Genomic DNA, 49,435 nt, shown 5'->3' with positions numbered 1-49,435 from the left:
GGCGGTGGTGTTGGTCTCGGGGTCCACTTGGGGTGGTTCTGTCATGTCCGTGGCGCTCTCCGTCGGCTTCAGGTGGTTTCCGGTGGCATCAATCGGCTTCAGTTGGCGATAGCCCACTGCGGTTGCGGTTGAGGTGACTCCGGTGTCATGTAGCCGACGCCGCGCACGGTGTCGACGATCGACTCGTGGTCGGCGCCGAGTTTGGCGCGCAGCCGCTGGACGTGGACGTCGACCTTGCGGCGGCTGCCTTCACCGCCCCAGACCTCGCGCAGCAGCCTGGTGCGCGTGAACGCGTGGCCCGCGTGCTGCACCAGAAAGTTGAGCAGCTTGAACTCAGTGAGGGTGAGGTCGAGTTCGCGGTTCGACAGCGACGCGGTGTAGCTCTCGGGGTGGATGACGAGGTCACCGAATCGCACTGCGCTGTGAAGCGATTCGCGTCGCCGTGCCAGCGCCAACCGCAGTCGCGCATGCGCCTCGGCCGGCCCCGCGGTTGAGACCAGCACATCGTCGACCTGCCAGTCGAGGTCCACCGCGACGAAGTCTTCGGCGCTCACCACGACCAGCACGGCGGCCAACGGCTCCCAGCTGCACAAGCGCAGACAGGTCGCGCGGGCGGCCGTCAGATCGGTACACCCGTCCACCAACACGGCGGTGGCGCCGCGGCAGTCGGCCCGGGTGGCGATGACCAGCGGCCCGCGAGCGACCGCGTGTCCGAAGACGCGTAGCGCCGACAGGGACTGTTCGAACTCGTCCCGGTCGGTCAGTAACAGAACGTCCATCACCTGACTCCCGCCCTCGGACTACCCCTCGGTGCCTATTACCGCACTATTACCCGCTACGCGGGGCGGGTAACCGCACAGCGACAGGCCCGGCCCGCGCGGCGGGCCGGGCCTATCTCCATCGGGCTACTGGTGGGACTGCTGGCGCGCCTCGGCCGCATCCGCACCGGCCCGGGCCGATTCGGCCTCGGCCTCGCGCTTGGCGGCGTCGCGCTGCGCTTCGCCCTTGTCCTGCTGCGCCTCGCCCTCGCGGGCCATCTCGTCGTTGCCGATCACAGTGCCGAGGGCTTCCTTGGCCTTGCCCTTGACACCCTCGACCGTACCGCGGATGCCTTCCTCGGGGCCGCTCTTCTTGTCGTCAGACATAAAATCCCTCCCTGGATTTCGTGGATGTGGCAGGCCCTGTGCCTCTGTAGGCCCGCCACACCCCCAAGGTTTCCCTCGCGCCCGGCCGCCCAAACCTCGAAACGCCTTGACCCAGAGCCGATCAGCGCGGACGGTGGGAGACATGGGACACAGCATGCAACCGCGCCCCGGTGGCGACCGGCTGGGCCAAGAGGACGATGAGGTTCGCTCGGCGATCAGGTTTGCCGGCGTGATCACCGCCATCGGGGTGGCGTTCGTCTTGCTGGCGGCGTGGTGGGCCAGTTCCTGTGACGCGGCCGCCGAAACGGTGGCGTGCGGCAGGCCCTACCGGGCCCTGCTGGCCGCGGGCGGGCCGGCGATCTTCGCCGTCGGCGGAGTGCGGGCCTTCCTGCGCACCTACCGGGTATGGCGGGCCCGGGGCACCTGGTGGGGATGGCAGGGCGCCGGCTGGTTTCTGCTGTCGTTGATGCTTCTCGTACTGATTATGAGCGCGGGGCCGGTCAGCGGTACGGCCTGATCAGAGCTGTTTGCATCGGTATCGCTGCCGTGTCACTGTGAACATCCTGTAAGCCGCACGTAATCCAGATCACATCGCCCTACCCTGGTTTTGGTAGCGGACAGGTTCGCCACATCATCGACAGGCGTCCCGGCGCGGCCTCCGGATTGGCCGGACGATTCACGAAAGGATGCAAGCAATGGGTGACACGTTTCATGACCCCGTTGACCATGTCCGGACGACCCGACCGCATGCCGGCCGTGCCGTGATCGACGTCATGGGTTGGCCGGGTTACAGCCTGCTGGTGGTCAGCATGGTCGCCGGGGCCGGCTCGCTCACCGCCTTCGCCACCGGCAACGACCGCCAGGGCGCGGCCGTGGCGGCTTTCGCGGTGCTCGCCGCCGCGCTGGGCGGGCTGTGGCTGCTGTTCGAGCACCGGCGGATCGGCAAGGTGAACCAGGAGTGGCACCGAGCGCACCCGGAGCTGCCGCGGCAGCGTGCTGCCAGCTGATTGCTGCAGCAGACCGAGCGGCCCGGCCGGTTTCCGGCCGGGCCGTTTGGTCGCTGGTGCCGAAATCGATGGTTGAGTTGCCCGGCGACCGGGTACAGGATGCGCGTGACGAACCTCTCGGCGGCCGACTATGCGGTCTTGATGGCGTGAATCGTCCACCTGTGCGCAGCGGTAGTCTCGGTCCGACATCGCCGGGAGGCTCTATGACCGAAATCCACAGCGACCGGACCTCACGGTCGTGCAGCGAGCGAGCCGTCGAATTGCGGGTGACGCCCAGGCTGGAGAGTCTGGCCGTGGTGCGCATGCTGGTCGGTGCGATCGCGACCTACGAGGATCTCAACGTCGATACGGTGGCCGACCTGCGGCTGGCGATCGACGAGCTGTGCACGCAGCTGATCCGCTGCGCGGCCGCGGGCGCGACGCTGAAGGTCGTCATCGACCCCCAGGACGACGCCGTGACGGTCGAGGCGTCGGCCGCCGGCGGGGCCGCAGACGTGCTGACCCCGGGCAGCTTCAGCTGGCACGTACTCACCTCGCTCGTGGATGACGTGCAGACGTTCCGTGACGGCCCGCAGTCCGACGGCGCTGGTGAGGTATTCGGAGTGACATTGACGACCCGGCGGGCGGAAACCAGGACGTGAGCCCACGCGCCGCCGGTAGCGGTTCACAATCAGGGTCGGAGTACTCCGATGTCGGCGACATGTTCCGCGAGCTCGCGAAGTACGACGCCGACACCACCGACTTCCGTACCCGCAAGGACAAGATCGTGGAGCGGTGCCTACCACTGGCCGACCACATCGCCCGCCGGTTCGAGGGACGCGGCGAGCAGCGCGATGACCTGGTCCAGGTCGCCCGGGTCGGTCTGGTCAACGCCGTAACCCGCTTCGACGTCGAAACCGGCTCGGATTTCGTCTCTTTCGCGGTCCCGACAATCATGGGCGAAGTCCGCCGGCATTTCCGGGACAACAGCTGGTCGGTCAAGGTGCCCCGGCGTCTCAAGGAGCTGCACCTGCGGCTCGGCGCAGCCACCGCGGACCTGTCGCAGCGGCTGGGCCGGGCGCCGACCGCCTCCGAACTGGCCCGTGATCTGGAGTTGAGCCGCGAAGAGGTGGTCGAAGGTCTGGTGGCGGGCAGTTCCTACAACACCTTGTCCATCGACAGCGGCGGCAGCTCCGACGAGGACGACGTCCGTTCGATTGCCGACACCCTCGGCGACAGCGACACCGGGCTGGACCGGATCGAGGATCGAGAGGCGTTGCGGCCCTTGCTCAATGCGCTTCCGGAACGGGAACGTACGGTGCTGGTGCTGCGGTTCTTCGAATCGATGACCCAGACCCAGATCGCCGAACGGGTCGGCATCTCCCAGATGCACGTCTCGCGTCTGCTGGCCAAATCGCTGGCGAAACTGCGCGATCAGTTGCAGTAGCCCGCCGCTTACCCGCCCAGCGCGTTCTGGGCGGACAGCGACGACATCACCGCATCGGGTCCGTCGAAGCTGTCTTTCTTCAAGGCCTGCAGGGTGTCGACGAGCTTCGAATCGGCCCCGTTGTCTGCGGCGTAAGCGGCGAGCTGCACCGCCGTGCCCGGGTAGTCGAAACCCGCCAGGCACTTCTGTACTTCGGTGACATGGAATGCCATCACTGCGCAGTACCCGGCGACACCGAGCCGGAAACGCCCGGCCCGGCCGGGCTATCGCAGCCCATAGCGGCCTGACCGCGTCCGGATGAGGTCGGACTCGTGGGCATCGCCGAACAGGTAGACCGGTGAGGCGATCGGCAGCGCGCGTTCCACCCGGATCAGCACCGCCTCCCGGCAGGGGAACCGTGGGCCATAGGTGGCGGTCACCCACTGCCGCAGCCACTCGTAAACCTCGTCGCCGGGCGGGCGCAGTTTCGCGGTACCCGCGGCGCTTGAGGAAGTCGACCACGTTCACCTCGATACGCGGATCGCGGCGCAGGTCGGCCACTGTGGTCGGCGACGCCATGTGCATGAACAGCAGGTGTTCGTCGCCGTAGACCAGCAGCGACTCCTTCGGCGACAGGTTCGGGGAACCGTCCTCGCAGACGGTGGCCACGAAGGCCAGCTTGGCGCTCGCCACGATCGAGCGCATGTCATCGTGATGATGCGCACCGCTCACCTCGTCATGTCAGCCGCCGCGGGTCAGGCCCCGGGTGGCGGGACCTTCCAGCAGGGTGCCGTCGGGGGCGAAGCGCGACCCGTGCAGCGGGCACTCCCAGGCCTTGTCGGCGTCGTTCCAGTTGACGATGCCGCCGAGGTGCGGGCAGACCGGCGACACCCGGTGCTCGACGCCGTCCACCCGGCACTGGGCCTGCAGGCGCCACGGGGGGCCGCTGACCACGCCGGGCGCATCGTGACCCAGACCGTGGCGGCCGATGTGGGCCGTCGGCGCGATCCAGCCCTTCGCCAGATTGAAGCCGACCTCGAGATTGGCCGCCATCGCGGTGGACAGCCCGCGCAGCTCGCGGGTGCTCCAACTGGCGAACGCCCGATCCCACTTCGGACGTTCGCCCAACATCCGGCCCGACAACGCCAGTGCCGCGGCCGCCCCGTTGGTCATGCCCCATTTGTTGAAACCCGTTGCCACATAGATGGTGTCGCTGTCAGGCAGGATGGGGCCGACATAGGGCAGCTCGTCGATGGGCGCGTAGTCCTGCGCAGACCACAGGTGCGTGCGGGTCGCCCCCGGGAAGTGCCGGAGCGTCCAGGACTCCAGTTCGGCCAGCGCATCGCCTGGGTTCTTGGCGCGCCCGACGGTGTGCCCGGCCCCGCCCACCAGCAGCCGTTCGGCGCCGGGGACCGGGGCGTAGCGCAGCGACCGTGTCGGTGAATCGGTGGAGATCATCATCGGGCGGGTGATCTCACCGGGCACCTCGAACGCCATGCAGTACGACCGGCGGGGTTTGACCCGTGCGAAGTATCCGCCGCGGTCCAGGACCGGGATGCCGGTGGCCAACACCAGTTGGGTGGCCTTCACGTCGGTGTGCACCTGCGCACTGTCGACGCTTATTCGCAGGCCGTCGCGGCCGCCGGAAACCCGTTGCACCCGAGCGTGTTCCACCAGTTGTCCGCCGCTGGCGAGCAACTCGGCGCGTAATGCATCCAGAAACGGCATCGGGTCGAACTGCGCCTGCTCGGCCAGCCGGACCCCGCCGTGGTAGGAGAACGGCACCTCGGCCTGCGCCTCCCAGGTCACCGGTAGATCGACCGCGCGGCAGGCCTCGTACTCGGCGCGCGCCGCCGCCACCCCGCCTTCGGACTGGGCGAAGCTGTAGGCGTCCTCACGCTGCACCGCGACCCCCGTCGACGCGCAGAACGACAGTATCCAGTCCTGGCCGGCGCGGTTGCCCTCCAGATAGGCAGCGGCCAGCTGCTTGCCCTGCTTGGCCGAGATCGTCGACAGCTGGGTGGCCTGCAGCAGGCTGATCTTGGCGGTGGTGTTGCCGGTCGCACAGGCGCCCACGGTCCGGGCCTCCAGCACCAGCACCTCCCGGCCCGCCCGGGCCAGTAGCACCGCGGTCATCAGCCCGGTGATCCCGGCGCCCGCCACCACCACGTCGGCAAAATCGGGGAGATCTTCGGCGGTGCCCGAAGCCGGTGATGTCGCGATCCGATCGGCGAGCCACAACGACGTCATGGCCGATCAGTTACCCGGTAGCGCGCCGGCGAAACGTGCCGGTGCCGCGAGCAGCGGTTTTCAGGCCCGTCGCGGCGGGTATGCCGTCGGCCGGACTCGCAATCAGGGGAGGGGAACCCGTGGACGCATTGACCTTTCTTCGTGCCGACCACGAAAGCGTGCTGGGCATGCTGCAGGTTCTCGACGGCGCACCGCAGGGCGAAGGCGCGCACCAGAGCGGCTTGGCGACCATGGTCACCAACCTGGTGATCGCCGAATCCCAGCACGAGGCCATCGAGGAACAACTGTTCTGGCCGGCGGTGCGGGCCGCGCTCGACGGCGGCGACGACCTGGCCGACCACGCGATCGCCCAGGAGGAAGCCGGCAAGGTGCTGCTGCAGCTGCTGGAAGACGGCAATCCCGGCGAGCCCGAATATCACCGCGCGCTGGCCGAATTCATCACGGTAGCCCGAGAGCACATCGACTACGAGGAGAACGTGGTGTGGCCGCGGTTCAAAGCGGCGGTCAGCACCGAAGACCTTGGGCAGTTGGGCGACAAACTGGAGACCGCCAAGAAGATCGCGCCGACCCGGCCGCACCCCAACGCACCGTCGGGCGAGCTGGCCCAGAACACCATGGGTGTGGCCGCGCAGCCGTCGACCATGTGCGCGACCGGCTGAGCGGCCGAGCTGCCGACAACCCGCCGGACGCGCCCAAGAGCTGATTGGTCGAGCGCTTAGTCCGGTGGCTCGTCCGGCGAACCGCGCTTGGTGCTTTCCTCGGCCCTGGTGTCGGAGTCATACTCCTCGGCCGCTTTCGCGTCGAGCCGGTCGACGGTGTCCTCCAACGACGACTTGTGATCAGACGGTTCGTCACCGCGTTCTGTCATCGGTGAGGCTTACCCGAAATGCGCCGTAACCACACTGATTGGGCCACCGGTCACAGGGGTAGACCCCCGAACACCCCGATCCGGCTGGACGTGGGCGTCCGGGGCTCAAACCGAACGTGCAGTGGTGAATAGGAGTTGTCAGCCGTGGACGACACCCGTTTAGAAGATGCCTCCGCCGAACAGTGGCAGCAGCTGGATCGGTTGTGGGACAGCCTGCCCACCGGGCAGCGGCTGGTGGTGCTCAACGCAGTGGCTGACTGCCGGCGTGACGGGATCGAGCCCACTCTGGCAGAGATCCAGGCGCTGGTGGACATGGTGTCCGGGTATCACATCGGTGATGCGCCCTGACCGCTGAGGTAACCAAAGCTCGCGTTCGGTGGTCTGACCTCGGCCGGCGTCGACAACACGGTACGAGCTACGTTGTGGCGCTGTGTTGTTCGTGCACGAACGGCTTGTCGGCGTGCACGGCCGGGCTGCCGTCGGGGTTATCCTGCGGGCCGCGGTTCTGTCGCAGCGAACCGCCGAGCCAATCCTTGGTCGGGTTCTTCACGTACTCCCACTCATTTGCCTTCCGGCCACGGGCCCTGGCCCTGATTCCAAGGTCCGCGGCTGGTCTCGCCCTCGGACAAGTTGAACGCCACGTTCTGGAAGCGCTCGTCGCCCGGTGCCTGGCCGGGGGGGAAGTTGACCGGCAACTCATTGAGGGCGGCGGTGAACTGCTGGAAGTGGGTGCGATGTCCATGAACATGTCGTACATTTTCGGGTTCTTGCGCCGCAGGATGAACGCCTGGGTGAAGTACTGCATCGCCGCCTTCAATTCGCCGTTCTCCCCCCGAACTGCTCCTGCAGCAGCATCGCGAAGCGTGGATCGGGCCGCTCGACCCGGACCTCGAACTGCATCTCCTTGTTGTGAACGAACATGGTGGCTCCTTGAGGCGGTGGTGGATCAGATCCCGCGGCGTACCCGCATCGGTCCTGGCCGAACCCTCCTCGCGGGTCCCTCGCAACGCGTTTGCGGCGGGATGCGGGTGGGTAGCCGGGCGGTGTTCTCACGACACGACGGAGGCGACCCGATGCGGGCAGTCACATGGCAGGGCAAGCGCAAAGTCCAAGTCGACACCGTGCCCGACCCGGTCATCGAGAAGCCGACCGACGCCATCATCGAGGTGACGACCACCAACATCTGCGGATCCGACCTGCACCTCTACGAGGTGCTCGGGCCGTTCATGGACGCCGGCGACATTCTCGGCCACGAACCGATGGGCGTCGTCGCCGAGGTCGGGCGCGGAGTCAGCAATCTCAAGCCGGGGGACCGGGTGGTCATCCCGTTCCAGATCGCGTGCGGGCACTGCTGGATGTGCCGCCAGGGCCTGCCGACCCAGTGCGACACCACCCGAGTGCGCGAGCAGGACACCGGCGCCGCCCTGTTCGGCTATTCCAAACTCTACGGCCAGGTTCCGGGCGCACAGGCGCAGTACCTGCGGGTGCCGCAGGCGCACTACACCCACATCAAAGTCCCTGAGGGGCCGCCGGATTCGCGGTTCGTGTATCTGTCCGACGTGCTGCCGACCGCGATGCAGGCGGTGGACTATGCCGCGATACCCGACGGCGGGTCGGTGACCGTGCTGGGACTCGGGCCGATCGGCGACATGGCGGCCCGCATCGCCGCCCATCAGGGCGCCCGGGTGATCGGGGTCGACCTGGTGTCCGAGCGGCTGGGCCGGCTGGCCCGGCGGGGGATCGAAACCATCGACCTGCGCGAGGCCCCCGAGCTCGGCGAGGTGATCCGCGACCGTACCGACGGGCGTGGGACCGACGCGGTGATCGACGCCGTCGGTATGGAGGCGCACGGCTCCGGCGGCGCCAAGGCGGTGCAACAGCTCAGCTCGCTGTTGCCCGACGCCGTCGCCGGACCGTTGATCAACAAGGCCGGCATCGACCGGCTCGCGGCGCTGTACTCGGCGATTGACATCGTGCGCCGCGGCGGCACGGTGTCGGTCGTCGGCGTCTACGGCGGCAAGTTGGACCCGCTGCCGATGTTCACCTTGTTCGACAAGCAGATTCAGCTGCGGATGGGACAGGCCAATGTCAAGCCGCGCGTCGAGCGGTTGATGCCGCTGCTCACCGACAACGACCCGCTGGGGGTCGACACCTTCGCCACCCACGAACTGCCGCTGGAAGAGGCGCCGCACGGCTACCAGATCTTCCAGGAGAAGCGCGACGGCGCGGTGAAGATCCTGCTCAAGCCATAACGCAGGCAGTCACTAGTCACTCAAGCCGTCACGTCGCCGGCCAGCAGGTGCGCGGCCTCGAACAGCAGCGCGTGGGTGAACGCCTGCGGCAGGTTGCCGCGCAACTGGCGCTGGCCGACGTCGTACTCCTCGGTGAGCAGGCCGGGTGGGCCGCACGCGGTGCGACCGCGTTCGAACCACTGCAGCGCCGCGAGATCATTGCCCTGCTGGTGATCTGCCAGTGCCATCGCGAAATTGCACAGCAGGAACGCTCCCTCGGCGTGGCCGAGCTCGCGCTGGTCGGGCCGATAGCGGTAGACGAAGCCGTCCTGGGTCAGGTCATGGCGCACCGCGGCCAGGGTCGCCACCGTGCGGGGATCATCGACGGGTACGGCTCCTCGCAGGCCGGGCAGCAGCAGTGCCGCGTCGATCCCCGCGTCATCGGGTGCGCGTTGCCATCTGCCGTCGCGGTGCAGGCAGTCGGTGCTGGTATCGGCGACCAGCTTGTCGGCCAGTTGCTGCCATCGTGCGCCTTCGGCCAGCGATGCCACGCCGGCGATGCGGCGCAGCCCCGCCGCGCACATCAGCCGGGAATGCGCCCAGCGCCGGTCGTCGAGTTCCCATACGCCCGCATCGGCGTCGCCGCAACGCTTTTCGATCGCATCCACCAGGACGTGTACCGCGCCCCAGTGGGTGCTATCCACCCGGTCCAGTCCGGCGGCGGCGGCCAGCAGCAGCAGCGCCTCCCCGAAGTTGTCGAGCTGAAGCTGCCCGCGCACCCAATTGCCGGTTTTGACCGCGGCGCCCGGGTAGCCCGGCAGCGGCAGATCTTTTTCGGGCGGCGGTGCGCCGGCGTCGACGCAGTAAGCCGGTCGCAGGTCGGGTCCGTCGGCCAGGACTCGCTCGGTGACGAACCGGACGGCGTCATCCAACAGGGGGAGCGGGCCGGCGGCGGCGATCGCCTGCCCGGTGTAGCACTGGTCGCGGATCCAGCAGTAGCGGTAGTCGTAATTGCGGCCGGCCTTGGCCCGCTCCGGCAACGACATCGTGGCCGCCGCCACCATCCCGCCGCCGGTGCTGGTCAGGCCGCGCAGCACCGCGTAGGCCCGCTCGGCGTCGGCGTCGGCCAGCGTGCCGGTGAACTCCGGAACCGCTTCGCGCCAAGCGGTTTCGGTGGCGAGCCAGGCCTGCGCGGCATCGGCCGGCCGGTCCGGCAGTTCGCGGTCGGACAGCTCGAGCACCAGGTCGTGGTCGCGGCCCGGCTCGACGTCGAGCACCATCTGCAGCGATCCGTCGCCGGGCCGGCGGGCCTGCTCGGCACCCGACCAGCGGAATCGCAGCGGGCCCGACCGTCCGGTCCACACGGCGTCGCGGCAGGACAGCCCCGACATGGCGGTGGCGCCGAAGTCGGTCCGAACCTGCAGCGCCACCTGCATCCGGACCGGGCGGTCCAGCGCCCGGATGCGGCGCAGCACCACCGCGGTGTGCGGGTCGCCGGGGAAGGCCAGCGCCTCGCGGCATTCGACGATGCCGTCGGTGGTGACCCAGCGGGAACGCCAGATCAGCGACCGCTCCTCGTATTGGCCGCCCCACACGTAGCGCAACTCCGGGGTGACCGCGTAAACCCCGGCGCCGCCGAGCAGTGAGCTGAACACCGCGGGGCTGTCCCAGCGCGGCAGGCACATCCAGCAGAAGTCGCCGCGCGGGCCCACCACGATTCCGCGCTCGCCGTCGGCGATCAGCGCGTACTGCCGCAGCACCTGGGGCGGAAAGCGGTCCAGCAGCGGCGGGCCCGGGTTCACGTCAGCGGCTCCGGCTCGGGTGGTGCGAGACGCTGCACGGCGAAATCCGCTGCCAGTGCTGTCATGCCGTTGGCCGCGTACGCCGCGTGCGCGGCGCCGTCGGCGCCCGGCGAGCAGACCGGGTCGCCGGGCGCGCACAGATCGATCGTCCTGGCGGCAAAGTCGGGCCCGATCGCCAGCGCCGGAGCGCCCAGCGAGTTCAGGAACGCCGTGGACGGTCTGCCGAGCAACGCGACGGCGGCGACCCGGGCGGCCGCGTCGGGCGACAACGGGGGCGGGAACCCGTCGGCGGGAGGCGCGGGTTCGGTGAGGTAGCCGATGAGCGCCGCGCCCCGGGAATACCCGCCGAGCACCAATGCGGTCTGCGGGCAGCCCGCCGCCATGTCGGTGACGTGGCCGGCGGCGTCCGCGACCCCGGCGATGGTCGGGCCGAATTCGGGCACGGCCGGGAAATTGACCGGGTAGACCCCGACGGGGCGGCCACCGACCTGCCACCGCAGTGCGTCGATGAACTGCTGACCCATCCACCCCACTCCGGGCGGTTCGGCGGTGCCGCGGGCGAAGACCACTTCGATGTCGGGGCAGTCGAAGGCGTCGGCGTCCGCGGCGGGCAACGACAGCAGCGTGCCCCCCGCGAGGCCGGCCGCGGCGAGTATCCGAGTAATCACAGCAATGCGTCCGATACCCACAACCGCTTCTCGGCAAACCGTGGTTTAGCTTGTGCGAAAACGGCAAGCCTACGTCGGTACCGTCGCCGACGGCACGGAAGTCGAAGGGGAGAAATCTATGATGACAACGTGTTTGGCCCGGCTTGCTGTCGCTGCCGGCGGCGTGGCGGTGGCTTTGTCGGCGGCCGGTGCCGCGGCGGCGGACCCGGGCCAGGACCCAGCGGTCAACACCACCTGCAGCTACTCCCAGGTGGTGGCGGCGATGAATGCGCAATCACCGGAGACCGCAGCGCAATTCGAGGCGACCCCGATGGCGAAGTCGTTCCTGCAGAACTTCCTCGCCTCACCGGCGCCGCAGCGCGAGGAGATGCTGCAGCAGGCTCAAGGCGTTCCCGAGGCGGCGCAGTTCGTCAACATGGTCGGGCCCATCGCGAAGACCTGCGACAAGTACTAATACGCGATGTCTCAATCGACCGAAGCCGGTAACACCATCGCCGATGCGGCCAAGCGGGAAGCCGACGCGTACCGCGGCGACAACCCGCGGCCGCTGGGGGGATACGCGATGGTGCTGCTGGTGTACGGCGGGTTGGTCGCGGCGGTTACCGTGGCCGCCGCGGCCACCGGCCGCCGGCTGCCGCAGCGCTGGGCGGCCGGCGACCTGCTGACGGTGACCGTGGGAGCTCACAAACTGTCCCGCACGCTGACCAAGGACGCGGTGACCAGTCCGCTGCGGGCGCCGTTCGCGCGCTACCAGGGAACCGGCGGCCCGGCCGAGGTGATGGAGGAGACCCGCCAGTCGAACCAGCTGCGCCATAGCCTGGGGGAGCTGTTGACGTGTCCGTTCTGCCTGGACATGTGGGCGGTGACCGCATTCACCGCCGGCCTGGTGTTCGCGCCCCGGCTGACCCGGCTGGTCGCCGGCAGCTTTACCGCGCTGGCCGGCGCGGATTTCCTGCACTTGGCCTACGCGAAAGCTCAGCAGATCGCCCAGCAGTGACGTCCCTTCAGGACCCGGAGGTGCCCATGACGTCGACCACCACCGCGCCCGAACGGCGGCTGACCAAGATGCTGGAGCAAGCCGGCGCCCTCGACGGTCCGGCGAAGACGATTGCCGCCAAGGTGCGCGTGCTGACCGGCCAGGGCAGGCTCAAAGACGTCATCAGCGGCACCGGTCTCGGGCACCCGGCACATCCACCGCTGACCGACGTGGTGATCGGGTCATTCCTGTCGGCTTTGCTGCTGGACCTGCTGGCGCCGCGAACCGGCGCGACAGCGGCCAACCGGCTGACCGCGGTGGGTATCGCCGCGTTCGCCCCGACGGCCCTCACCGGCATCAGCGACTGGGCTGACACCGAGTTGTCCGACGAAGCGTCCCGCCGGGTCGGTCTGGTGCACGCCGGCGCCAACTCCGCCGCGCTGCTGATGTACTGCGCGTCGTTGGTCAACCGGATGCGCGGCCGGCGGCTCCGCGCGGCGCTGCTCGGACTCGGTGGCGCCGCCGCCTTGAGTACGGGCGGTTATCTCGGCGGCCACCTGGCCTACTCCCGGGGGGTCGGAGTCAACCAGACGGTGTTCGATCCGGGGCCCGAGGACTGGACGCTGGTGCTCACGGGCGCCGAACTGGCCGAGCGGCAACTGCATTCGGCCGATGCCGATGGCACGCCGGTGCTACTGGTCCGCGTCGAGGGAAACGTCTTCGCCATCCATGACCGGTGCGGGCACCGCGGCTGCCTGCTGAGCGAGGGACAACTCGACGGCACCGTGGTGACGTGCTCGTGCCACGGCTCACGGTTCGACATCCGCGACGGAGCGTTGCTGCGCGGGCCGGCGACCGGTGCCCAGCCGGCTCTGCAATGCCGCGACGTCGACGGCCGGATCGAGGTGCGCAGGCACCCGTGATTCCTATCGCGTTCAATCTGCCGCGCACGGTCACCCTGCTCGCCGATCTTGCGCTGCTGGGTCTGGCGGCGACGCACGGCTATCTGCTGGCGACGGCCGCCGGTGCGCCCGGCTATTTCCGGGTGTACTGCGTCGCGGTGATGATCGGTTGCGTCGTTGCGGCGGCCGTCACCTGGATCGACGTCGACGACGTCGTGCCGCGGCTGGGCTGGCTTGCCGGCAGCGTCATCTGCACGGCTTTCGGGATCGGCTATCTGATCAGCCGGTGGGTGAGCCTGCCGGGCCTTCCGGCGCTGACCGGGCGGTGGGATCTGGCGCCGGGCAGTCTCGCGCTGGTTTGCGCGGCAGGCTTTCTCGGGCTGTACCTGACGGTGCTGATGGGGATTAATGTGGCGTTCGGGCAGCGCAGGGACTGGAGGGACTGATGGCCCTCGACTTTCCGCTCTGGCTGCGCATCGACCACTGGCTCAATGTGTTGTTCCTGACGCTGTTGTTGCGCAGCGGCTTCGAGATCTTGTCCACCCACGCGAAGCTTTATTGGCACGACGACAGCGCGCCCGGCACGGAGTGGGCCCGGTTCACCCGCAAGGTGATGACCACCGACAAGCTCTACGACACCCTGGATGAGGAAGAGGATTACCACCCGCTGATCGCACTGCCGGGCCGCTCCCAGCTGGGTATCGGCCGGCATTGGCACTTCGGCGCCGTCATCGGTTGGATGATGGTCGGATTGTCCTACTACATCCTGCTTTTCGCCACCGGGCAGTGGCACCGCTACTGGCCGTACTCCTGGTCGATCTTCTCCGAGGCCTGGAACGACATCGTCACCTACCTCAGTTTCAACCTGCCGCCGCTGCTGCCGGGTGAACCGCTCGATGCCATCCAGAAGCTGACCTACGCCGGGGTGATCTTTATCCTGGCGCCGTTCCAGATCCTCACCGGCGCCGCGCAGTCACCGGCGATCGCGGCCCGCTTTCCCTGGTATGTCCGGATGTTCGGTGGCCGGCAGGCCGCTCGCAGCCTGCATTTCCTCGGGCTGCTGGCGTTCGTGGTGTTCATCGCGATCCACCTGTCGATGCTGTTCTTCTGGGGCTGGGGCCGCCTCACGGCCTTGATGATCTTCGGGACGGTCCGCAACGTGTACTGGGCGACCGCGTCGTCGCTGGTCATCATCGCGGTGATCGTCGCCGTGCACGTCGCGGCGACGGTGTGGAGTCAACGCAGCCCGGCATCGGTGCGCGGGGTGCTCGGCGCGGTGATCAGCGTGCCCCGCAAAGGCCTGCTGCGCCGGTTGAACTCTCGGCAGGATTATCCGGCGCACATGCTCTCGCCGCAGCACCGGGTCAACGGCAAGCCGCCCACCGCGGAGCACTACAAGGTGATGGCGGTGCACGACTTCGTCGACTGGCGCCTGCGGGTCGGAGGACTGGTGGAGCAACCGGTGACACTGGATCTGGACGAGCTGCGCGCCCTGAGCGAACCGCACACTCAGCGGGTGCTGCACAACTGTGTGCAGGGCTGGACGTCTATCGGCGAATGGACCGGAGTACCGCTGGGCACCTTGGTGGACCTGGTGCGGCCGCTGCCGCAGGCGCGCTACGTCTGCTTTATGAGCATGCAGAACAACACCACCGACGAGCCGAGCGCAGACGGCGGTGGGCAGTTCTACGAAGTATTCGACCTGAAACTGGCCCACAAACCGCAAATGCTGCTGGCCTACGCGATGAACGGCAAGCCGCTGCCGATCCAGCACGGCGCGCCACTTCGGCTGCGGGCCGAGACGCAGGTGGGTTTCAAGATGGCCAAGTGGATCAACCAGATCGAGTTCGTCGACGACTACGTCCACATCGGCAAGGGCCGCGGTGGCTGGCGTGAAGACAACGTCTACTACGGCATGGACGGAGAGATCTAGCGATGACTGCTACCGCGGAGTCTCGCCCGGAACTGATCGACCTCGACGACGTCGCCCGCGATCGGGTGTCCGAACTGGTCGAGGTCCGGGGCGGGCGCTGTGCGGCCTGCGGTGGAACCGATTTCGCGGTGGGCCACGCGCTGTACCTGGGTTTTCTGTTCCTCGACGAAGACCACGACGCCTACCTGGTGGCGCTGACCTGCCGCGAGCCGTCGTGCCCGCAGCCCAGAACCGCGATCCGGTTGCGCTACCAGGAATTTCTGGCTAAGTAGGCAGGTCGGGGCGGGCGAGGTCGAAGCGCTCCACCAGGTCGGCCACGCTGCGCAGCTCGTCGCAGACCTGGGCGAGGCGATGCTCGGCGTCGTCGTCGAGCACACCGCGGCCGTGGTAGTACGCCAGCCGGCGCAGCCGGCCGGCGAGCGCGGTGCCCCACCGGATGCTCAGGTCATAGATCTGCACGTCGTCGACCTGCGCGTGCTGCCCCAGCTCCCGCAACGCGCGCACTTGCTCGGTAAGCACCGCGACATCGTCGTCGATGCTGACGCGGTCGGTCGCCGGCACGGGAACCTCCGTTCTCAGAGCCGCGGCTTGGCGACGCTGACCACGAGCGGCTGGCCCTTCAGGGTCAGATACACCCGGTCGGGGCCGATCGCCATGCCGGACAAAGGGGTGGACCGGGCCGGCCCGGACGGTAGACCGGCCCGGTAGTCGAGGACGCGCAGCATCGGGATGCTGCCCTGGGAGAAGCCGGTGAAGGTAGCCGACTCGAAGACCGCCACACCGGTGTCGGTGGCGGCATAGATGCGGGTGTCGTCGGAGCCGAGGTAGCGGATCGGCGAGGGCATCGGGTAGCGGCCGATCTCCTCCAAGCCGTGCCCGCCGCGGGCGGACTCGACGACGTACAGGGTGTCGCCGTCGGCGTCGGCCAGATAGGCCCGGCTCGCCGCGGTGCCGTCTCCGGCGGCCGCGGTGACTTTCGTGACGTAGCTGCCCCGGTGCTCCGGCGGTGAGGACGGCCCTTTGTAGTAGGAGATTCCGCCCGGCCCGTAGACGTGGTATTCGATGGCGCGCCCGCGGTTGGCGCCATCGAGGATGCCGACGGCGCCCGCGGTCACCTGGGCACTCGGCAGCTTCCGCAGGCCGTGCTCTTCGACCGGGGTCACCGTCGACCCGTCGGCGGACAGCGCGAGCAGCACCCGCATGCCCGAATCCTGGGACAGGTAGGCCGGCGCCGGCCCGGCGTCGATCTCACCGGTCTGCTCCAAACTGCTCAACTCGACCGCCGCGACCCGGCTGCGGGCCGGCTGCGGGACGAACACGGTGGCTTGTTCGGCGCGGCTGATCTGGAGGTTGCGCCCGGCGCCCAACGGCGCGGACAACCGGGTGGTGACCGCATCGGGATCAGCGGCATGATCGATGGCCGCCACCCGCCCGTCGTTGGTGAGCGCGATGAGCGACCCGGTGCGATACGACCACACCGGATCGCGCAGCGGCGTCTGCACCTGCACCGAAACGGCTTCCGGCGCACTGAGCAAGGGCTGTCCCGGCGCTGAGCAGCCGGCACTCGCCAGCACGCCGGCGACCGCCGTGCTGCACCAGCCCTGCCATCTCATGATGGCCGGGGTACCCCCGGTGACGGCCGGCTACACGGACCGTTTGTGCGGTAGGGCCATCGGGTATGGCAGCAGAGGTCCGACGTTTCGGCGAAAGGGGAGGTCGATGTCCGAATCGGCAAGGGGCCGCCGGGTCGCGTTTCTGGTGGCGCCCGAGGGGACCGAGCAGGTCGAGCTGACCGAGCCGTGGCGGGCGGTTGGTGAAGCCGGGGCCGAACCGGTGCTGGTATCGACGAAGCCCGGCAAGATCCAGGCGTTCAATCATCTGGACCGCGCCGACGAGTTCGACGTGGACCGGGTGGTCGAGGATGTCTCGGCGGACGACTTCGACGCGCTGGTGCTGCCCGGTGGGGTGGCCAACCCGGACCAGTTGCGCACCGATGATCGTGCGGTCGCGTTCGTGCGGGAATTCTTCGAGGCCGGCAAGCCGGTGGCCGTCATCTGCCATGGGCCGTGGACGCTGGTGGAAGCCGGAGTTCTTGGCGGGCGGCGGATCACGTCGTGGCCGAGCCTGCGCACCGACATCGTCAATGCGGGCGGCGACTGGGTCGACGAGCAGTTGGTGCGCTGCGACGGTGGACCGTCGATCCTGCTGTCGAGCCGCAAGCCCGACGACCTGCCGGCCTTCTGCGACGCGCTGGTGCATGAGCTGCAGACCCGGGAGGTTGCGTTGTGACCGGAGAGCCGATGCCGGTACCGGTCGAGACCGACAATCGCCGCGCTCGACTGTGGGTCAACTGGGTGGCCGCCCTGCTGACCGCCGCCGGAGCGGCGCTGGTGATGGTGTTCGCCACCGGCGCGGTGATGAGCACCGCCGCCTGCAGCACCGCCGAGTGTCCCGATATGGGCCCGAGCGGAGCGGTCTTCGGCGTGCTCTACTACGGTGCGCCCGTCATCGCCGCGCTCACCATCCTTGCCTCGTTCTTCACGGCCGGGCGGCGACGCGGATTCGTGGTCCCGCTGATGGGTTGGGGCTTATTGGCACTTGACCTGCTGGCTCTGCTCATCGCATTCCGCCGCTAGCGATCACGAGGTCAGGACTTGTGGCGCAAGTTCTTTGAGCATGGTGTTGGCCCAGTCCATCTGCCGTAACGTCTCGGGGTGGCACCGGGCGGCAAGCTCGAGCAGTTCCTGGTCGCGGGCGGCCTGGGCGCCTTGGGCGAGCAGCTCCCAGTTGACCGAGACCGCCGCGGCATGCACGTACAGGCTGCGCAGATCGGCCAGCAGCAGAAGGCCCGGTTCAGGTCGTCGGCCGAGCAGCACGCTGGTCAGCTCCCGCAACGATGACAACACCCGCCCCGGCCGCGGGGGCGAGTCAGTGGGGCGCAGACCGCGGCTGCGCCCGGTGTGCGCGAGCTTGGCGACGTGGTCCTCGGACCAGACCGCGAGATCGGCGCACAGGTGAAAGACGTCGTGGTCGGCCTTGTGCCGCTCGCCGACCCGGCGGAACCGGTGCGCCAGCGACGTTTCGGAGCGGTGCAGCTCCCGCAGTGCCAGGTCGAGTTTCACCAGCCGCTCCGGTCTGCCTCGGCGCCTTTGCTGATGCGCACCACCGAGGTCTTGAACAGCGGCTGTTTGGACACCGGGTCCCAGTCGGTGATGGTGAGTTCGTTGGCGGCACGGTGATGGCCGTCGCTCTCGGTGTCCCAGTAGCCGTAGTGGAACGGCAGGAACGCCGCCCCCTCGCGGATGCCGCCCACCTTGGCGCGGGCCTGCACGCAGCCGCGCGCCGAACGAATGACGGCCGGATCGCCGTCGCGGATCCCGCGGCGTTCGGCGTCGCCGGCCGACAGCTGAACCCAGGCCTCGGGTGCGGCGTCGTTGAGTTGCGGTGCCCGACCGGTTTTGGTGCGGTTGTGGAAGTGGTAGACGGTGCGGCCGGTCGTCAGCCAGAGCTCGTCGCCGTCGACGGGGCGCTCGTGCGGCGGGGTGTAATCGGCGGCCCGCAGCACCGCCTTGCCGTCCGGGTTGGCTGCCCGGGCCTGGGTTGGTCCGATCGCCCCGCCGGTGATCAGGTCTTTGCCGTAGCTTTCGCAGTAGTCGGGCTTGGCCCAGAACTCGCCGTCGGCATAGAGCCGCTCGGTGCTGTCGGGATGCTCGGCGTTGCACGGCCATTGGATTCCGCTGCCGCCGCGCAGCTTGTCATAGCTCAAGCCGGTGTAGTCGCAGGGGCGCCCGGCGCTGCAGCGCTGCCAGGCCGCAAACGCCGACTCGGGATCCTTCCAGGCGATCAGCGGCGCGCCGTCGCGGTCGCGAAAATCCATCCGCTGTGCGTAGTCGCAGAAGATGTCGAGATCGGCCCGGGATTGCCCGGGCGGGTCGACCGCCTTTTCCGAAAGGTGCACCGTGCGGTCGGCATTGGTGAACGTGCCGGTTTTTTCGCCCCACGCCGCCGCGGGCAGCACCACGTCGGCCAGCTCGGTGGTTTCGGTGCGAAAGATGTCCTGCACCACCAAGAACAGCCGGGTCTGGCCGAGGATGCGCCGGATGCGGTGTAGCTCGGGAAGCGACACCGCCGGGTTGGTGGCGCTGACCCAGAGCATCTGGAGGCTGCCCTGCTCGGCGAAGCGCAGCATTTGCATGGCGTGGGTCGGCTCGGAATAGTGCGGGATCTTGGCCTGCTCGACATTCCACAGCCGGGCCAGCTCGGCGACATGCGCGTCGTTCTCCCAGTTGCGGAATCCCGGCAGGTCTCCGTTGGCGCCGCATTCCCGGGTGTTCTGCGCGGTCGGCTGCCCGTTCATCTGCAGAATGCCGGCACCGGGCCGGCCCAGCATGCCGCGAATGAGGTTGAGGTTGTTGACCTGTACCGACGCCGCGGTCGCCTGATGGGATTGGTAGAAGCCCTGTAGCACGGTGGACAGCAGGCGTTGGGCGTGACCGAGGATCTCCGCGGCGCGCCGCAGGTCCCCGACCGGAACATCGCAGATCTCGGCGACCCGCTCCGGCGGATACTGCGCAACACAGGCCGCCAACGCCTCAAATCCGATGGTGTGTGCGGCGATGTAGTCGTGATCCAGCCAGTCATGCGCGATCACCTCGTGCAGCAGACCGTTCATCAGCGCCAGGTTGGTGCCCGGCGTCGGCGCCAGGTGCACCGTGGCCGCCTTGGCGACCGGGGTTTCGCGCGGGTCGACGCAGATGATCTGTGGCGGTTCGGAGCCGGCCAGCCGGTCCAGCATCCGTGACCACAGCACGGTTTGGGTCTCGGCGACGTTGTGCCCGTACAGCGCGATCACGTCCGCATGGTCGACGTCGGTGTAGGAACCGGGCTGCCCATCGCAGCCGAAGGTCTCCTTGAGCGCCCACTCGGCGGTGGCGGTGCACAGCCGGGTGTTGCCGTCGACGTGGTTGGTGCCCAGCCCGCCGCGGGCGATCACCCCGAGCGTGTAGTACTCCTCCAGCATCAGCTGGCCGCTGGTGTAGAAGCCGATCGCGCTCGGCCCGATGTCACGAAGCAGCGCCTGGCTCGTCGCCACGATCCGATCCATCGCGGTCTCCCAGTCGGATTCGACCAGCCGGCCGCGTTCTCGCACCAGCGGCACCGTCAGCCGGTCGGAGGAGTTGTTGGCCTGCCAGCCGAACAGGTCCTTGGGGTCCAGCCGTCCGTGGTTGACCCGGTCGACGCGCCGGCCCCGCACCCCGACGATCCGGCCGTCGTGGCTGGCGATGTCGAGGCCGTCGCCGTTGGAATGCAATACCGCCGCGGACTGCGACCAGTCCACCTCGTCGGCGTCCACTCCGTCGGCGAGCTCGGTGTCCACCCGCTCCGGCCACTGCTGGCCCGCGGCGTACGGGGTTCGGGCACCCCACGGCTCGGCGATCCGGTCGGTCATGACCGCTGGTTACCCGCTGCTTGCCCTGGGTATGCCTGGCCGACATGGCCGATATGGATCACCGCCGAGCACCTGTGTTGGACGCCCTGGCGGATTACCACCGCAAAGACCGCTACGGCTTCAGCCCACCGGGACACCGCCGGGGCCGCGGTGCCGACGAGGCGGTGCGCGAAGTGCTGGGGTCTGAGCTGTTTCGCGCCGACATCCTCGCGCGCGGCGGGCTAGACGACTGGGAGGCGGGCGGAGCGTTTCTCACCGACGCCGAAGAGCTGATGGCCGACGCGGTGGGTGCCGAGATGGCGTTCTTCTCCACTTGCGGCAGTTCGCTTTCCGTGCGCGCGGCGATGATGGCGGTGGCCGGCGGCGACGGCGGCGGGCTGCTGCTGCCGCGCGACAGCCACAAATCGATCGTGGGCGGGCTGATCTTCTCCGGCATCCAGCCGCGCTGGATCACTCCGCGCTGGGACGCCGAGCGGCACTTCAGTCATCCGCCGTCACCCGAGCGGGTCGCCGGTGCATGGGAGGAGCACCCGGATGCCGCGGGAGCGCTGATCGTCAGCCCCTCGCCGTACGGCACCTGCGCGGACCTGGCCGCTATCGCCGAGATCTGCCACGAGCGCGGCAAACCGCTGATCGTCGACGAGGCCTGGGGCGCGCATCTGCCGTTCCACGACGACCTGCCCACCTGGGCGATGGACGCCGGCGCCGACGTCTGCGTGGTCAGCGTGCACAAGATGGGAGCCGGGTTCGAGCAGGGCTCGGTGTATCACGTGCAGGGTGATCTCATCGACCGCGAGCGGCTCACCGCCTGCGCCGACCTGCTGATGACCACCAGCCCCAGTGTGCCGATCTACGCGGCGCTGGACGGCTGGCGGCGGCAGATGATGCGAAGCGGTCACGGAATGCTGGACGCCGCCCTGAAATTGGCGCGCGGTGTGCGCGAACGCATCGATGAGCTGCCCGACGTCGAGGTGCTCGAGGATGTCCTGCTGGGCGCGGAGGCCTCCCACGACCTGGACCGGATGCAGGTGCTCGTGGACGTATCGGGAACCGGTACGTCGGGTTATCAGGCCCGGGATTGGCTGCGTGAACACCGTTGGCTGGACGTGGGTTTGGCCGATCATCGGCGCATCCTGGTCACCATGTCCTTCGCCGACGACCCCAGCACTGCCGATCGGCTGCTGGATGCGCTGAGCGGGTGGCGTGCCGCCGCAAGGTCATTCGAACAGCCGTGGCCGATCAGGTTGCCGGCACCGGAAGAGCTACAGCTGGAAAGTGCGTTGCTGCCCCGCGACGCCTTCTTCGGCCGCACCGAGATGGTCGCCGCATCGCAGGCTGCCGGGCGTATCGCGGCCGAGCAGATCACCCCGTACCCGCCCGGCGTGCCCGCGGTGGTGCCCGGCGAGCGTCTCGACACGGCCGTCATCGACTATCTGCGTTCGGGTCAGGCGGCCGGCATGGCGTTGCCCGACGCCGCGGACCCCTCCCTCGAGCACATCCGGGTGGTGGCCTGAGGGCGGTGCGGGTTTTGCCCCCGCCCGGCCGGGGTAGCCCCGGGTCCATGGCAGGCGTACTCGAACGCAACGTCGCCGACGGCGTCCACCGCCTGGCGCATGCGGGGGTCAACGTCTACCTGATCGAGGACGACAGCGGCGTCACCCTGGTCGATACCGGGCTGCCAGCCACCTTCGGGCACCTGGAAACGGTGCTGGCGCAACTTAATCGGTCGGTCGACGAGGTGCGGGCAGTGGTGCTGACCCACGCCCATTTCGACCATGTCGGCTCGGCCCGGCGCGTCTATCACCGGTGGCAGGTGCCGGTGTGGGTGCACGCCGCCGATCAGTATCTGGCCGCACATCCCGCTCGCTACGCGCACGAACGCAGCCGGCTGATCTATCCGCTGCGCTACCCGAAGGCGATACCGGGGCTGTTGCGGATGGCCGCCGCCGGTGCGCTGTTCGTACGCGGCATCTCCGACACCACCTGCTATTCGGCCGGCGCCGAACTCGATGTCCCCGGCCGACCGCGGGCGGTGTTCAGCCCGGGCCACACCCTGGGCCACTGCGCTCTGCACCTGGCCGACCGCGACACCGTGATCTCCGGGGATGCGCTGGTCACTCTTGATCCCTACACCGGTGTTGCGGGGCCGCAGATCGTCTCGGGTGCCGCGACGGCCGATAGCGCCGAGGCGCTGGCGTCGCTGACCGCGCTGGCCGACACCGGCGCGACGACCGTCCTGCCCGGTCACGGCGAACCTTGGTATGACGGGGTTACCTCGGCAGTGGAGGCGGCGTTACGGGCCGGGCCGTCCTGAGTCGGCGCGTCCGCAATCGGTCAGACGCGCCCGCCGGCGCCCAACGTGTTCTGCATGTCAGGCTTCATCGCCGCCAGCTGCGCGCCCCAGTAGCCCCAGCTGTGCACGCCGTTGCTGTCGATGTTGAACGTGGCGTTGCGCCCGCCCGCGCCGGTGTAGGCGTCGCGGAAGGCGATGTTGCTCTGCATGACGACCTGCTCGATCACCTGGCCGGGCAGGCTTCCTTCGCCGATCTCCGACGGGGTGCCGTTGCCGCTGTAGATCCACAGTCGCGTGCCGTTGCCCGCCAGCCGCCCGGCTTGGACCGTCGGGTCGTTGCGCTGCCAGCCGGGACCGCCGTCCGGGCCCCACATGTCCTGGGGGTGAAAGCCGCCCTCGTCGTTCATCGCCATGCCGATCAACATCGGGCCGTTGCCGCTCGACGGTGTCAATAACGCCGAAAGCGAAGCAGCGTAGGCGAATTGCTGCGGGTGGTAAGCCGCCAGGATCAGGGCCGACGATCCGGACATGGAAACGCCGACGACCGCGTTACGGCTCGAGCGCACTCCCTTGCCGGCGAGGAAGTTCGGCAGCTCGCTGGTCAGAAACGTCTCCCACTTGTAGGTCTGCCCATTGGCCGACCCGTACCAGTCGGTGTAGAAGCTGGAGCGTCCGCCGACCGGAGCCACCACGGAGATACCGGAGCCGGCGTACTCGTTGAACGCCGGTGTTTCGATGTCCCAGCCGCTTCGGTCGTCGCGGGCGCGCAGGCCGTCGAGCAGGTAGACCGCCGGTGCGCCGCCGCCCTGGAATTCCACGGTGATGTTGTGGCCCATGCCCGGCGAGGGCACCGAGAGGAATTCCGGCCCGGCGGCCGCCGCGGGCGGGGCCGGAGCGGCCAGTCCGATCATCCCGGGCAGCATCCCGGCGGCGACGATGACGTTGGCGGCCCGGCGAACCCGGCCCGCGGTGTTCTTACCCATGTTGTTTCCCCTTCCGCGCAGACCCGAAAGTCACGGCCTGCCGGCCGGGTGTGCGAGAGGGGAGACGTCGACAGACACCTAACCTTCTTGTCTTAACAAAGTGGGCGACGGTTGTCCAGAGAGCGGCCGCGGAAAAAGACCGGAAAAAATTTCCAATGACGCGGTTTGAGGCGGGTTCACGGGGGGCACCTTCACCGACATGTCCGAGCATGACTCCCACTATTCCCTTGGCGCTCTGGTGCTCGCTGCGGCGGCCGCCGGAGCCGCAATGCTTTTCGCCCCCGGCGTTCCCACCGCCGGGGCACAGCTGTGTCCCGACACCGAGTTGGTGTTCGCGCGCGGCACCGGCGAGGAGCCCGGTGTCGGTCCGACCGGGCAGGCCTTCGTCAACGCGCTCGGTGCGCGTATCGCTCCCACTCCCTTGTCGGTCTACGCGGTCGACTACCCGGCCAGCGACCAATGGGACACCGGCGTCGGCGGCGTTCGGGACGCCGCCAATCACGTGCTGTCGCGGGCGACCAACTGTCCGCGAACCAAGATGGTGCTGGGCGGCTACTCGCAGGGCGCCGCGGTGATGGGTTTCGTCACCTCGGCGCAGGTGCCCGAAGGTGTCGACCCGGCTACGGTCCCCAAGCCGCTGGACCCCACCATCGCCGACCACGTCGCCGCGGTCGTGCTCTTCGCGATGCCCAACGAGCGGGCGATGCAGTTCCTCAAGGAGCCCGCGATCGTGATCGGGCCGTCGTATCAGGCCAAGACCTTGCTGGTCTGCGCGCCGGAGGACGCGGTCTGCTCCGAGGGGCTGAATTTCGCCGCGCACGACAGCTACGCCGGGGACGACGCGACGATGGTGCAACAGGGGGCCAACTTCGTCGCCTGGCGTTTGCAACAACTGCAGAACCGGTGAGCCGGTGGCCTTCGCCAGCTATCAGGACGAGATCTACGCCAATGGTCTCGCCGGGAAGAACCCGGCCCTGCCGATCACCTCCGCCGATCTGGAAGCCAAAGCCGCTGCCGCGCTGCCGCCTTCGGTGTGGGGGTATGTGACCGGCGGTGCCGGCGACGAGCACACCCAGCGCGCCAACTGCCGAGCGTTCTGGCTGCGTTCGCTGACCGTCCTGCCGTTGATCCTGAAGGGGATCTGCCATCCCGACGACGCGCGGCGTGCCAAAGATGCCGGGGTCGACGGAATTTACTGCTGCTCGAACCACGGTGGGCGCCAGGCCAATAACGGCCTGCCGGCGCTGGACTGCCTGCCGGCGGTGCTGGAGGCCGCCGACGGGTTGCCGGTGCTGTTCGACTCGGGGATCCGTAGCGGCGCCGACATCATCAAGGCGCTGGCGCTTGGCGCCACCGCGGTGGGAATCGGTCGCCCGTACGCCTATGGACTGGCGCTCGGCGGGGTGGACGGCGTGGTGCACGTGCTGCGCTGCATGCTGGCTGAAGCCGATCTGCTGATGGCCGTCGACGGCTACCCGACGCGGCGCGACCTCACCCCCGAAACGTTGCGAGCGGTGGGATAACGCTGGCCGGCCGCAACCGCCGTCGTCGACGCTGGCGGCGCGATCAGATCCGGGTCGCCGATCCTGCGGAGGTCCGGCGCTCCATCCGTGGCACCGCCATCGGCAACTTCATGGAGTGGTACGACTTCGGCGTCTATGGCTACCTCGCCACCACGATCGCGCGAGTGTTTTATCCGGATTCCGGTGCCGCCGGCCTGATCGGCGTATTCGGCACGCTGGCCGCGGCGTTCGCGCTGCGCCCGGTGGGCGGATTGGTGTTCGGACAACTCGGGGACCGGATCGGACGCAAGCGGGTGCTGGTCACCACCCTGGTGCTGATGACGCTCGGCACCACCGCCACCGGCCTGCTGCCCGGTTACCGGGCCATCGGTATCGCCGCGCCGATCCTGCTCATCGTGACCCGGATGGTGCAGGGCTTCTCCGCTGGCGGCGAATACGTCGGCGCGATGGTCTATGTCGGCGAGCAGGCCCCGGACAACAAGCGGGGCATGATGGCCGGATTTCTGCCACTGAGTTCACAGGCCGGCTACGTCGCCGCCGGTGCGGTGGTGATCGGGCTGCAGAACTGGCTGACCGATGAGGCCATGCTCGGTTGGGGGTGGCGAATCCCGTTGTTGCTCAGCGCTCCGCTGGGGCTGGCGGCGCTGTACCTGCGGCTGCGGTTGGAAGAATCGACGGCCTACCAGCAGGCCGGCCGCAAGGCTGATGCGGACGAGTCCGCGCTGGCACAGTTGCGCCGCACCACCAGACGGTGGCAGCCGCTGGCGCTGTGCATCGCGCTGGTGTTGACCTACAACGTCACCGACTACCTGCTCACCGGTTACCTGCCCACCTATTTGCAGACCACCGCGCAGATACCGCACTCCGCCGGCCTACTGCTGATCGTGCTGACCCTGCTGGCGATGATGGCCGCCGTGGTGCCGGTGGCCCGACTGTCGGACCGCATCGGCGTCAAGCCGCTGCTGTGGCTGGGGTGCACCATGCTGGTGACCCTGTCGGTGCCGGCCTTCACCCTGATTCACTCGGCCGGCAGCTTTCCGGTGGCGTTCGCCGGGGTATTGCTGATCGGGGTGATGCTGCTGTGCTTCGATGCCACCTTGCCCGCGACGCTGCCCGCGCTGTTTCCCACCGAGGTCCGCTACGGTGCACTCGCGATCGGCTTCAACCTCTCGGTCTCGGCGTTCGGTGGCACCACCCCGCTGATCGCCGAGGCCCTGGTCTCGAGCACCGGCGAGCCGACAGCGCCGGCCTACCTACTGATTGCCGCCGGCCTGATCGGGGCCGCGGCGCTGATCTTCACGCCCGAGGTGGCGGGCCGGCGCCTGCCCGGCTCGGGGCCCGCGGTCGAAAGCGAGGCGCGGGCCCGCGAGCTGGTCGAGGGACGGGAGACTTAGTGCACCCGCCGCAATTCCTGCACGCCGGCAAGCGCCTCGGCCACCGACGCCGTCGTTGACACAGCGTTGGTGGGATCGCAGATCCGCAAGAGTCGGGTTACCGCCGGGCCCGGCACGGTCGTGCAGTAGGTCATCGCGTCGGCACACTGGGAAGTGATCGCCTTCAGCGCGGAGAACCCTGCGGTACCAATGAATTCCAGGTCGTTGAGGTCGAGAATCAGCCATTCGCAGTAAGCGGCGCAGTGCTGCACGTAGTCGGTCAGCTGAGCGGTATTGGAGGCGTCGAGTTCGCCGCACACGCTGACCACCACGCCGGAACGCCCCCAGCGGGCGACGCAACGGGCGGTGGGACTTTCCCAGGTATCAGAGGGCGGGACGGTATCTATGCGAGGCGCCGGTGTCGCCGGCTCCCTCACTTTGAGTGCAGGCATTGGATCACTCCATCAGTCGAGATTCGTAACTGGTGGATCGCGCCCGACGCGAGTTACACCCTGCGCGGATGAGTAGCTAGGGAGTGAGCCTCCCTGGCGTGCGTGGTACGCGTCCTCCGGGTGGCTGTGAACTCAACCTACTCGTGAACTTACGCCGAAGCGCGCGACTTTGCAACGGATCGGTAACGGTTCTCCGGAAAGTTCTCCGCGAATTCGTTCGCAGCAAACCGCTTAGAGGATCGTTTCCGCGTTTAGACACCAACGCCGCGGGATACAAGCGGTTATGACGTTTCCGCAGACCACCCCGCGTTCCGTGCTCGTCTGGCACGTGCACGGCTCGTGGATGGATGCCTTCGTTGCGGGTGCGCACCGCTACCTCCTTCCGGTCAACGCTCCCCGCGATCCGGATGGGCGCGGACTCAGCGGCCGCGACTGGCCGCGGGCGTCCGAGATCCCGGCGGGCCGACTGCACGACCAGGACATCGACCTGGTGGTGCTGCAACGCCCGCACGAGCTGGAGCTGGCCGCCCGGCTGCTGGGCCGCCGGCCCGGCGTCGATGTCCCCGCGGTGTACGTCGAGCACAACGCGCCGCGGCCGTTCGTGGTGGAGAGCCGGCACCCGATCGCCGACCGCGACGACATCCCGCTGATCCACGTCACCGATTTCAACCGGCTGATGTGGGACAACGGCCGCGCCCCGACCATGGTCATCGACCATGGCATCGCCGACCCGGGACACCTCTATACCGGCGACATCGCGGCGGCGGGCACCTTGATCAACGAACCGGTGCGGCGGTGGCGCACGGTCGGGGCCGACCTGCTGGGAGCGTTCGGGCAATCCGTGCCGGTCGACGTTTGGGGGATCGGGACCGAAGAGCTCAACGACGCGGCGCACCGCTGCGCCGGCGTCACCGGCCACGGCGATCTGCGCACCGGGCCGCTGATGAAGGAACTGGCGCATCGGCGCGTCTACCTGCACACCGCCCGCTGGACGTCGCTGGGCCTGTCGTTGCTGGAAGCCATGTTCCTGGGCATGCCCGTGGTGGCGGTGGCCTCCACCATGGCGCCGCTGGTGGTGCCGCCGGAGGCAGGCGTGGTCAGCGCCGACGTCGACACCCTGCGGACAGCGCTGAGCGGGCTGCTCGCCGACCGTTACCTGGCCGAGGTGGTCGGCAAGGCGGCCCGCGACTACGCGACGGAACATTTCGGGCTCGAACGGTTCCTCAGCGACTGGGACCAGGTGATCGAGGCGCAGTGCGCTTGAGCATCGTCAGTATCAGGGGAGGATCGCGATGAGGATCGCAATGGTTTCCGAACACGCCAGCCCGCTGGCTGCGCTGGGCGGCGCCGATGCCGGCGGCCAGAACGTTCACGTCGCCGAGTTGTCGGCGGCGCTCGCTCGCCGCGGCCACCGCGTCGAGGTCTACACCCGCCGTGACGATCCCGACCTGCCCGAGCGGGTCGAGACCGAGCAGGGTTACACGGTGGTGCACGTGCCCGCCGGGCCGCCGCGGTATCTGCCCAAAGACGAACTGCTGCAGTACATGGAGACGTTCGGGCGGTATCTGGGTGAGCGGTGGGACGTGGAGCGCCCGGACATCGCGCACGCGCACTTCTGGATGTCGGGGATCGCCGCCCAGTTGGCGGCCAAGCGCCGCCGGGTACCGACGGTCCAGACGTTTCACGCGCTGGGTGTGGTCAAGCAGCGACACCAGGGCCACCGCGACACCAGTCCCGCCGAACGGCTGCGGCTGGAGACGCGGGTGGCGCGCGAGGCGACCTGGGTGACGGCCGGCTGCAGCGACGAGGTGTTCGAGTTGATGCGCCTCGGGCGGGACCGGTTGCGGATCTCGGTGGTGCCGTGCGGCGTTGACGTGGACCGGTTTTCGCCGGACGGTCCGACGGCGCCGCGGTCGGCGCGGCGCCGCATCGTCGCGGTCGGCAGGTTCGTGCCCCGCAAGGGTTTTGACACCGTGATCGAGGCGCTGACCACCGTCCCGGCCGCCGAGCTGGTGATCGCCGGCGGCCCCGACCGTGCCGAACTCGACACCGTCCCGGAGGCCTGCCGGTTGCGCAAGCTGGCCGCCGACCTCGGGGTGGCGGAACGGGTTTCGCTTTACGGGTCGGTGGCCCGCGAGGATATGCCGGCGCTGCTGCGCTCGGCGGACGTGGTGACGTGTACCCCGTGGTACGAACCGTTCGGGATCGTGCCGTTGGAGGCGATGGCTTGCGGCGTGCCGGTGGTGGCGTCGGCGGTGGGCGGCATGCTCGACACCGTGGTCCACGACGCGACCGGCCTGCTGATACCGCCGAAGGATCCGCGCGCCTGCGCGAACGCGGTCAGTGCCATCCTGCGGGATCGGCGCGCCGCGTCCGCGTTCGGCGCCGCCGGCCGGGAACGCGCCCGTTCGAGGTATTCCTGGGACCGCATCGCCACCGACACGATGCGGGTGTATGACCGGCTGCTGCCGGCAACGGCGCCGGCCCGTTCCGCGGCCAGGGCGTCGGGTTCCGGGTAACCGCCGGAATTTACGAATGTGTAACTCCTGAGAGCCATTTGAGGATTCTCGATTTCCGCTCCAGCAGCGGGCGCGGGCACGAAACTGTTGCCCCGCCTGACTGAATGGAGGACCATGGATTCACCGGACGGCGACCTTGGGCGGAGTGAAGAGATGGCGGGGACGGCCCGCAATGACATCATGTGCGATGTGGCGGGGCTGGTTCACACGCTAGATCAGCGGCCACACGTCGACGCGGACGGAGCGCTCGATGAGTTGCTCGCAAACCTGCTCGGGCATATGCCCTGCGCCCAGCACGCCGGCGTCACCCTGACGACGTCGAGCGGCGAGGTGCAGACGTTGTCGGCGACCGGGGAGTACGCGGCTGCTCTCGATGAGATTCAGCGCCGGCTGCGGGAGGGGCCGTGCCTGACTGCGGCATGGAAGCACCCCCTCGTTCGCCTGGATGACATCTTGGTAGAGACGCGCTGGCCGGCTTACTGCCGGGAGGTGGCCGAAAACTCCCCGATCCGATCCGTCCTGGCGCTCGAATTGTTCACCGGCAAGACCAGCGCCGGAGTCTTGAACTTCTACGCCGAATCGCCCGGCGCCTTCGACGACGATGCGGTGGAGCTGGGTCTGACCCTGGCCACCCACGCCGCGCTGGCCTGGCACATGATCCGCCGCGACGAGCAGTTCCGCAGCGCGCTGGCGTCCCGCGACGTCATCGGCCAGGCCAAAGGGATGCTTATGGAGCGGTTCGACATCGGCGCGGTCCGCGCCTTCGAACTGCTCAAGCGGCTGTCGCAGAATATGAACATGCCGCTCGCCGAGGTGGCCCACCAGGTGGTCGGCCGGCAGCGAGCCGGTCAGTGAACGCCCTCTCGGCGCAACCGGCGCTCCATACCCGGAGGCGAGGTAGCACTCGAAGCCGGCAGGTTATAGCTGGTTCTCCGGTCCCACCACCGCCCACACCGTCTTGCCGCGGGGGGTGGGGCTGCTGCCCCAGGCGCGCGACAGTGCGCCGACCACGGCCAGGCCGGACGTGTAGCCCGCGCCGCCGGTGGGGGTTTCACGGCGCACCGCCGGGGCGTCGTCGGTGTCCTCCACTGCGATGGTGACCGCGGAACCGGCGCTTTCCAGCCGGACTACTGGTCGGCTTCCGGTGTGGTGAAGCACGTTTTCCACCAGCACATCGACGATCACCTTGGCGGTCGGGATCAGCTGGTTCAGCGACCAGTTGCTCAGCCACTCGGCCACGAAGTCGCGGGAGCGGCGCAGGCTGCTCGTGAGAGGCGGCAGCTCCAGGCGAACCCGGCGGCGCGGGGGCTTGTCGGTTACGAGCGAAGCCAGCGCGCTGTCGACGTCGGGATGGACCGGGACGTAGCGGGTCACACCGGTGTGGGTGATCCGCGCCGCCGCGTCCGGTTCGGGGCAGATCAGCAGGACCGGGATATCGGGCCAGGTACTCACGTGCCAGCGCGCGCTGGTGAACACCGCCCACCCCGAGGGCACCGGCACCGCCAGACCGCTGACGTCGACCAGCACGGCCTGTGGCTCATCCAGCGCCGCCTTGATCACGCTGTCGCGCATTTCGAGATAGGTGCTGCTGTCCAGCGTGCCGCGGGCACGCAACAGACACGCCTCACCCGCGGTGTCCGCCGACACCGTGAGCCGACTCGGCTCGCTATGCCGGGACCTCATCACGCCTCCCGTAGCTGGCCGCCGGCCGCGGATCCGGCTCCATCTCAAGGTCGTTGAAATCGCCTTTTGCGGCATCGCCGGGAACAGCGCGCAACCTGTGGTCGTGCTCCATTGCTCTCACCACGTTCAGAGGGCTACCCAATCCGACTGCGTCGGCAACCTTTATCTGCGGCGATGTCCAGCGTAGGCTTCGCGCCGCTGCTTCAGGTCACTGTTAAAAGCGTGTGGTCCAGATCGGACAGCACCTCGCTCGGCAACCTGCCGGTAAACGCCGCCAGGAACCGGGCCGCTAAATCACGCACCTTGATGTTGGTCTCCTGCGACCGCCACACCAGGATGTCGAAGGCCCGCGCGGCGGAGATGCCGTAAGCGACCATCAGCACACCTTTGGCCTGCTCGATCACCGCCCGCGACTCGGCGACCTCGGTAACCACGGCGCTGACGTCGGCTTGCAGCACATCGGTGACGTCGACATAGAAGCCGGCCGTACCGATCAGCTCACCGTCGTCATCGAGCATCCGGTCGCCGACCACGATCACCCAGTGCACCTGGCCGGCGGTGTCGACGATGCGGTGCCGGCTGCTGAACGGCTCGCCCTGCACGACCCGATCCAGCACCTCGGCGACCTGGGGGCGATCTTCGGGGTGCTTGTGCTGCAGCAGCAACTCGGTGTTGGGCTCCACTGTGCCTGGCTCGTAGCCGTGCATCCGGGCCACCGTGTCCGACCACTCCCAGCGCTGCTCGCCGAGAAAGTAGCGAAACCGGCCGACCCGCTGCGGCTCGCCGTGGCCTACCACGAGGTCGAGGTCATTGTGGACCTCGTCGTCATCGCCTATCGGCGCCGTGAACTGAGCGTTGACATCCCCGACCACGCATACCCGCTTTCTCGTACTTACACAGTATGAGCTGATTCCACCGGCCGGCGGGGCAAACCGCGGTCAGGAATCGCAGGAATGAATGCACGGACGATCCGGACCGGCGCTACTTCCTGAACGCCCGAGCTTCGTAACTATCCACAATCTAGCTACTCCGCGCAACTGCGTTGGTGTTTTGCCCACGGCACCGTCGGGTACGCGCTGGGACACGGGCGGTGTTGTTCGAGCAAACGGACCGCCGCTCGGTGACGACTCGACGGAAAGGAGTCTGAAGTGAAGTTCTCAACGACTGCGGCCAAGACGGCCGCCGGTGCAGCCGGAATTGCCGCACTGAGTGTTTTCGCCGCGACCACCGCCATGGCCGAGCCGGCGATCCAACCGTTCGGTACGCCCGAACAGCTCCACGACGGAGCGATGGCAACGTCGTACACGGTCAGCAACCTGGGACCAGCCAACGTGGTGATTCCCGGGTACCAGCCCCACGGCAAGCTGTATCAGGCCGACGTGACCGCGCGTGCGGACCAGGGGACGGTGACCCCGTTGGTGAACGACTTCAACGCTCGGGCCGCCAGCAGCACCACCTACCACGTGGTGAACACCGTGCCGGTGCCCGGCGGCATCCCGCCGACGCCGATCGCCCAGGGCGACCAGGCCCACGGCAAGATCTACTTCGACGTCACCGGCCCGGCGCCGGATGGAGTGGTCTACAACGACGGCGTCCAGGATGTGCTGATCTGGACGAGCAAGGCTTGACCCCGAGCCGCGATGGGCCCGATTGCGATCGGGCCCATTTCGGCGTGCGCCCCGGCCCTGCGCTGAAGCGGGTGCTGATCACCGGCGGGGCCGGGTTTCTCGGCAGCCGGCTGTGCCTGGCGCTGCTCGGCGAAGGCGCCCAGCGGATCTGGTGCGTCGATGACCGGACCACCGCGTCGGAAGCCAATCTTTCTGTAGTGCAGGGGCTTTCGGCTATCGAGTTTGTCGAGGCCGATATCTCGGACGGATTCGCCGACCCCGGACGGTTCGGGCCGCTGGACGCGGTGTTTCATCTGGCCTCGGCGGCATCCCCGCCGGACTACCTGCGCATGCCGATAGCGACCCTGCGGGCCGGCGCGCAGGGCACCGCGGCCGCCCTCGCCATCGCCGAGGCATCCCGTGCCCGCTTCGTGCTGGCCTCCACCAGCGAGGTCTATGGCGATCCGCTGGTTCATCCGCAGCCCGAAACCTACTGGGGCAACGTGAATCCCATCGGATTGCGTAGTGTCTACGACGAAGCTAAGCGGTTCGCTGAAGCGCTGACCTTCGCCTACCGCCGGGCCCGGTCCGCCGATGTCGGGGTGGCCCGGATCTTCAACAGCTACGGCCCGGGAATGCGACTGGATGACGGCCGGATGGTGCCGACGTTCTGCGGTCAGGCGTTGCGAGGCGAGCCGATCACGGTCGCCGGCAGCGGCCGGCAGACCCGGTCGCTGTGCTACGTCGATGACACGATCGCCGGACTGATTGCGCTGGCCGCCTGCGACGTCACCGGCCCGGTCAACATCGGCAGTCCGCATGAGCTGACCGTGCTGGAGGTCGCCGAATTGATTCGCGGGCGGTCCGGCAGTGTCTCACCGATCCGGCATATCGCCGCGGCGGAAGACGACCCGCAGCGGCGCTGCCCCGACATCCGGCGTGCGCGCGAATCGCTGGGCTGGGCGCCCAAGGTCGGTGCTGCGGAAGGTTTGGATGCCACGATCGCCTGGTTCCGTCCCCAGATCGACGTCACCGCAACGGTTTAGCCGACCCTGCTCAACCGCCGTTTAGCACCGGTGCTGGTGGGTATTTCCTGGGCTAGCAAAGCGGTTCTTGCGGTCGGGGGGTGGTTCTGGTGCGGGTGCTTGGCGTCAACGCGGTCTTTCACGACCCCGCCGCCGCCCTGGTCGTCGACGGCCGGATCATCGCGGCGGCCGAAGAGGAGCGGTTCACCCGGCGCAAGCACGGCAAGCAGGCGGTGGCGTTCTCCACCTGGGAACTGCCGGTGCACGCCGCCCGGTGGTGTCTGGAGCAGGGCGGGATCGCAGCGGCGGCGCAGGAGATCGGCGTGACCAGCAACCAGGAGCAGTTCTTCGCCTTCTGGGAGTCCGAGATCGCGCCGGAGCTGGCGGCGTGAGCGCAACCGCGAAAGTACCGGGGGCGCAGCGTTATCTACCCGACAAGCGGGCGCTGGGCGCATTGCGGGACGCCGCCGCGGGGTGTCGCGGCTGCGAGCTGTACCGCGATGCCACCCAGACCGTGTTCGGTGAAGGCCGCCGTGGCGCACCGCTGATGCTGGTCGGTGAGCAACCCGGTGATCAGGAGGACCGTCAGGGCCATCCGTTCGTGGGGCCGGCCGGCCGGCTGCTGGACCGTGCGATACACGACGCGGGAATCGACCCGGAATTGGTCTATGCGACCAACGCGGTCAAGCATTTCAAGTTCACCCGCCGGGAGGGCAAGCGCCGGATTCACCAGAAGCCCGGCCGCACCGAGGTGGTGGCGTGCCGACCCTGGCTGATCGCCGAGATCGAGGCGGTGCGCCCGCAACTCGTGGTCTGCCTGGGTGCCACCGCCGCGCAGTCGTTGCTGGGTACCGCATTCCGGATCTCCACCGGGCGCGGCCAGCTGCTGCGGCTGCCGGACGCGGCGGGAGTGCGCAGCCGGGCCCGGGTGCTGGCCACCGTCCATCCCTCGGCGGTGCTGCGGGACCGCACGGACCGGCGCGAGGCCTACCGCGGTTTCGTCGACGACCTGCGGCTGGCCGGCGCTGCTGTGACAGGAGAGAGCAGAGCCGTGGTGTGACGGCGCTGTTTGACGACGGCGATGACGGGTAACCGTGAGCCGACAGAAGATCGTGTGCCGATAGAAGGAGCGCACCATGCCGAAAACCGCGGATTTCATCATCGACCGGTTACGCCAGTGGGGGATCCACCGGATCTTCGGATATCCCGGTGACGGCATCCTCTCCATGCTCGGCGCACTGGACCGGGCTAACGGCGACCCGGAGCTGATCCAGCCCCGGCACGAGGAGATGGGCGCGTTCATGGCGACCGGGCACGCCAAATTCACCGGCGAACTCGCCTGTTGTCTGGCCACCTCCGGCGGCGGCGCGATCCACCTGCTCAACGGGCTCTACGACGCGAAACTCGACCACCAGCCGGTGGTCGCCATCGTCGGTCAGCAGAAGCGGATGTCGCTGGGCGCGGCGTTCCAGCAGGAGATCGACCCGATGTCGCTGTACAAAGACGTCTCGTCGGACTTCATCCAAACCTGCATGGCGCCTGTGCAAGCCCGGCACCTGGTGGACCGGGCGTGCAAGGTGGCGCTGACGAATCGGACGGTGGCCACCATCATCCTGCCGGAAGACGTCGCCGAGGAAGAAGCGGTGCCCTCGCCGCCGCGGATGCACGGCGCGGTGTACAGCAGCGTCGGCTGGAGCCGGTCGCGGATGTTGCCGGCGAAGCCCGAACTGCAGAAGGCCGCCGACATCCTCAACGACGCCAAGAAGGTGGCGATCCTGATCGGCGCCGGCGCCGCCGACGCCTCCGATGAAGTGGTGCAGGTCGCCGAGTTGCTGGGCGCCGGAGTGGCCAAGACCGCCCTGGGACGGGCCGCGCTGCCCGATGACCTGCCCTATGTCACCGGTCCGATCGGGCTGCTCGGCTCCACCGCCAGCGAAGCGATGATGTCCGGCGCCGACACCTTGTTCATGATCGGCTCCAGCTTCCCCTACTCCGAATGGCTGCCCAAGGAAGGGCAGTGCCGCGGGGTGGAGATCAACCACGACGGCCGGATGATCGGCGTGCGGTACCCGATGGACGCGAATCTGATCGGCGACTCCAAAGACACCCTCCAAGAGCTGATCCCGCTGCTCAAGCGCAAAGACGACCGGTCCTGGCGCGAGAAGATCGAAAGCGAAGTGCAGGAGTGGTGGCGGGTGCTCGACAAGCGGGCCCACGACAAGGCCAACCCGCTCAACCCCGAGCTGGTGGTGCACGAGCTGTCCAAGCGGCTGCCCGACAACTCCGTCATCACCTGCGATGCCGGCTCGGTGGCCAACTGGTGGGCGCGGCATCTGCGGCTGCGGCCGGGGATGGCCGCCTCACTGGCCGGCAACCTCGCCACCATGGGGCCCGGCACGCCGTATGCGATCGCCGCCAAGCTGGCCCATCCGGGTCGCCCGGTGATCGCGCTGGTGGGCGACGGGGTGTTCCAGATGAACGGCCTGGCCGAGATGATCACCGTGAAGCGCTACAAGGAGCGGCTGTCCAAGGGCCCGCTGATCTTCTGCGTGTTCAACAACCAGGACCTCAACCAGGTCACCTTCGAGCAGCGGGCGATGGGCGGGGAGAAGAAATTCGAAGGCTCCCAATACATCCCGGACGTGCCGTACGCCGAGTTCGCCAAAATGCTCGGGCTGACCGGTATCCGCTGCGATGACCCGAAGGACATCGGCAACGCCTGGGACCAGGCGCTGTCGGCCACCACCCCGGTGGTGCTGGAAGTGGTCGTCGACCCCGACGTCGCACCGGTGCCGCCGCAGATCCGGATGGACATCGCGAAGAACACCGCCAAGGCGATGATCAAGGATCCCGACCGGGTCAGCATCGCCACCAAGGGCGCCAAGCAGAAGATGCACGAGTTCACCGAGTCGGCCAAGCAGACGGTGCGAGACCTGCGCGACAAGGACGACTAATGAGCCTGCTCGGCCACCGGCACACCGAGCAGATTCCCGCCCGACCGGACACCCGGTTCGTCGCTGGGATGGCGGCGGTAGACCGGCTCAACGTGATCGGCCTGGAAAAGCAGTTGCGCCGCCACGTTCGAGGCGATGCGGGAATTCAAGTCGATCTGGGATCCGATGTGGAAAATGAACCCCGGCAAGGTCATCGACGCCTACCGGGAGGAGAAGCACTCCACCCGGAGCCGGGCCCGGCTGCTGTTCGGGATGCTGCGCGGCGAGGTGATTCAAGACGGCTGGCAGTCCAAAGAAGTCGCCGACGCGCTGGATCTGTGCCTGGCCTGCAAAGGCTGCACCAACGACTGCCCGGTCAACGTCGACATCCCGACCTACAAGTCGGAGTTCCTCTATCACCACTACCGCTCATTGCGCCGGTGGCGGCCTCGCTATGCCTACGCGTTCGGCTTCATCGATCAGGCCGCTTGGCTGGCCGCCAAGGTTCCCGAGCTGGCGAACTTCGCTACCCAGACGCCGGTGCTCTCGCGCCTCGCCAAATTCATCGGCGGGATCGAGCGGCAGCGGCCGTTGCCGACGTTCGCACCGATGACGTTGCAGCAGTGGTTCTTCCGGCGGCCGGTGGTCAACTCCGGCGGACCGCGGGTCATCCTGTTCCCCGACACCTTCAACAACCACCTGCACACCGATGTCGGTGTCGCCTGCGTAGAGGCCACCGAAGCGGCCGGATGGCAGGTGCTCATGCCGCGCGGTCACATCTGCTGCGGACGCCCGCTGTATGACTACGGCTTCCTGGACATCGCGAAACACTATCTGCTGGACGTGCTTTCCCAGCTGCGCGACGAGATCCGCAACGACACACCGGTGGTAGGGATGGAGCCGAGCTGCCTGGCGGTGTTCAAAGAAGAGCTGCCCAAACTGCTTCCGCACGACGACGACGCCGAACGGCTGGTGCGCAACAGCTATCATTTCGCGGAGTTCTTCGCCAAGTTCGACGTCGGGGTACCGCAGACCTCCGGGGTGCGGGCCCTGCTGTGGGGCCACTGCCATCAGCGAGCCACCGGCGGCGTCGACGCCGACCAGCAGGTGCTGCAGAAAATGGGTGTCGACGTCGAGCCGGTATCCGGGGGGTGCTGCGGGCTGGCCGGATCGTTCGGCTTCGAAGAGGGCAAGTATCAGATCTCGATGGACTGCGGTGAGCAGGCGTTGTTTCCGGCCATTCGCAAGAACCCGGACGCGACGGTGGTGGCCGACGGGTTCTCCTGCCAGACGCAGCTTTCCGACGCCCGCGCCGCCTCAGCGCTGCACCTGGGCCAGCTGATGGCCATGGCGCGGGAGTCCGCGGAGGTCGGCTCCGTCCGCCCGCCCGGGCGCCCGGCGCCCGGGATCTCGATGCGGGTCGTCCGGACCGCCGGGCCGGTGGTTTTCGCGGCTGGGATCGCGGCCGCAGCCGTCGGATTCAGGCGACGCGAAACTCCTCGAGGTCGGCCTGCTTGACAGTCAACCCGTGCCCGGGCGAGGCCCGGTCCGGGCGTAGTACCCCGCCGGGCTCCGGGCTGTTCACGCCGTCGAAGGCCAGCCCTTCGATCCGCACATGGTCGTGGAAGTATTCGAGATGGCGCAGATGCCACAGCGCCGTGCCGACCTGAGCGCTGATCTGCGGCGCGCAGTGCAGCGACAGGTCGATGCCGCGGGCGTCGCAGAGCGCTCCGACTTTGAGCACACCGGTGATGCCCAGTGCACGGGTGACGTCGGCCTGCAGGCAGTCCACCGCGCCGGCGGCCAACATCTGCTCGAAATACGGCAGGTGGTAACCGTATTCGCCGGCGGTGATGTCCATCCCCGGCGGACCGTTGCGACTCAGCTGGTGCAGGCCCTCGAGATCATCAGAGCTCACCGGCTCCTCGAACCACCGCACGTCGAAATCGGCGAAGCGATGAGCCCACCACAGGGCCTGCTTGCGGTGGTAGGCGCCGTTGGCGTCGACGAACAACTCGATCCCGTCGCCGATCGCCGCGCGGGCCGCTGACACCCGGTTGGCGTCGGCATCCGGGTCGCGCCCCACCTTCATCTTGACCCGGGGGATGCCGGCCTCCGCCCAGCCGCACAACTGCTTGCACAAGGTGTCGTTGTCATAGGAGGTGAACCCGCCGCTGCCGTAGATCGGGGTGGTGTCGTGGACGGCGCCCAAGGTGATGACCAGCGGCTCGTCCAGCAGCCGGGCCCGCAGGTCCCACAGCGCGATGTCAACCGCGGCGATCGCCGAGGCGACCACGCCCGGCTTGCCCAGGTTGCGCACCGCGTGCTGCATTCCGGCCCACCGGGCCGGCGGCTGCAACGCGTCCTCGCCGGTGATCACGTCGGTCAGCTTGGCTTCCACCACGGTGGCCACCGCCGTGCCGCCGTAGGTGTAGCCGGTTCCGACGATTCCCCCGGCGCGGACGCTGACCAGCACGAACGTGGTCGAGTCCCAGGTCAGGGTGCCGTCGGATTCGGGGGAGTCGGTGGGGATCGAGTAGGCCGAGACGTCGACGGATTCGATCGGGATCGCGGTGGCTGCGCGCAAAGTCATGGCTGGTGACTACCCGCGAGGCGAAAGGGGTATGCCCCGACGAAGGGCCGTGACACGTCTCGCGCACGAGCAACGGCGTTTGTCGGCGACGGTGGCCGGGTAAACCGGGTGCGTGAACCCCATCATCGCCACGTCCGCTACCAGGACCGATTTAGTGACTCCGCTCGGCGTCTATGCCCCGCAGCAGGATTCGCACCTGCTGATAGAGACGATTGAATCGTCGGGCCTGGCCCGCGCAAGCCGGGTGCTCGACCTGTGTACCGGCTCGGGGGTGGTGGCGATCGCGGCGGCCGAAATGGGCGCCGACAGCGTCACCGCGTTCGACATCTGTCCGCGCGCGGTGCGGTGCTCGCGGGACAATGCACGCGCCTCCGGGGTGGACGTGGAGATCCGGCACGGCCCGTGGACCGGCGCGTTGGGCTGCGACCCATTCGACCTGGTCGTCTCGAACCCGCCCTATGTGCCCAGTCCGCGCCACGGCAGCGCGATCCCGGCGGCCGGCGGCCCGGAGTGGTCGTGGAACGGCGGTGTCGACGGCCGGATCATCCTCGACCCGCTGTGCCGCTCAGCCGGCACGCTGTTACGCAGCGGTGGTTCCTTTCTGTTGGTCCAGTCCGCACTGGCCGACGCGGGCAGGTCGCTGAAAGTGCTGCGAGACGGCGGGTTGGACGCCGACATCGTGGCGTCCCGCTGGATTCCGTTCGGGCCGGTGCTCTCGGCCCGCGCCGGCTGGCTGGAACGAACCGGGCGGATGCCCCGCGGCTGCCGCGAAGAGCAGCTGGTGGTGATCCGGGCGGACAAACCATGACCGAACCGCGGCTGGTACGCCCGGTCCGCAACGGCCCGGTCCTGGTTCCCGGGCCGGTACGCATCGAGACAGCTGAGGGCGTCGTGGAATCGGATCGGTTCATGGTCGCCATCTGCGCCTGCGGGCGCAGCCGCAACTACCCGCTCTGCGACACCAGCCACCGGCGTCGCGAACCGTCGCGCCGCCACGTGGACGACGAGGTGGCCGAAACCGAGTAGGAGGGCGGTCCTGCGCTACTGGCCGCTGTCGTAGTCCTCGTCGGGGAGGGGAACGCTGGTCGCCTGATCGATCACGTCCGCAGGATTGGCCTCGAGGTCGTGGATGTTTTCCAGGTGTGCTGGATCCAGGCCGTGGTCCTCGTCGGAGGTGTCGATCAGCTGTTCGGCGAGATCGGCTTCCGGAACGCCCTCGGTCGGCGGCAGCCCGTCGGCGTTGGTCATCGGGACCCCTTTCGTTTCTGTCGTTTCTGCGCCTGCGTGCCCCGGTCCGGTTGCGCGGCGCGTTCGGCGGCGAGCAGGGCATAGTCCGACTTCAATCGGTCGTTATCGGACCGCAGCCGGTCGTTGTCCGAATCCAGCCTGCTGTTGTCCGACTCTAGCCGGGCGTTACGCGCTTCCAGGCCTAAGATCTCCCCGACACCCGCGACGTTGATTCCCAGGCCGATCAGCTCCCCGATCCGCTGCAGCCGGGCGAGATCGTCATCGCTGTAGCGCCGCGTCCCACCGGCGGTGCGCGCCGGGGTGAGCAGGCCGCGACTCTCATAGAGCCGCAAGGTCTGCGGCCCGATACCGGACAACTCAGCGGCCACGGAGATGCTGTATACCCCGAGCCCGGATCGGGCACTCATGTCGTCGGTCAACGTACGTCGCTTCCACTCGTCGATAGATCCTCTTGCGCAAACCTACCATCAGTGCTATATAAAAATCTATGACGGCGGACATAGATGATCTGCCGCAGTTCAAGGAGGTGGAGATGATGTTGATGCGTACCGATCCGTTCCGTGATCTCGACCGCTGGACTCAGCAGGTCCTGGGCACCGCGGCTCGGCCGGCGGTGATGCCCATGGACGCTTGGCGCGACGGAGATCAGTTCATCGTCGAGTTCGACCTGCCGGGAGTAAAGGAGGACTCCCTGGACCTCGACGTCGAGCGCAACGTGCTGACCGTGCACGCCGAACGGCCCGGCCTCGATCAGAGCCGCGAGATGGTGTCGGCGGAACGGCCGCGCGGCGTATTCAGCCGCCAGCTGTTCCTGGGCGACAACCTCGATGCCGAGCAGATCCAGGCCAGCTACCAGGACGGGGTGCTTCGGCTGACCATCCCGGTTGCGGAGAAGGCGAAGCCGCGCCGGATCAAGGTCGCCAGCGGACACGGCGAGCGGGCCATCAACGCCTGAATGCGAGGGGCCGGGAGGCGGCCTGCATGGTGAAGGAGGTGAGCAGCATGACCACCGACACTTTGACCGCGGAGGTGCTGGACGATGCGGAGTGCATCGTGCGCGCCGAATGGCTGCGACTGCTCAGCGCCGCAATCCCGGAGCACTGCGCCGCGGTTCCCGCCGAAATGCCCGTCGCCCGGCCCCGACCCCCGCAGCTCGCCATTCGTAGCGCCAGGCTTGACCGGCGTGGCGCGCCACCGCCGGCCTCCCGGTCGCACCGGTGGGCCACCAGGCGGCGTAACAGCCGGGTGTGGCCCACGCAGCGGTCGCCTCCGGGACGCCGCCCGCCTTGTCCGCTCGCACCTGGGAGGTGATAGCCCTACCCTGACACCGGATTCCGGCGTGGTCCCGCTGCCTTCTGCTCTCCCGGCAGCGGGGCCCCGCCGGTCTAGAACCCTTCAGTTGCTGAGCGAGCGTGGTGGCATGATGAGCGAGAGCTTTGATCCCTACGACGTGCTGGGAGTGATGTCTTCGGCCACTCCAGCTCAGATCAGCCACGCCTTCCGCACCAAGGTGCGCGCCCTGCACCCGGACACCGGATCTGCGCGTTCGCCTCTTTCCGATGATGCGGAGGCACAGTTGCAGCAGCTGCTGCGCGCATACGACGCGTTGCGTCAGGGCGGCCGCCGAAACGCCGAGGCCAATCCACCCCGGCCAAGGCATCCCACGGCGGATCCGGCAGGGCCGGTGAAGATCCCGGTCACTTACCGACGCCCGGCGGAACCCGAATCTCGAGCCGGCCTGTGGGCCGGGCCGGTGCGTCGGCACCGCTGACTGGACTACCCGCGTCGGCGGGTCACTTCTGCAGGGTGTACTGGTGCACGCTGGTGTAGCCGTCGCGGAACAGCTTGACGCAGCCGTTGAGGTATTTGTCGTAGCGGTCATAGACCGCTTCGGACTGGGCGGCGATCGCCTTGTCTTTGTTGGCCGTCAGGGCCGCGGCCCAATCCTGAAGAGTGCGCACGTAGTTGGGTCCGATCTCGTGGATGCGCGCGACGGTGAATCCGGCTTCGGTCGCGCGGTCGGCGACCATGGAGACCGTCGGTAGCTGACCGCCGGGGAAGATCTCGGTCATGATGAACTTGTTGAACCGAACCAGGCTCATGGTCAGCGGAAGACCCAGCCGTTGCGCGTCGTCCTGGGTGATCGCGGTGATGGTGTGCAGCAGCATCGCCCCGTCGGAAGGCAGAACGCGGTAGGCCATCTTGAAGAATTCGGGGTAACGCGCGTGCCCGAAGTGTTCGAAGGCGCCGATGGAGACGATGCGATCGACCGGCTCGTCGAATTCTTCCCAGCCCTGCAGACGCACCTCCACGGCGCGCCGGGTGGGTATCTCGGCCAGCTCGGCGATGGCGTATTCGCGTTGCCGCTCACTGAGTGTCAGACCGATGACGTTGACGTCGAATTCTTCCAGCGCGCGCCGCATCCCGCCGCCCCAGCCGCAGCCGACGTCCAGCAGCGTCATGCCCGGCTGCAGTCCCAGCTTTCCCAGGGCGAGATCGAACTTGGCGTTCTGGGCCTCATCGCGGGTGGTCTCCGGATGCTGGTAATAGCCGCAGGTATATCCCATCGTGGGACCTAAAAACAGCTCGAAGAACTCATTCGAGATGTCGTAGATCGATTGCAGTTCCGCGTACCTGGGTTCCAACTCAGACATCAGTTCTTTACGTTACACCGACACCCTGCAGCCCACGAGGATCTCACCCCGCGGTGTCAATTTCCGCTCCCGCGTGCCGATGTCCAGGGTTCCGTGCGGCAGCAGCGGCAGGATTCGCTGCACGGTGGGGATGAACAGGGCCTCGCTCGCGGCGTCGAGATCCGCGGTCACCGAGAGGAACTCCAGGGCCCAACGGGTCTGCCCGCAAGGTTCCCATCACGCCGGATCCCTCATCCGCAGATGTGCCTGCACGGTGGTACCGGTTACCGCGCTGTGGATGCGTACCAGATCCGCGGTCGCGTTGACGACGAACAGCCCGCGTCCCTGGTGGTCGTCGTGCGTGAGCGGCCATCGGCCGGCCATCGGGTCCGCCAGGTAGCCGGAGTCGCGCACCTGGCAGATCAACTGGCCGTCGGACTCCCAGAGTGCCACGGTGCAGGGGCCACTCCCGTGCTGCAGGCTATTGGATGCCAGCTCATTGACGATCAGTTGCAGATCGGCGATATCGGCGGCGGAAAAACCGAACCAGCGGGCGTATTTGGCGGCAAACGCCCGGGCGGCCGACAGATCGGCGAGCCGGTTCAGGGTGTAGCTCGCCGCCGTCGGGCTGCTGGGCAGCGGCTCGTTGTAGCGGGCCCAAGCCGCCCCGGGGGAGAATGCCACGCTGGTTCGCTCCGGATGCCCGGCACCGTCCAGGCGCGGGTGGGTGATCTCCGCATCGAGGAGGATGTCGGAGCCCAGTTGCGTTGCGTCGTAAGGGCACAGCAGCGTGATGTCCCGGCCGGTGAATGCCTGGTTGGCCAGCGCCTCATGTTGAACGCAGGCCGGATACTCCTGCTCGGACCGGTCCTTCCAGACCGGCTCACCGACCATCCGCACCCGCCCGGACGGGTGACCGGCGGCGAACATGCCCAGCACCCCCCCAAGGATGTGCCCGGGGTTGCGTCCCGCTTGGCTCATGTCCACCAGCGTCACGCCCTCGGCGATCCCACCGGGGAGGCCATCGCGCAGCAATGAGAGGTTGGGCTCTGGCACAGCCACCAGGACGGGAAACCCGGCGCCAACGCTGTCGGCGACGAACGAGCATAAGGAATCCAGGTATTCGCGCGGTGATCGGTAGAACAGCGCGATATGACTGAAAATACCGCGGTCGTCGTCGACCGTGCCGATCATCGCATGTGCCCCCGTTGTCAGCCGTGAGCGGGCCGCAGAACTGGGCCAGCCTAACGCGACCGCCCGCCATTGGAAGGGTAAGCGACCGTTAGCTCACCGCGCGCGGGCAAGGCGCCGAGCGGTACTGATCAATACCAGTAGCGCCGGCCCGCGACCGGACGACCGACAGCGCCCAGGATCCACAGTGCTGCGCCGATAACCAGCAGAATGATTCCGATCGTCCACAAGACATTGATCTTGAAAACGAGGGCCAGAATAAGCAGGATCACTCCGAGCGCGATCATCACCAATCCCTTCTCTAAACAACCGTACTGAATACACCTGACGAAGAGGGCTGCGGCAAACGGCAATCGGTCACAACCGGGTTGTACCCGGCATAGTTCAACGGGCCCGCCAGCGTGGTAACAGCGATGGTTCCGGCAGTGGCACAACTGGTTTGACCACCGCGGAAATAGTCACGTTGCCAGGCTGCGACGACGCCGATAAGCAGCCATATCAGCACAATCGCCCCGGCTAACCCACCGAACCGCATCCGTCCCTCCATTCACCTGTATCCCGATCAATTCCCGCTTGGCTCGCTGTTGAAACCTGTCCGCACGGGGATGTTTGGCCCCGGCAGCAACGGGGTACTGCGGCCGAGTTGGACGGAAAAATGACAGGACGGAGCGCAGTTGATGTTGCTGGGCAGCGGCGAAACGGGCCTGCGGGCGGGTAGTCACGCGGAGTGGATCGGCGAGGCCGGCGACCTTGTCGACCACCTGGTGCGCAACGTCGCGCACGGCCGGTTCGAGAGGTCGTTGTCGGCGATGACGGCGGTGGCGGCGGTGGTGACGACCGCCGAGATCTATCTCGAGCATTACAAGGCCGGCTTCGGCAACAAGTGGATGTGGAGCCCGGTGCTGGTCACGCCGCCGGTGGTGGTGGCAGGCATCGGCGGTGTGTTCTCCCGCCGCTGGGCCAAACGCTGGTTGCCGTTGACCGCCGGGATCTACGCCGCCAACGGCCTGCTGGGTGAGTACCTGCACGCTCGCGGGGTGGCCCGCAAGCCCGGCGGCTGGAAGAACGCGTCCTACAACGTTCCGATGGGTCCGCCCATCGCGGCGCCCGGCCTGATGGCGATGGTGGGCGGGATGGGCCTGTTGGCCGCGGTGCTTCGTCGCGAGCGGTGAGCTGCCCATGGCCGACACCTCCCTTCCCGACCACCTACCCAACCTGCGAGCGGATCGTCAGCCGCCACATCCGTCCTGGCTGCCTCGCCAGCGCCGCGGCACCACACCGCAGATGATCGGGCGCTACCCGGATTTCGATGTGCTCGAGTCCCGAGACAGCTGGGATGAGGCCACCAGAAAAGTGGTGCTGGACCGGCTGGAGCCGCCGGGGCCGCTGCGGTTCTTCACCGCCGCCGAGGAGCCCACCCTGCGGGCGTTCTGCGACATCGTGCTGGCCCAAGACGCTGAGCCCCGGGTGCCGGTGGCCGAGTTCATCGACGCCAAACTGGCCGACGGCCAACTCGACGGCTATCAGTACGCCGACATGCCCGACGACCGCGACACCTGGCGGCTGGTGCTGCAGGGGCTGGACGAGGCCGCCCGGGGCCGGTACGGCCGGGCCTCGTTCGCCGACGCCGAGGTGGCCACCCAACTGGCGGTGGTCAACCAGTTCTCCCGCGGCTGGTTGCAAGAAGGCGCCTTCGCCCAGCTGAACTCGAGCCGGGCCTGGTCGGTGTGTATGCGGATGGCGTTGTCGGCGTTCTACTCACACCCGTGGGCGTGGAACGAGATCGGATTCGGCGGGCCGGCGTACCCGCGCGGCTTCATGCGGCTGGGCGGCCCCAGCGGACCGTCTGCGGTGCGCGAACCGTTCGAGACGCCGGGTGCAACCGACAAAGACCCGGTAGAGCTGGTGCAGGAAGAGGATTCGTAGTGGGCGATTTCTGGCGCGGCCTGCTCAAGGGGTCGCTGGGCCCACCCGCCAATGACTCACGGTTCCTCCTCGATGTGCATTCGCGGCAGTTGCCCGGCGAGAAGACGATGCGCCGATATGCGACCGACGATGAGGTCGACCTGGTGGTCGTCGGCGCGGGCGCCGGGGGATCGGTGCTGGCGCAACGGCTGGCCCGGGCCGGCTGGCGCATCGTGATCATCGAGGCGGGCCCGTTCTGGCATCCCGACAGCGACTGGGTCTCCGATGAAGCCGGCTCACATTCGCTGTACTGGACGCAGAAGCGCATCATCGGTGGGGATGACCCGATCGAGTTGGGCAAGAACAACTCCGGGCGCGGCGTCGGCGGCTCGATGGTGCACTATGCCGGCTACTGCCCGCGTTTCCACCCCAGCGACCTACGCACGCGCAGCCTCGACGGCGTCGGGGTGGACTGGCCGATCGACTACGAGGACATCCGCCGGCACTACGAAGTGCTCGAGGCCGAACTGCCGGTGGCGGGACAGAACTGGCCGTGGGGCTATCCGCACCGCTACCCGGCCTCGCCGCACCCGATCTCCGGTGCCGCGTCGAAGCTGTGGGAAGGCGCCCGCAACTTGGGGATCGAGATGCGGGTCGGCCCGGTCGGAATCGTCAACGGCACCTTCGGGAACCGGCCGCACTGCATCTACCGGGGCTACTGTCTGCAGGGCTGCAAGGTCAACGCCAAGGCCAGCCCCTACGTCACCCATCTGCCCGATGCGCTGGCACATGGCGTGGAGATCCGGGCGGACAGCATGGCGTCCCGCGTCGAACTCGACGACACCGGCGCCGCGCGCGGTGTCGTCTACTTCGACAGCCACGGCAGCGAGCACCTGCAGCGAGCCAAAGTCGTTGCGGTCGCCGGATACTCCATCGAAACGCCACGGCTGCTGCTCAATTCGACCAGCGCCCGGTTTCCGCACGGGCTGGGCAACAATGCCGATCAGGTCGGGCGCTACGTCATGGTCCAGGGCGCCTCCCAGACCGCGGGCCGATGGCCAGAAGAACTGCGGATGTACAAGGCGCCGCCGCCGCAGGTGAGCAGCGAGCAATTCTACGAAACCGACGCCGCCCGCGGATTCGCCCGTGGCTTCTCCATCCAGACGGTGTCACCGCTGCCGATCGGCTGGTCCGAGCACGTGCTCGCCGACGGGCACTGGGGGCGGGCGCTGCGCGAATACATGCGTGACTACAACCACTGGAGCACGATCGGCGTGCTCAATGAGCTGCTGCCGCGGCCCGACAACCGGATCACGCTGGCTGACGAAACCGATTGCTACGGCATACCGGTAGCCCGGATGGACTACAGCCTTTGCGACAACGACAAGGCGAACATGGAGTACTCCACCAAAGTGATCACGGACATCCTGTATGCGGCCGGCGCGCAGGATGTGCTCACCATCCAGCGCTATGCCCATCTGATCGGGGGCGCCCGGATGGGCACCGCCCCGGAGAATTCCGTCGTCGATTCCGACCATCGGGTGTGGGGGGTGCCCAACCTGTTCCTCGCCGACGGCTCGGTGTGCCCGACCCAGGGGTCGGCCAACCCGGCCCTTACCATCATGGCGCTGGCCTCTCGGCTCGCGGAGCGGCTTGCCGGAAAGCGCCTCTTGCAGAAGGGAAGCCCGTCATGACACAGACCGTCGTCGTCACCGGGGCCAGCGCCGGGATCGGTCGGGCCGTCGCGCAACAGTTCGGTGCGCGCGGGGCCAACGTGGCCCTGCTGGCCCGGGGCGAAGCCGGATTGCGGGGCGCGGCAAGCGATGTCAAGGAAGCCGGTGGAACTGCGCTGCCCATTCCCACCGACGTCGCCGACTATGCGGCGGTGGAAGCCGCCGCCGACCGTGTCGAAGCCGAACTCGGCCCGATCGACATCTGGGTCAACGTCGCCTTCACATCGGTGTTCGCGCCGTTCAGCGAGATCCGGCCCGCGGAGTTCAAACGGGTGACCGAGGTCAGCTACCTCGGCTTCGTCTACGGCACCATGGTGGCGTTGGCGCGGATGAAGCCCCGCGACCGCGGCGCCGTCGTGCAGGTCGGCTCGGCGCTGGGGGAGCGCTCGATTCCGCTGCAATCGGCGTATTGCGGGGCCAAGCACGCGGTCAACGGCTTCACCGAATCGGTGCGCTGCGAGCTGCTGCACGAAGGCTCGAAGGTCAACATCACGATCGTTCAGATGCCGGCGGTCAACACCCCCCAGTTCTCCTGGGTGCTGTCCCGGCTGCCTCGCCACCCGCAGCCGGTGCCGCCGATCTACCAGCCGCAGCTGGTCGCCCGGGCCGTGTTGCGTGCCGCCGACCACCCTCGGCACAAGCAGTACTGGGTGGGGGAGAGCACCGTCGCCACCTTGCTGGCGCAGAAGGTCGCCGCACCGCTGCTGGACCGCTACCTGGCCCGTACCGGCTACGACTCACAGCAGACCAGCGAATACATCGACGGCACCGCGGTGCAGAACCTGTGGGAGCCGATGGATGCCGCCACCGATCACGGCGCGCAGGGCGTGTTCAACGGCTCCTCGCATGCGCACAGCCCGCAGATCTGGGCGTCCGGGCACGCCGGGCTGGTGGCCGGGGCGGCCACCGCACTGGGCGTGGCCGGAGCCGGTGTGCTGGCCGCCGCACGGCGGCGTTGATTCTCACCGTTTCCTTAATTGCCGGTGCCGGATCGGGCCGGTTTTCTGTCGGTGGGTCGCACTAGTGTGCGATTTATGGGCAGGGACGTGTTCGCGGATCGGGACACCATCATGGAGTGTCTCGATGAGCAGGAGGCGATTAATGC

The 49,435-nt window shown here is 68.1% G+C and carries 58 protein-coding genes and 5 pseudogenes; 37 read left to right on the top strand and 26 right to left on the bottom strand.

Annotated features, from left to right (window positions below; translation table 11 throughout):
* Positions 1 to 98: 98 nt before the first annotated feature.
* Both A5771_RS18105 and A5771_RS18100 read right to left on the bottom strand, forming a co-directional pair.
* Complete coding sequence (locus A5771_RS18105) at positions 99 to 779, bottom strand: winged helix-turn-helix domain-containing protein (protein WP_064856570.1); 681 nt, start codon at positions 777 to 779, stop codon at positions 99 to 101.
* 126 nt (positions 780 to 905) lie between these two features.
* Positions 906 to 1,145: a CsbD family protein gene (locus A5771_RS18100; RefSeq protein ID WP_064856569.1), complete on the bottom strand. Its 240-nt coding sequence runs from the start codon at positions 1,143 to 1,145 to the stop codon at positions 906 to 908.
* A gap of 142 nt (positions 1,146 to 1,287) precedes the next feature.
* On the opposite strand from A5771_RS18100, the gene A5771_RS18095 reads away from it, so the two are divergent.
* The 4 genes from A5771_RS18095 to A5771_RS18080 all read left to right on the top strand — a co-directional run bounded on the left by A5771_RS18095 (position 1,288) and on the right by A5771_RS18080 (position 3,578).
* Complete coding sequence (locus tag A5771_RS18095; RefSeq protein ID WP_428844420.1) at positions 1,288 to 1,662, top strand: hypothetical protein; 375 nt, start codon at positions 1,288 to 1,290, stop codon at positions 1,660 to 1,662.
* Between the two features lie 178 nt (positions 1,663 to 1,840).
* On the top strand, positions 1,841 to 2,152 hold the full coding sequence (gene usfY, locus A5771_RS18090) for a protein UsfY (protein ID WP_064856567.1): 312 nt from the start codon (positions 1,841 to 1,843) through the stop codon (positions 2,150 to 2,152).
* A 203-nt stretch (positions 2,153 to 2,355) separates the two neighbouring features.
* Positions 2,356 to 2,793, top strand: a complete 438-nt coding sequence (locus A5771_RS18085) for a hypothetical protein (RefSeq protein WP_064856566.1) — start codon at positions 2,356 to 2,358, stop codon at positions 2,791 to 2,793.
* On the top strand, positions 2,790 to 3,578 hold the full coding sequence (locus tag A5771_RS18080; RefSeq protein WP_064856565.1) for an RNA polymerase sigma factor SigF: 789 nt from the start codon (positions 2,790 to 2,792) through the stop codon (positions 3,576 to 3,578). Before A5771_RS18085 ends, A5771_RS18080 begins: the two co-directional genes overlap by 4 nt.
* 8 nt (positions 3,579 to 3,586) lie before the next feature.
* Here the strand turns inward: A5771_RS18080 and A5771_RS18075 are convergent, their stop codons facing one another.
* The 4 genes and pseudogenes from A5771_RS18075 to A5771_RS18070 all read right to left on the bottom strand — a co-directional run bounded on the left by A5771_RS18075 (position 3,587) and on the right by A5771_RS18070 (position 5,807).
* Positions 3,587 to 3,790: a DUF2795 domain-containing protein gene (locus A5771_RS18075; protein ID WP_064856564.1), complete on the bottom strand. Its 204-nt coding sequence runs from the start codon at positions 3,788 to 3,790 to the stop codon at positions 3,587 to 3,589.
* Positions 3,791 to 3,841: 51 nt separating this feature from the next.
* A complete protein-coding gene (locus A5771_RS24155) occupies positions 3,842 to 3,997 on the bottom strand; it encodes a hypothetical protein (protein ID WP_234783107.1) in 156 nt (51 codons plus the stop codon).
* A gap of 91 nt (positions 3,998 to 4,088) precedes the next feature.
* Positions 4,089 to 4,262, bottom strand: a pseudogene (locus A5771_RS24150) (pyridoxamine 5'-phosphate oxidase family protein); the annotation flags it as partial.
* Between the two features lie 36 nt (positions 4,263 to 4,298).
* Entirely contained in the window at positions 4,299 to 5,807 is a 1,509-nt protein-coding gene (locus tag A5771_RS18070) for an FAD-dependent oxidoreductase (protein WP_064856563.1), read from the bottom strand.
* A 119-nt stretch (positions 5,808 to 5,926) separates the two neighbouring features.
* Here A5771_RS18070 and A5771_RS18065 point away from each other — a divergent pair.
* Positions 5,927 to 6,510 (top strand): annotated as a pseudogene (locus A5771_RS18065) (hemerythrin domain-containing protein).
* A 12-nt stretch (positions 6,511 to 6,522) separates the two neighbouring features.
* Here A5771_RS18065 and A5771_RS23475 read toward each other — a convergent pair.
* Entirely contained in the window at positions 6,523 to 6,675 is a 153-nt protein-coding gene (locus A5771_RS23475; RefSeq protein WP_165606080.1) for a hypothetical protein, read from the bottom strand.
* Between the two features lie 144 nt (positions 6,676 to 6,819).
* Here A5771_RS23475 and A5771_RS18060 point away from each other — a divergent pair, with 144 nt between their 5' ends.
* Positions 6,820 to 7,023 (top strand): hypothetical protein, encoded by a 204-nt coding sequence (locus A5771_RS18060; protein ID WP_064856562.1) that lies wholly within the window; start codon positions 6,820 to 6,822, stop codon positions 7,021 to 7,023.
* A gap of 67 nt (positions 7,024 to 7,090) precedes the next feature.
* On the opposite strand, the pseudogene A5771_RS18055 reads toward A5771_RS18060, so the two are convergent.
* Positions 7,091 to 7,596: pseudogene (locus tag A5771_RS18055) on the bottom strand (manganese catalase family protein).
* Between the two features lie 152 nt (positions 7,597 to 7,748).
* On the opposite strand from A5771_RS18055, the gene A5771_RS18050 reads away from it, so the two are divergent.
* Positions 7,749 to 8,927, top strand: a complete 1,179-nt coding sequence (locus tag A5771_RS18050; protein WP_064856578.1) for a zinc-dependent alcohol dehydrogenase — start codon at positions 7,749 to 7,751, stop codon at positions 8,925 to 8,927.
* Between the two features lie 20 nt (positions 8,928 to 8,947).
* Here the strand turns inward: A5771_RS18050 and A5771_RS18045 are convergent, their stop codons facing one another.
* The gene (locus A5771_RS18045) at positions 8,948 to 10,708 is read right to left on the bottom strand and encodes a glycoside hydrolase family 15 protein (protein ID WP_064856561.1); all 1,761 of its coding nucleotides are present in this window, start codon (positions 10,706 to 10,708) and stop codon (positions 8,948 to 8,950) included.
* Positions 10,705 to 11,376: a cutinase family protein gene (locus A5771_RS18040; protein ID WP_064856560.1), complete on the bottom strand. Its 672-nt coding sequence runs from the start codon at positions 11,374 to 11,376 to the stop codon at positions 10,705 to 10,707. Before A5771_RS18040 ends, A5771_RS18045 begins: the two co-directional genes overlap by 4 nt.
* 118 nt (positions 11,377 to 11,494) lie before the next feature.
* On the opposite strand from A5771_RS18040, the gene A5771_RS18035 reads away from it, so the two are divergent.
* From A5771_RS18035 to A5771_RS18010, 6 genes are read left to right on the top strand one after another with little or no spacing between them, the layout of a single operon-like run.
* Positions 11,495 to 11,830, top strand: a complete 336-nt coding sequence (locus tag A5771_RS18035; RefSeq protein WP_082947310.1) for a hemophore-related protein — start codon at positions 11,495 to 11,497, stop codon at positions 11,828 to 11,830.
* 6 nt (positions 11,831 to 11,836) lie between these two features.
* Positions 11,837 to 12,373, top strand: a complete 537-nt coding sequence (locus tag A5771_RS18030) for a DUF1360 domain-containing protein (RefSeq protein ID WP_064856559.1) — start codon at positions 11,837 to 11,839, stop codon at positions 12,371 to 12,373.
* A gap of 26 nt (positions 12,374 to 12,399) precedes the next feature.
* Positions 12,400 to 13,275, top strand: a complete 876-nt coding sequence (locus A5771_RS18025) for a Rieske 2Fe-2S domain-containing protein (RefSeq protein WP_064856576.1) — start codon at positions 12,400 to 12,402, stop codon at positions 13,273 to 13,275.
* Positions 13,272 to 13,700 carry an oxidoreductase gene (locus A5771_RS18020; RefSeq protein ID WP_109401197.1) on the top strand — a complete coding sequence of 143 codons (429 nt, stop codon included), beginning with the start codon at positions 13,272 to 13,274 and terminating at the stop codon, positions 13,698 to 13,700. The genes A5771_RS18025 and A5771_RS18020 overlap by 4 nt, the downstream gene beginning before the upstream one ends.
* Positions 13,697 to 15,187, top strand: coding sequence for a molybdopterin-dependent oxidoreductase (locus A5771_RS18015; RefSeq protein WP_109401196.1), 1,491 nt, complete (start codon positions 13,697 to 13,699; stop codon positions 15,185 to 15,187). Before A5771_RS18020 ends, A5771_RS18015 begins: the two co-directional genes overlap by 4 nt.
* A gap of 2 nt (positions 15,188 to 15,189) precedes the next feature.
* On the top strand, positions 15,190 to 15,459 hold the full coding sequence (locus A5771_RS18010; RefSeq protein WP_064856556.1) for a hypothetical protein: 270 nt from the start codon (positions 15,190 to 15,192) through the stop codon (positions 15,457 to 15,459).
* On the opposite strand, the gene A5771_RS18005 is transcribed toward A5771_RS18010, so the two are convergent.
* On the bottom strand, positions 15,452 to 15,748 hold the full coding sequence (locus tag A5771_RS18005; RefSeq protein ID WP_064856555.1) for a hypothetical protein: 297 nt from the start codon (positions 15,746 to 15,748) through the stop codon (positions 15,452 to 15,454). The two genes, A5771_RS18010 and A5771_RS18005, sit on opposite strands and share 8 nt — an antisense overlap.
* Before the next feature lie 14 nt (positions 15,749 to 15,762).
* Positions 15,763 to 16,800, bottom strand: a complete 1,038-nt coding sequence (locus A5771_RS18000) for a hypothetical protein (RefSeq protein WP_064856554.1) — start codon at positions 16,798 to 16,800, stop codon at positions 15,763 to 15,765.
* Positions 16,801 to 16,906: 106 nt separating this feature from the next.
* Between A5771_RS18000 and A5771_RS17995 the strand changes: the two genes are divergently transcribed.
* Complete coding sequence (locus A5771_RS17995; protein ID WP_064856553.1) at positions 16,907 to 17,476, top strand: type 1 glutamine amidotransferase domain-containing protein; 570 nt, start codon at positions 16,907 to 16,909, stop codon at positions 17,474 to 17,476.
* Between the two features lie 11 nt (positions 17,477 to 17,487).
* A complete protein-coding gene (locus A5771_RS17990) occupies positions 17,488 to 17,823 on the top strand; it encodes a hypothetical protein (RefSeq protein ID WP_234783106.1) in 336 nt (111 codons plus the stop codon).
* A 3-nt stretch (positions 17,824 to 17,826) separates the two neighbouring features.
* Here the strand turns inward: A5771_RS17990 and A5771_RS17985 are convergent, their stop codons facing one another.
* The gene (locus A5771_RS17985) at positions 17,827 to 18,309 is read right to left on the bottom strand and encodes a hypothetical protein (protein WP_064856551.1); all 483 of its coding nucleotides are present in this window, start codon (positions 18,307 to 18,309) and stop codon (positions 17,827 to 17,829) included.
* Complete coding sequence (locus tag A5771_RS17980; RefSeq protein ID WP_064856550.1) at positions 18,306 to 20,636, bottom strand: molybdopterin oxidoreductase family protein; 2,331 nt, start codon at positions 20,634 to 20,636, stop codon at positions 18,306 to 18,308. Before A5771_RS17980 ends, A5771_RS17985 begins: the two co-directional genes overlap by 4 nt.
* 53 nt (positions 20,637 to 20,689) lie before the next feature.
* Between A5771_RS17980 and A5771_RS17975 the strand changes: the two genes are divergently transcribed.
* Both A5771_RS17975 and A5771_RS17970 read left to right on the top strand, forming a co-directional pair.
* Positions 20,690 to 22,150 (top strand): aminotransferase class I/II-fold pyridoxal phosphate-dependent enzyme, encoded by a 1,461-nt coding sequence (locus tag A5771_RS17975; protein WP_064856575.1) that lies wholly within the window; start codon positions 20,690 to 20,692, stop codon positions 22,148 to 22,150.
* 47 nt (positions 22,151 to 22,197) lie between these two features.
* Positions 22,198 to 22,950, top strand: a complete 753-nt coding sequence (locus tag A5771_RS17970; RefSeq protein WP_064856549.1) for an MBL fold metallo-hydrolase — start codon at positions 22,198 to 22,200, stop codon at positions 22,948 to 22,950.
* A 20-nt stretch (positions 22,951 to 22,970) separates the two neighbouring features.
* Here A5771_RS17970 and A5771_RS17965 read toward each other — a convergent pair whose 3' ends face one another.
* Positions 22,971 to 23,912 (bottom strand): esterase family protein, encoded by a 942-nt coding sequence (locus A5771_RS17965; RefSeq protein ID WP_064856548.1) that lies wholly within the window; start codon positions 23,910 to 23,912, stop codon positions 22,971 to 22,973.
* Between the two features lie 199 nt (positions 23,913 to 24,111).
* Here A5771_RS17965 and A5771_RS17960 point away from each other — a divergent pair, with 199 nt between their 5' ends.
* The 3 genes and pseudogenes from A5771_RS17960 (at position 24,112) to A5771_RS17950 (ending at position 26,829) form a co-directional block, all read left to right on the top strand.
* Positions 24,112 to 24,819, top strand: coding sequence for a cutinase family protein (locus tag A5771_RS17960; RefSeq protein WP_064856547.1), 708 nt, complete (start codon positions 24,112 to 24,114; stop codon positions 24,817 to 24,819).
* 190 nt (positions 24,820 to 25,009) lie between these two features.
* Positions 25,010 to 25,435: pseudogene (locus A5771_RS17955) on the top strand (alpha-hydroxy-acid oxidizing protein); the annotation flags it as partial.
* 83 nt (positions 25,436 to 25,518) lie between these two features.
* Complete coding sequence (locus A5771_RS17950; protein WP_267887475.1) at positions 25,519 to 26,829, top strand: MFS transporter; 1,311 nt, start codon at positions 25,519 to 25,521, stop codon at positions 26,827 to 26,829.
* Here A5771_RS17950 and A5771_RS17945 read toward each other — a convergent pair.
* Complete coding sequence (locus tag A5771_RS17945) at positions 26,826 to 27,140, bottom strand: STAS domain-containing protein (RefSeq protein ID WP_234783105.1); 315 nt, start codon at positions 27,138 to 27,140, stop codon at positions 26,826 to 26,828. The two genes, A5771_RS17950 and A5771_RS17945, sit on opposite strands and share 4 nt — an antisense overlap.
* 403 nt (positions 27,141 to 27,543) lie before the next feature.
* Here A5771_RS17945 and A5771_RS17940 point away from each other — a divergent pair, with 403 nt between their 5' ends.
* From A5771_RS17940 to A5771_RS17930, 3 genes are all read left to right on the top strand, one after another.
* A complete protein-coding gene (locus A5771_RS17940) occupies positions 27,544 to 28,524 on the top strand; it encodes a glycosyltransferase (protein ID WP_064856544.1) in 981 nt (326 codons plus the stop codon).
* Between the two features lie 28 nt (positions 28,525 to 28,552).
* A complete protein-coding gene (locus A5771_RS17935) occupies positions 28,553 to 29,779 on the top strand; it encodes a glycosyltransferase (protein WP_064856543.1) in 1,227 nt (408 codons plus the stop codon).
* A 114-nt stretch (positions 29,780 to 29,893) separates the two neighbouring features.
* Positions 29,894 to 30,634, top strand: a complete 741-nt coding sequence (locus tag A5771_RS17930; RefSeq protein WP_234783104.1) for a GAF and ANTAR domain-containing protein — start codon at positions 29,894 to 29,896, stop codon at positions 30,632 to 30,634.
* Between the two features lie 63 nt (positions 30,635 to 30,697).
* Here the strand turns inward: A5771_RS17930 and A5771_RS17925 are convergent, their stop codons facing one another.
* Both A5771_RS17925 and A5771_RS17920 read right to left on the bottom strand, forming a co-directional pair.
* Positions 30,698 to 31,462: an STAS domain-containing protein gene (locus A5771_RS17925; RefSeq protein WP_064856541.1), complete on the bottom strand. Its 765-nt coding sequence runs from the start codon at positions 31,460 to 31,462 to the stop codon at positions 30,698 to 30,700.
* Between the two features lie 203 nt (positions 31,463 to 31,665).
* Positions 31,666 to 32,334: a PAS and ANTAR domain-containing protein gene (locus tag A5771_RS17920; RefSeq protein ID WP_064856540.1), complete on the bottom strand. Its 669-nt coding sequence runs from the start codon at positions 32,332 to 32,334 to the stop codon at positions 31,666 to 31,668.
* A gap of 276 nt (positions 32,335 to 32,610) precedes the next feature.
* Between A5771_RS17920 and A5771_RS17915 the strand changes: the two genes are divergently transcribed.
* The 6 genes and pseudogenes from A5771_RS17915 (at position 32,611) to A5771_RS17890 (ending at position 38,545) form a co-directional block, all read left to right on the top strand.
* Positions 32,611 to 33,090, top strand: a complete 480-nt coding sequence (locus tag A5771_RS17915) for an MPT63 family protein (protein WP_064856539.1) — start codon at positions 32,611 to 32,613, stop codon at positions 33,088 to 33,090.
* A gap of 44 nt (positions 33,091 to 33,134) precedes the next feature.
* A complete protein-coding gene (locus A5771_RS17910) occupies positions 33,135 to 34,115 on the top strand; it encodes an NAD-dependent epimerase/dehydratase family protein (RefSeq protein WP_234783103.1) in 981 nt (326 codons plus the stop codon).
* An 89-nt stretch (positions 34,116 to 34,204) separates the two neighbouring features.
* A pseudogene (locus A5771_RS22175) lies at positions 34,205 to 34,399 on the top strand (carbamoyltransferase N-terminal domain-containing protein); the annotation flags it as partial.
* A gap of 83 nt (positions 34,400 to 34,482) precedes the next feature.
* Entirely contained in the window at positions 34,483 to 35,154 is a 672-nt protein-coding gene (locus A5771_RS17900) for a UdgX family uracil-DNA binding protein (RefSeq protein WP_064856537.1), read from the top strand.
* A 76-nt stretch (positions 35,155 to 35,230) separates the two neighbouring features.
* Entirely contained in the window at positions 35,231 to 37,048 is a 1,818-nt protein-coding gene (locus A5771_RS17895; protein WP_064856536.1) for a thiamine pyrophosphate-requiring protein, read from the top strand.
* A gap of 135 nt (positions 37,049 to 37,183) precedes the next feature.
* Positions 37,184 to 38,545, top strand: a complete 1,362-nt coding sequence (locus A5771_RS17890; protein ID WP_064856535.1) for a (Fe-S)-binding protein — start codon at positions 37,184 to 37,186, stop codon at positions 38,543 to 38,545.
* Here the strand turns inward: A5771_RS17890 and A5771_RS17885 are convergent.
* A complete protein-coding gene (locus A5771_RS17885) occupies positions 38,508 to 39,620 on the bottom strand; it encodes an enolase C-terminal domain-like protein (protein ID WP_064856534.1) in 1,113 nt (370 codons plus the stop codon). The genes A5771_RS17890 and A5771_RS17885 overlap by 38 nt on opposite strands.
* Before the next feature lie 154 nt (positions 39,621 to 39,774).
* On the opposite strand from A5771_RS17885, the gene A5771_RS17880 reads away from it, so the two are divergent.
* Positions 39,775 to 40,428 (top strand): HemK2/MTQ2 family protein methyltransferase, encoded by a 654-nt coding sequence (locus tag A5771_RS17880; RefSeq protein WP_109401195.1) that lies wholly within the window; start codon positions 39,775 to 39,777, stop codon positions 40,426 to 40,428.
* Complete coding sequence (locus tag A5771_RS17875; protein WP_064856533.1) at positions 40,425 to 40,646, top strand: CDGSH iron-sulfur domain-containing protein; 222 nt, start codon at positions 40,425 to 40,427, stop codon at positions 40,644 to 40,646. The genes A5771_RS17880 and A5771_RS17875 overlap by 4 nt, the downstream gene beginning before the upstream one ends.
* Positions 40,647 to 40,661: 15 nt before the next feature.
* On the opposite strand, the gene A5771_RS17870 is transcribed toward A5771_RS17875, so the two are convergent.
* On the bottom strand, positions 40,662 to 40,868 hold the full coding sequence (locus A5771_RS17870) for a hypothetical protein (protein WP_064856532.1): 207 nt from the start codon (positions 40,866 to 40,868) through the stop codon (positions 40,662 to 40,664).
* Positions 40,865 to 41,275 (bottom strand): MerR family transcriptional regulator, encoded by a 411-nt coding sequence (locus tag A5771_RS17865; RefSeq protein WP_064856531.1) that lies wholly within the window; start codon positions 41,273 to 41,275, stop codon positions 40,865 to 40,867. Before A5771_RS17865 ends, A5771_RS17870 begins: the two co-directional genes overlap by 4 nt.
* A 125-nt stretch (positions 41,276 to 41,400) precedes the next feature.
* Between A5771_RS17865 and A5771_RS17860 the strand changes: the two genes are divergently transcribed.
* Positions 41,401 to 41,823, top strand: a complete 423-nt coding sequence (locus A5771_RS17860) for an Hsp20/alpha crystallin family protein (RefSeq protein WP_064856571.1) — start codon at positions 41,401 to 41,403, stop codon at positions 41,821 to 41,823.
* A gap of 444 nt (positions 41,824 to 42,267) precedes the next feature.
* A complete protein-coding gene (locus A5771_RS22170) occupies positions 42,268 to 42,639 on the top strand; it encodes a J domain-containing protein (RefSeq protein WP_234783102.1) in 372 nt (123 codons plus the stop codon).
* Between the two features lie 22 nt (positions 42,640 to 42,661).
* On the opposite strand, the gene A5771_RS17850 is transcribed toward A5771_RS22170, so the two are convergent.
* The 5 genes from A5771_RS17850 to A5771_RS24145 form a co-directional block, all read right to left on the bottom strand.
* Entirely contained in the window at positions 42,662 to 43,522 is an 861-nt protein-coding gene (locus A5771_RS17850) for a cyclopropane mycolic acid synthase family methyltransferase (protein ID WP_064856529.1), read from the bottom strand.
* A gap of 12 nt (positions 43,523 to 43,534) precedes the next feature.
* Entirely contained in the window at positions 43,535 to 43,693 is a 159-nt protein-coding gene (locus A5771_RS23470) for a hypothetical protein (protein WP_165606079.1), read from the bottom strand.
* A gap of 45 nt (positions 43,694 to 43,738) precedes the next feature.
* The gene (locus A5771_RS17845; RefSeq protein ID WP_064856528.1) at positions 43,739 to 44,695 is read right to left on the bottom strand and encodes an anti-sigma factor RsbA family regulatory protein; all 957 of its coding nucleotides are present in this window, start codon (positions 44,693 to 44,695) and stop codon (positions 43,739 to 43,741) included.
* 128 nt (positions 44,696 to 44,823) lie between these two features.
* Positions 44,824 to 44,979 (bottom strand): DUF6131 family protein, encoded by a 156-nt coding sequence (locus A5771_RS23465; RefSeq protein WP_165606078.1) that lies wholly within the window; start codon positions 44,977 to 44,979, stop codon positions 44,824 to 44,826.
* 14 nt (positions 44,980 to 44,993) lie between these two features.
* Entirely contained in the window at positions 44,994 to 45,239 is a 246-nt protein-coding gene (locus A5771_RS24145) for a hypothetical protein (RefSeq protein WP_082947306.1), read from the bottom strand.
* Between the two features lie 127 nt (positions 45,240 to 45,366).
* Between A5771_RS24145 and A5771_RS17840 the strand changes: the two genes are divergently transcribed.
* From A5771_RS17840 to A5771_RS17825, 4 genes are read left to right on the top strand one after another with little or no spacing between them, the layout of a single operon-like run.
* A complete protein-coding gene (locus tag A5771_RS17840) occupies positions 45,367 to 45,864 on the top strand; it encodes a hypothetical protein (RefSeq protein WP_064856527.1) in 498 nt (165 codons plus the stop codon).
* A 7-nt stretch (positions 45,865 to 45,871) separates the two neighbouring features.
* Positions 45,872 to 46,618: a gluconate 2-dehydrogenase subunit 3 family protein gene (locus A5771_RS17835; RefSeq protein ID WP_064856526.1), complete on the top strand. Its 747-nt coding sequence runs from the start codon at positions 45,872 to 45,874 to the stop codon at positions 46,616 to 46,618.
* The gene (locus A5771_RS17830; RefSeq protein ID WP_064856525.1) at positions 46,618 to 48,291 is read left to right on the top strand and encodes a GMC family oxidoreductase; all 1,674 of its coding nucleotides are present in this window, start codon (positions 46,618 to 46,620) and stop codon (positions 48,289 to 48,291) included. The genes A5771_RS17835 and A5771_RS17830 overlap by 1 nt, the downstream gene beginning before the upstream one ends.
* Complete coding sequence (locus A5771_RS17825) at positions 48,288 to 49,289, top strand: SDR family oxidoreductase (RefSeq protein ID WP_064856524.1); 1,002 nt, start codon at positions 48,288 to 48,290, stop codon at positions 49,287 to 49,289. Before A5771_RS17830 ends, A5771_RS17825 begins: the two co-directional genes overlap by 4 nt.
* Positions 49,290 to 49,435 lie beyond the last annotated feature (146 nt).

The organism is Mycolicibacter sinensis, from assembly GCF_001667375.1.
Lineage (GTDB): Bacteria > Actinomycetota > Actinomycetes > Mycobacteriales > Mycobacteriaceae > Mycobacterium > Mycobacterium sinense_A.
Note: the sequence above shows the minus strand (reverse complement) of the source record. Positions and strands in the feature narration are given on the sequence as shown.

What these genes read in the sequence shown, in the direction of transcription:
- A5771_RS17995 (WP_064856553.1), top strand. Translation starts at nt 16,907, where the DNA reads ATGTCCGAATCGGCAAGGGGCCGCCGGGTCGCGTTTCTGGTGGCGCCC.
- usfY (WP_064856567.1), top strand. Translation starts at nt 1,841, where the DNA reads ATGGGTGACACGTTTCATGACCCCGTTGACCATGTCCGGACGACCCGA.
- A5771_RS18075 (WP_064856564.1), bottom strand. Translation starts at nt 3,790, where the DNA reads ATGGCATTCCATGTCACCGAAGTACAGAAGTGCCTGGCGGGTTTCGAC.
- A5771_RS17960 (WP_064856547.1), top strand. Translation starts at nt 24,112, where the DNA reads ATGTCCGAGCATGACTCCCACTATTCCCTTGGCGCTCTGGTGCTCGCT.
- A5771_RS17865 (WP_064856531.1), bottom strand. Translation starts at nt 41,275, where the DNA reads ATGAGTGCCCGATCCGGGCTCGGGGTATACAGCATCTCCGTGGCCGCT.
- A5771_RS18010 (WP_064856556.1), top strand. Translation starts at nt 15,190, where the DNA reads ATGACTGCTACCGCGGAGTCTCGCCCGGAACTGATCGACCTCGACGAC.
- A5771_RS17845 (WP_064856528.1), bottom strand. Translation starts at nt 44,695, where the DNA reads ATGATCGGCACGGTCGACGACGACCGCGGTATTTTCAGTCATATCGCG.
- A5771_RS17930 (WP_234783104.1), top strand. Translation starts at nt 29,894, where the DNA reads ATGGATTCACCGGACGGCGACCTTGGGCGGAGTGAAGAGATGGCGGGG.
- A5771_RS18035 (WP_082947310.1), top strand. Translation starts at nt 11,495, where the DNA reads ATGATGACAACGTGTTTGGCCCGGCTTGCTGTCGCTGCCGGCGGCGTG.
- A5771_RS17965 (WP_064856548.1), bottom strand. Translation starts at nt 23,912, where the DNA reads ATGGGTAAGAACACCGCGGGCCGGGTTCGCCGGGCCGCCAACGTCATC.
- A5771_RS24145 (WP_082947306.1), bottom strand. Translation starts at nt 45,239, where the DNA reads ATGGAGGGACGGATGCGGTTCGGTGGGTTAGCCGGGGCGATTGTGCTG.
- A5771_RS17825 (WP_064856524.1), top strand. Translation starts at nt 48,288, where the DNA reads ATGACACAGACCGTCGTCGTCACCGGGGCCAGCGCCGGGATCGGTCGG.
- A5771_RS17970 (WP_064856549.1), top strand. Translation starts at nt 22,198, where the DNA reads ATGGCAGGCGTACTCGAACGCAACGTCGCCGACGGCGTCCACCGCCTG.
- A5771_RS17890 (WP_064856535.1), top strand. Translation starts at nt 37,184, where the DNA reads ATGCGGGAATTCAAGTCGATCTGGGATCCGATGTGGAAAATGAACCCC.
- A5771_RS17885 (WP_064856534.1), bottom strand. Translation starts at nt 39,620, where the DNA reads ATGACTTTGCGCGCAGCCACCGCGATCCCGATCGAATCCGTCGACGTC.
- A5771_RS18095 (WP_428844420.1), top strand. Translation starts at nt 1,288, where the DNA reads ATGGGACACAGCATGCAACCGCGCCCCGGTGGCGACCGGCTGGGCCAA.
- A5771_RS17860 (WP_064856571.1), top strand. Translation starts at nt 41,401, where the DNA reads ATGATGTTGATGCGTACCGATCCGTTCCGTGATCTCGACCGCTGGACT.
- A5771_RS17940 (WP_064856544.1), top strand. Translation starts at nt 27,544, where the DNA reads ATGACGTTTCCGCAGACCACCCCGCGTTCCGTGCTCGTCTGGCACGTG.
- A5771_RS23475 (WP_165606080.1), bottom strand. Translation starts at nt 6,675, where the DNA reads ATGACAGAACGCGGTGACGAACCGTCTGATCACAAGTCGTCGTTGGAG.
- A5771_RS23465 (WP_165606078.1), bottom strand. Translation starts at nt 44,979, where the DNA reads ATGATCGCGCTCGGAGTGATCCTGCTTATTCTGGCCCTCGTTTTCAAG.
- A5771_RS18105 (WP_064856570.1), bottom strand. Translation starts at nt 779, where the DNA reads ATGGACGTTCTGTTACTGACCGACCGGGACGAGTTCGAACAGTCCCTG.
- A5771_RS17925 (WP_064856541.1), bottom strand. Translation starts at nt 31,462, where the DNA reads ATGAGGTCCCGGCATAGCGAGCCGAGTCGGCTCACGGTGTCGGCGGAC.
- A5771_RS17835 (WP_064856526.1), top strand. Translation starts at nt 45,872, where the DNA reads ATGGCCGACACCTCCCTTCCCGACCACCTACCCAACCTGCGAGCGGAT.
- A5771_RS17875 (WP_064856533.1), top strand. Translation starts at nt 40,425, where the DNA reads ATGACCGAACCGCGGCTGGTACGCCCGGTCCGCAACGGCCCGGTCCTG.
- A5771_RS17850 (WP_064856529.1), bottom strand. Translation starts at nt 43,522, where the DNA reads ATGTCTGAGTTGGAACCCAGGTACGCGGAACTGCAATCGATCTACGAC.
- A5771_RS18050 (WP_064856578.1), top strand. Translation starts at nt 7,749, where the DNA reads ATGCGGGCAGTCACATGGCAGGGCAAGCGCAAAGTCCAAGTCGACACC.
- A5771_RS17870 (WP_064856532.1), bottom strand. Translation starts at nt 40,868, where the DNA reads ATGACCAACGCCGACGGGCTGCCGCCGACCGAGGGCGTTCCGGAAGCC.
- A5771_RS18085 (WP_064856566.1), top strand. Translation starts at nt 2,356, where the DNA reads ATGACCGAAATCCACAGCGACCGGACCTCACGGTCGTGCAGCGAGCGA.
- A5771_RS17990 (WP_234783106.1), top strand. Translation starts at nt 17,488, where the DNA reads ATGCCGGTACCGGTCGAGACCGACAATCGCCGCGCTCGACTGTGGGTC.
- A5771_RS18025 (WP_064856576.1), top strand. Translation starts at nt 12,400, where the DNA reads ATGACGTCGACCACCACCGCGCCCGAACGGCGGCTGACCAAGATGCTG.
- A5771_RS17895 (WP_064856536.1), top strand. Translation starts at nt 35,231, where the DNA reads ATGCCGAAAACCGCGGATTTCATCATCGACCGGTTACGCCAGTGGGGG.
- A5771_RS17975 (WP_064856575.1), top strand. Translation starts at nt 20,690, where the DNA reads ATGGATCACCGCCGAGCACCTGTGTTGGACGCCCTGGCGGATTACCAC.
- A5771_RS18070 (WP_064856563.1), bottom strand. Translation starts at nt 5,807, where the DNA reads ATGACGTCGTTGTGGCTCGCCGATCGGATCGCGACATCACCGGCTTCG.
- A5771_RS18100 (WP_064856569.1), bottom strand. Translation starts at nt 1,145, where the DNA reads ATGTCTGACGACAAGAAGAGCGGCCCCGAGGAAGGCATCCGCGGTACG.
- A5771_RS18030 (WP_064856559.1), top strand. Translation starts at nt 11,837, where the DNA reads ATGTCTCAATCGACCGAAGCCGGTAACACCATCGCCGATGCGGCCAAG.
- A5771_RS17935 (WP_064856543.1), top strand. Translation starts at nt 28,553, where the DNA reads ATGAGGATCGCAATGGTTTCCGAACACGCCAGCCCGCTGGCTGCGCTG.
- A5771_RS17980 (WP_064856550.1), bottom strand. Translation starts at nt 20,636, where the DNA reads ATGACCGACCGGATCGCCGAGCCGTGGGGTGCCCGAACCCCGTACGCC.
- A5771_RS18000 (WP_064856554.1), bottom strand. Translation starts at nt 16,800, where the DNA reads ATGAGATGGCAGGGCTGGTGCAGCACGGCGGTCGCCGGCGTGCTGGCG.